This window comes from Neisseria wadsworthii 9715 (genome assembly GCF_000227765.1).
Classification (GTDB): domain Bacteria; phylum Pseudomonadota; class Gammaproteobacteria; order Burkholderiales; family Neisseriaceae; genus Neisseria; species Neisseria wadsworthii.
In genome coordinates, this window is record NZ_JH165159.1 from 2,004,179 (window position 1) to 2,059,035 (window position 54,857).

58 protein-coding genes, 1 tRNA gene and 3 pseudogenes (1 of these 62 cut by a window edge) are annotated in these 54,857 nt (G+C 51.5%); 26 read left to right on the plus strand and 36 right to left on the minus strand.

Going from position 1 to position 54,857, the window contains the following annotated elements; genetic code table 11:
* Positions 1-481: 481 nt before the first annotated feature.
* Positions 482-1,066, minus strand: coding sequence for a GTP cyclohydrolase II (gene ribA / locus HMPREF9370_RS09285; RefSeq protein WP_009117214.1), 585 nt, complete (start codon positions 1,064-1,066; stop codon positions 482-484).
* On the minus strand, positions 1,066-1,734 hold the full coding sequence (locus tag HMPREF9370_RS09290; RefSeq protein WP_009117215.1) for a hypothetical protein: 669 nt from the start codon (positions 1,732-1,734) through the stop codon (positions 1,066-1,068). Before HMPREF9370_RS09290 ends, ribA begins: the two co-directional genes overlap by 1 nt.
* A 260-nt stretch (positions 1,735-1,994) precedes the next feature.
* Here HMPREF9370_RS09290 and HMPREF9370_RS09295 point away from each other — a divergent pair.
* The 3 genes from HMPREF9370_RS09295 (at position 1,995) to HMPREF9370_RS12585 (ending at position 3,270) form a co-directional block, all read left to right on the plus strand.
* Positions 1,995-2,079 (plus strand) — tRNA-Leu (locus HMPREF9370_RS09295).
* A gap of 136 nt (positions 2,080-2,215) precedes the next feature.
* Positions 2,216-2,473 carry a hypothetical protein gene (locus HMPREF9370_RS12580; protein ID WP_009117217.1) on the plus strand — a complete coding sequence of 86 codons (258 nt, stop codon included), beginning with the start codon at positions 2,216-2,218 and terminating at the stop codon, positions 2,471-2,473.
* A 452-nt stretch (positions 2,474-2,925) separates the two neighbouring features.
* Entirely contained in the window at positions 2,926-3,270 is a 345-nt protein-coding gene (locus HMPREF9370_RS12585; RefSeq protein WP_306424938.1) for a cyclic nucleotide-binding domain-containing protein, read from the plus strand.
* A 269-nt stretch (positions 3,271-3,539) separates the two neighbouring features.
* Here the strand turns inward: HMPREF9370_RS12585 and yidC are convergent, their stop codons facing one another.
* From yidC to rpmH, 4 genes are all read right to left on the minus strand, one after another.
* Positions 3,540-5,174, minus strand: a complete 1,635-nt coding sequence (yidC, locus tag HMPREF9370_RS09305) for a membrane protein insertase YidC (RefSeq protein ID WP_009117221.1) — start codon at positions 5,172-5,174, stop codon at positions 3,540-3,542.
* A 132-nt stretch (positions 5,175-5,306) separates the two neighbouring features.
* Entirely contained in the window at positions 5,307-5,519 is a 213-nt protein-coding gene (gene yidD, locus HMPREF9370_RS11850) for a membrane protein insertion efficiency factor YidD (RefSeq protein WP_009117222.1), read from the minus strand.
* Between the two features lie 5 nt (positions 5,520-5,524).
* Positions 5,525-5,869, minus strand: a complete 345-nt coding sequence (rnpA, locus tag HMPREF9370_RS11855; RefSeq protein WP_083821194.1) for a ribonuclease P protein component — start codon at positions 5,867-5,869, stop codon at positions 5,525-5,527.
* Between the two features lie 13 nt (positions 5,870-5,882).
* Positions 5,883-6,017 carry a 50S ribosomal protein L34 gene (rpmH, locus tag HMPREF9370_RS09310; RefSeq protein WP_002214728.1) on the minus strand — a complete coding sequence of 45 codons (135 nt, stop codon included), beginning with the start codon at positions 6,015-6,017 and terminating at the stop codon, positions 5,883-5,885.
* Positions 6,018-6,250: 233 nt separating this feature from the next.
* Between rpmH and dnaA the strand changes: the two genes are divergently transcribed.
* The 5 genes from dnaA (at position 6,251) to HMPREF9370_RS09335 (ending at position 12,044) form a co-directional block, all read left to right on the plus strand.
* Complete coding sequence (gene dnaA, locus HMPREF9370_RS09315; RefSeq protein WP_009117224.1) at positions 6,251-7,804, plus strand: chromosomal replication initiator protein DnaA; 1,554 nt, start codon at positions 6,251-6,253, stop codon at positions 7,802-7,804.
* Between the two features lie 20 nt (positions 7,805-7,824).
* Positions 7,825-8,928 carry a DNA polymerase III subunit beta gene (dnaN, locus tag HMPREF9370_RS09320; RefSeq protein ID WP_009117225.1) on the plus strand — a complete coding sequence of 368 codons (1,104 nt, stop codon included), beginning with the start codon at positions 7,825-7,827 and terminating at the stop codon, positions 8,926-8,928.
* A 255-nt stretch (positions 8,929-9,183) separates the two neighbouring features.
* Positions 9,184-10,275 carry a redox-regulated ATPase YchF gene (ychF, locus tag HMPREF9370_RS09325; RefSeq protein ID WP_009117226.1) on the plus strand — a complete coding sequence of 364 codons (1,092 nt, stop codon included), beginning with the start codon at positions 9,184-9,186 and terminating at the stop codon, positions 10,273-10,275.
* A gap of 77 nt (positions 10,276-10,352) precedes the next feature.
* Positions 10,353-11,651: a tyrosine--tRNA ligase gene (gene tyrS / locus HMPREF9370_RS09330; RefSeq protein WP_009117227.1), complete on the plus strand. Its 1,299-nt coding sequence runs from the start codon at positions 10,353-10,355 to the stop codon at positions 11,649-11,651.
* Positions 11,652-11,852: 201 nt separating this feature from the next.
* Positions 11,853-12,044 (plus strand): hypothetical protein, encoded by a 192-nt coding sequence (locus HMPREF9370_RS09335; RefSeq protein WP_009117228.1) that lies wholly within the window; start codon positions 11,853-11,855, stop codon positions 12,042-12,044.
* 422 nt (positions 12,045-12,466) lie between these two features.
* Here the strand turns inward: HMPREF9370_RS09335 and cas2 are convergent, their stop codons facing one another.
* The 10 genes and pseudogenes from cas2 to HMPREF9370_RS09380 form a co-directional block, all read right to left on the minus strand.
* A complete protein-coding gene (gene cas2, locus HMPREF9370_RS09340; protein WP_040667137.1) occupies positions 12,467-12,760 on the minus strand; it encodes a CRISPR-associated endonuclease Cas2 in 294 nt (97 codons plus the stop codon).
* Between the two features lie 84 nt (positions 12,761-12,844).
* Positions 12,845-13,708: pseudogene (cas1c, locus tag HMPREF9370_RS09345) on the minus strand (type I-C CRISPR-associated endonuclease Cas1c); the annotation flags it as partial.
* 160 nt (positions 13,709-13,868) lie between these two features.
* Positions 13,869-14,018: pseudogene (locus tag HMPREF9370_RS11860) on the minus strand (CRISPR-associated endonuclease Cas1); the annotation flags it as partial.
* Positions 14,019-14,182: 164 nt separating this feature from the next.
* Positions 14,183-15,055: a hypothetical protein gene (locus HMPREF9370_RS09350; RefSeq protein ID WP_009117233.1), complete on the minus strand. Its 873-nt coding sequence runs from the start codon at positions 15,053-15,055 to the stop codon at positions 14,183-14,185.
* A gap of 80 nt (positions 15,056-15,135) precedes the next feature.
* A complete protein-coding gene (gene cas4, locus HMPREF9370_RS09355) occupies positions 15,136-15,741 on the minus strand; it encodes a CRISPR-associated protein Cas4 (protein WP_009117234.1) in 606 nt (201 codons plus the stop codon).
* Positions 15,742-15,747: 6 nt separating this feature from the next.
* The gene (cas7c, locus tag HMPREF9370_RS09360; RefSeq protein ID WP_040667138.1) at positions 15,748-16,614 is read right to left on the minus strand and encodes a type I-C CRISPR-associated protein Cas7/Csd2; all 867 of its coding nucleotides are present in this window, start codon (positions 16,612-16,614) and stop codon (positions 15,748-15,750) included.
* A 2-nt stretch (positions 16,615-16,616) separates the two neighbouring features.
* Positions 16,617-18,437, minus strand: a complete 1,821-nt coding sequence (gene cas8c / locus HMPREF9370_RS09365; RefSeq protein WP_009117236.1) for a type I-C CRISPR-associated protein Cas8c/Csd1 — start codon at positions 18,435-18,437, stop codon at positions 16,617-16,619.
* A complete protein-coding gene (gene cas5c, locus HMPREF9370_RS09370) occupies positions 18,434-19,111 on the minus strand; it encodes a type I-C CRISPR-associated protein Cas5c (RefSeq protein ID WP_009117237.1) in 678 nt (225 codons plus the stop codon). The genes cas8c and cas5c overlap by 4 nt, the downstream gene beginning before the upstream one ends.
* A 131-nt stretch (positions 19,112-19,242) precedes the next feature.
* Positions 19,243-19,473: a DUF2188 domain-containing protein gene (locus tag HMPREF9370_RS09375; RefSeq protein WP_009117238.1), complete on the minus strand. Its 231-nt coding sequence runs from the start codon at positions 19,471-19,473 to the stop codon at positions 19,243-19,245.
* 86 nt (positions 19,474-19,559) lie between these two features.
* Positions 19,560-21,836: a CRISPR-associated helicase/endonuclease Cas3 gene (locus HMPREF9370_RS09380; protein ID WP_009117239.1), complete on the minus strand. Its 2,277-nt coding sequence runs from the start codon at positions 21,834-21,836 to the stop codon at positions 19,560-19,562.
* A gap of 206 nt (positions 21,837-22,042) precedes the next feature.
* On the opposite strand from HMPREF9370_RS09380, the gene HMPREF9370_RS09385 reads away from it, so the two are divergent.
* The 4 genes from HMPREF9370_RS09385 to HMPREF9370_RS12070 are packed head-to-tail and all read left to right on the plus strand — an operon-like array spanning position 22,043 to position 25,351.
* Positions 22,043-22,255, plus strand: a complete 213-nt coding sequence (locus tag HMPREF9370_RS09385) for a heavy-metal-associated domain-containing protein (protein WP_009117240.1) — start codon at positions 22,043-22,045, stop codon at positions 22,253-22,255.
* Between the two features lie 23 nt (positions 22,256-22,278).
* Positions 22,279-22,941, plus strand: a complete 663-nt coding sequence (yczE, locus tag HMPREF9370_RS09390) for a membrane protein YczE (protein ID WP_009117241.1) — start codon at positions 22,279-22,281, stop codon at positions 22,939-22,941.
* Between the two features lie 26 nt (positions 22,942-22,967).
* Positions 22,968-25,124 (plus strand): heavy metal translocating P-type ATPase, encoded by a 2,157-nt coding sequence (locus HMPREF9370_RS09395; RefSeq protein ID WP_009117242.1) that lies wholly within the window; start codon positions 22,968-22,970, stop codon positions 25,122-25,124.
* 50 nt (positions 25,125-25,174) lie between these two features.
* Positions 25,175-25,351 carry a GNAT family N-acetyltransferase gene (locus HMPREF9370_RS12070; protein WP_009117243.1) on the plus strand — a complete coding sequence of 59 codons (177 nt, stop codon included), beginning with the start codon at positions 25,175-25,177 and terminating at the stop codon, positions 25,349-25,351.
* A 182-nt stretch (positions 25,352-25,533) separates the two neighbouring features.
* Here the strand turns inward: HMPREF9370_RS12070 and paeA are convergent, their stop codons facing one another.
* Entirely contained in the window at positions 25,534-26,829 is a 1,296-nt protein-coding gene (paeA, locus tag HMPREF9370_RS09400; protein ID WP_040667140.1) for a polyamine export protein PaeA, read from the minus strand.
* A gap of 269 nt (positions 26,830-27,098) precedes the next feature.
* Between paeA and HMPREF9370_RS09410 the strand changes: the two genes are divergently transcribed.
* The gene (locus HMPREF9370_RS09410) at positions 27,099-27,386 is read left to right on the plus strand and encodes a PepSY domain-containing protein (RefSeq protein WP_009117246.1); all 288 of its coding nucleotides are present in this window, start codon (positions 27,099-27,101) and stop codon (positions 27,384-27,386) included.
* Positions 27,387-27,556: 170 nt separating this feature from the next.
* On the opposite strand, the gene bioB is transcribed toward HMPREF9370_RS09410, so the two are convergent.
* From bioB to HMPREF9370_RS12620, 6 genes and pseudogenes are all read right to left on the minus strand, one after another.
* The gene (gene bioB, locus HMPREF9370_RS09415) at positions 27,557-28,627 is read right to left on the minus strand and encodes a biotin synthase BioB (protein WP_009117247.1); all 1,071 of its coding nucleotides are present in this window, start codon (positions 28,625-28,627) and stop codon (positions 27,557-27,559) included.
* Between the two features lie 192 nt (positions 28,628-28,819).
* Positions 28,820-29,767: a hypothetical protein gene (locus HMPREF9370_RS09420; RefSeq protein WP_009117248.1), complete on the minus strand. Its 948-nt coding sequence runs from the start codon at positions 29,765-29,767 to the stop codon at positions 28,820-28,822.
* Positions 29,768-29,809: 42 nt separating this feature from the next.
* Positions 29,810-30,337 carry an alpha/beta hydrolase gene (locus tag HMPREF9370_RS09425; RefSeq protein ID WP_009117249.1) on the minus strand — a complete coding sequence of 176 codons (528 nt, stop codon included), beginning with the start codon at positions 30,335-30,337 and terminating at the stop codon, positions 29,810-29,812.
* A 15-nt stretch (positions 30,338-30,352) separates the two neighbouring features.
* The gene (locus HMPREF9370_RS09430; protein ID WP_009117250.1) at positions 30,353-30,550 is read right to left on the minus strand and encodes a DUF1737 domain-containing protein; all 198 of its coding nucleotides are present in this window, start codon (positions 30,548-30,550) and stop codon (positions 30,353-30,355) included.
* 64 nt (positions 30,551-30,614) lie between these two features.
* Positions 30,615-31,391 (minus strand): exodeoxyribonuclease III, encoded by a 777-nt coding sequence (locus HMPREF9370_RS09435; RefSeq protein ID WP_040667141.1) that lies wholly within the window; start codon positions 31,389-31,391, stop codon positions 30,615-30,617.
* A gap of 34 nt (positions 31,392-31,425) precedes the next feature.
* Positions 31,426-31,721, minus strand: a pseudogene (locus HMPREF9370_RS12620) (chromate transporter).
* Between the two features lie 124 nt (positions 31,722-31,845).
* Here HMPREF9370_RS12620 and pyrE point away from each other — a divergent pair.
* From pyrE to HMPREF9370_RS09455, 4 genes are all read left to right on the plus strand, one after another.
* Positions 31,846-32,487, plus strand: coding sequence for an orotate phosphoribosyltransferase (gene pyrE, locus HMPREF9370_RS09440; protein ID WP_040667142.1), 642 nt, complete (start codon positions 31,846-31,848; stop codon positions 32,485-32,487).
* Positions 32,488-32,618: 131 nt separating this feature from the next.
* Positions 32,619-33,017 carry an MJ0042-type zinc finger domain-containing protein gene (locus tag HMPREF9370_RS09445; RefSeq protein WP_009117254.1) on the plus strand — a complete coding sequence of 133 codons (399 nt, stop codon included), beginning with the start codon at positions 32,619-32,621 and terminating at the stop codon, positions 33,015-33,017.
* Positions 33,018-33,021: 4 nt separating this feature from the next.
* Entirely contained in the window at positions 33,022-34,347 is a 1,326-nt protein-coding gene (argA, locus tag HMPREF9370_RS09450) for an amino-acid N-acetyltransferase (RefSeq protein WP_009117255.1), read from the plus strand.
* Positions 34,348-34,448: 101 nt separating this feature from the next.
* Positions 34,449-34,721: an oxidative damage protection protein gene (locus HMPREF9370_RS09455; protein ID WP_009117256.1), complete on the plus strand. Its 273-nt coding sequence runs from the start codon at positions 34,449-34,451 to the stop codon at positions 34,719-34,721.
* A 63-nt stretch (positions 34,722-34,784) separates the two neighbouring features.
* Here HMPREF9370_RS09455 and HMPREF9370_RS09460 read toward each other — a convergent pair whose 3' ends face one another.
* Positions 34,785-35,042, minus strand: coding sequence for a hypothetical protein (locus HMPREF9370_RS09460; RefSeq protein ID WP_156792994.1), 258 nt, complete (start codon positions 35,040-35,042; stop codon positions 34,785-34,787).
* Positions 35,043-35,149: 107 nt separating this feature from the next.
* Between HMPREF9370_RS09460 and HMPREF9370_RS09465 the strand changes: the two genes are divergently transcribed.
* Positions 35,150-35,644, plus strand: coding sequence for a cysteine hydrolase family protein (locus tag HMPREF9370_RS09465; RefSeq protein ID WP_009117258.1), 495 nt, complete (start codon positions 35,150-35,152; stop codon positions 35,642-35,644).
* 213 nt (positions 35,645-35,857) lie between these two features.
* On the plus strand, positions 35,858-37,240 hold the full coding sequence (locus HMPREF9370_RS09470) for a phosphomannomutase/phosphoglucomutase (RefSeq protein WP_009117259.1): 1,383 nt from the start codon (positions 35,858-35,860) through the stop codon (positions 37,238-37,240).
* Positions 37,241-37,414: 174 nt separating this feature from the next.
* Here the strand turns inward: HMPREF9370_RS09470 and trhP are convergent, their stop codons facing one another.
* From trhP to HMPREF9370_RS09490, 4 genes are all read right to left on the minus strand, one after another.
* Entirely contained in the window at positions 37,415-38,770 is a 1,356-nt protein-coding gene (gene trhP, locus HMPREF9370_RS09475; RefSeq protein WP_009117260.1) for a prephenate-dependent tRNA uridine(34) hydroxylase TrhP, read from the minus strand.
* 169 nt (positions 38,771-38,939) lie between these two features.
* Positions 38,940-39,314: a hypothetical protein gene (locus HMPREF9370_RS09480; RefSeq protein WP_009117261.1), complete on the minus strand. Its 375-nt coding sequence runs from the start codon at positions 39,312-39,314 to the stop codon at positions 38,940-38,942.
* Positions 39,315-39,415: 101 nt separating this feature from the next.
* Positions 39,416-40,564: a GTPase HflX gene (gene hflX, locus HMPREF9370_RS09485; RefSeq protein ID WP_009117262.1), complete on the minus strand. Its 1,149-nt coding sequence runs from the start codon at positions 40,562-40,564 to the stop codon at positions 39,416-39,418.
* A 169-nt stretch (positions 40,565-40,733) separates the two neighbouring features.
* Entirely contained in the window at positions 40,734-41,546 is an 813-nt protein-coding gene (locus HMPREF9370_RS09490) for a phosphatidylserine decarboxylase (RefSeq protein ID WP_040667143.1), read from the minus strand.
* A 258-nt stretch (positions 41,547-41,804) separates the two neighbouring features.
* Between HMPREF9370_RS09490 and cytX the strand changes: the two genes are divergently transcribed.
* The gene (gene cytX, locus HMPREF9370_RS09495) at positions 41,805-42,995 is read left to right on the plus strand and encodes a putative hydroxymethylpyrimidine transporter CytX (RefSeq protein ID WP_009117264.1); all 1,191 of its coding nucleotides are present in this window, start codon (positions 41,805-41,807) and stop codon (positions 42,993-42,995) included.
* A 516-nt stretch (positions 42,996-43,511) separates the two neighbouring features.
* Here the strand turns inward: cytX and HMPREF9370_RS09500 are convergent.
* Positions 43,512-45,941 (minus strand): heavy metal translocating P-type ATPase, encoded by a 2,430-nt coding sequence (locus HMPREF9370_RS09500; RefSeq protein WP_009117266.1) that lies wholly within the window; start codon positions 45,939-45,941, stop codon positions 43,512-43,514.
* A gap of 181 nt (positions 45,942-46,122) precedes the next feature.
* Between HMPREF9370_RS09500 and HMPREF9370_RS09505 the strand changes: the two genes are divergently transcribed.
* Complete coding sequence (locus HMPREF9370_RS09505; RefSeq protein WP_040667146.1) at positions 46,123-46,662, plus strand: DUF924 family protein; 540 nt, start codon at positions 46,123-46,125, stop codon at positions 46,660-46,662.
* 308 nt (positions 46,663-46,970) lie between these two features.
* On the opposite strand, the gene HMPREF9370_RS09510 is transcribed toward HMPREF9370_RS09505, so the two are convergent.
* From HMPREF9370_RS09510 to queC, 4 genes are all read right to left on the minus strand, one after another.
* Complete coding sequence (locus tag HMPREF9370_RS09510; RefSeq protein ID WP_009117268.1) at positions 46,971-47,603, minus strand: 7-carboxy-7-deazaguanine synthase QueE; 633 nt, start codon at positions 47,601-47,603, stop codon at positions 46,971-46,973.
* A 4-nt stretch (positions 47,604-47,607) separates the two neighbouring features.
* Positions 47,608-48,030, minus strand: coding sequence for a 6-carboxytetrahydropterin synthase QueD (gene queD / locus HMPREF9370_RS09515; protein ID WP_040667149.1), 423 nt, complete (start codon positions 48,028-48,030; stop codon positions 47,608-47,610).
* Between the two features lie 92 nt (positions 48,031-48,122).
* The gene (locus tag HMPREF9370_RS09520) at positions 48,123-48,620 is read right to left on the minus strand and encodes a copper resistance protein NlpE (RefSeq protein ID WP_009117270.1); all 498 of its coding nucleotides are present in this window, start codon (positions 48,618-48,620) and stop codon (positions 48,123-48,125) included.
* 113 nt (positions 48,621-48,733) lie between these two features.
* Positions 48,734-49,396, minus strand: coding sequence for a 7-cyano-7-deazaguanine synthase QueC (gene queC, locus HMPREF9370_RS09525; protein ID WP_009117271.1), 663 nt, complete (start codon positions 49,394-49,396; stop codon positions 48,734-48,736).
* A 260-nt stretch (positions 49,397-49,656) separates the two neighbouring features.
* Between queC and HMPREF9370_RS09530 the strand changes: the two genes are divergently transcribed.
* On the plus strand, positions 49,657-50,349 hold the full coding sequence (locus HMPREF9370_RS09530; RefSeq protein ID WP_009117273.1) for a CDP-alcohol phosphatidyltransferase family protein: 693 nt from the start codon (positions 49,657-49,659) through the stop codon (positions 50,347-50,349).
* Between the two features lie 83 nt (positions 50,350-50,432).
* On the opposite strand, the gene rsmI is transcribed toward HMPREF9370_RS09530, so the two are convergent.
* Positions 50,433-51,314 carry a 16S rRNA (cytidine(1402)-2'-O)-methyltransferase gene (gene rsmI, locus HMPREF9370_RS09535; protein ID WP_009117274.1) on the minus strand — a complete coding sequence of 294 codons (882 nt, stop codon included), beginning with the start codon at positions 51,312-51,314 and terminating at the stop codon, positions 50,433-50,435.
* Between the two features lie 53 nt (positions 51,315-51,367).
* On the opposite strand from rsmI, the gene HMPREF9370_RS09540 reads away from it, so the two are divergent.
* From HMPREF9370_RS09540 to HMPREF9370_RS09555, 4 genes are all read left to right on the plus strand, one after another.
* Positions 51,368-51,715, plus strand: coding sequence for a YraN family protein (locus HMPREF9370_RS09540; protein ID WP_009117275.1), 348 nt, complete (start codon positions 51,368-51,370; stop codon positions 51,713-51,715).
* 4 nt (positions 51,716-51,719) lie between these two features.
* Positions 51,720-52,313 (plus strand): phosphoheptose isomerase, encoded by a 594-nt coding sequence (locus HMPREF9370_RS09545; protein ID WP_009117276.1) that lies wholly within the window; start codon positions 51,720-51,722, stop codon positions 52,311-52,313.
* Positions 52,314-52,443: 130 nt separating this feature from the next.
* Entirely contained in the window at positions 52,444-53,046 is a 603-nt protein-coding gene (locus HMPREF9370_RS09550; RefSeq protein WP_009117277.1) for a BON domain-containing protein, read from the plus strand.
* A 91-nt stretch (positions 53,047-53,137) separates the two neighbouring features.
* Positions 53,138-53,719, plus strand: coding sequence for a hypothetical protein (locus tag HMPREF9370_RS09555; protein WP_009117278.1), 582 nt, complete (start codon positions 53,138-53,140; stop codon positions 53,717-53,719).
* A gap of 181 nt (positions 53,720-53,900) precedes the next feature.
* Here the strand turns inward: HMPREF9370_RS09555 and HMPREF9370_RS09560 are convergent, their stop codons facing one another.
* Together HMPREF9370_RS09560 and HMPREF9370_RS09565 are read right to left on the minus strand one after the other, a co-directional pair.
* Positions 53,901-54,605, minus strand: coding sequence for an LrgB family protein (locus tag HMPREF9370_RS09560; RefSeq protein WP_009117279.1), 705 nt, complete (start codon positions 54,603-54,605; stop codon positions 53,901-53,903).
* Positions 54,602-54,857 carry the 3' portion of a CidA/LrgA family protein gene (locus HMPREF9370_RS09565; protein ID WP_040667635.1) on the minus strand. The gene runs 80 nt beyond the window's last position, so only the last 256 of its 336 coding nucleotides appear in the window; the start codon falls outside the window, past its right edge — the gene reads right to left on this strand; its stop codon occupies positions 54,602-54,604. The genes HMPREF9370_RS09560 and HMPREF9370_RS09565 overlap by 4 nt, the downstream gene beginning before the upstream one ends.

The window sequence follows — 54,857 nt, forward strand, 5'->3', positions numbered from 1 at the left end:
ATTTATTAATAAATCTATAGGTAAATTATGAATTTAAAAATTAAAGTATTAGTTTCAACGGGAATATTTTTTATATTTATGGTATTAGCTGCCTATTATTCAATTTTTCCACTTAACTTTCCTAGATCGCTATTATTTGGTGCAGTATCAACATTAGTTTATGGAGCTTTATCTTTTCTTTACTTTAAGTTTTCAGGTAAATATTGAAATACAGGATTGACTCAAAATAGCAATATATGCACCAGCTTATTTTACTTAATGAAAATGATAGTAAAAAATAAGAGCCAAACTATATAGCAAAAATTAAGTTGATTGACTATGAAACACAAAATGCCAGCCTGAAATCTTTTTCAGACAAGCATTGCTCTATGTAATAACAGGTATTCACTTCATATTATCCTTATCAAGGATCTAATCATAAAGCTTGGCTTATATTCACACCATTCTCCGCTACTGCCTTTACCACTTTAAATCCATTTAATTATAAAAAATGCCCCAGCTTACCGGCTTTCGTACTCAGATAAAGCTCATTTTCCGCATTCTCACCCACACGCAACGGCACACGTTCCACAACCCGGATACCGGCATTTTCCAACACGGCCACTTTCTGCGGATTATTGGTCAACAAACGGATACTCTTCACACCTAAATGTCTGAATATATCTCTGGCTAAAGTAAAATCCCGCGCATCCACAGGCAGACCCAAGGCCACATTCGCTTCAACAGTATCCATCCCTTGATCCTGAAGCTGATACGCGCGGATTTTATTAATCAAACCGATACCCCGCCCCTCCTGCCTCAAATACGCAATCACGCCGCGTCCTTCCTGCTGCACGGCCTGCATGGCTGCCTGCAATTGCGGTCCGCAATCACATTTTTGCGAAAACAACGCATCTCCGGTCAAACATTCAGAATGCACTCTCGACAACACCGCTTCTCCATCACCCAAGTCCCCCATCACTAATGCCACATGTTCCTGGCCGCCGGCCTCTTCAAAGCCGTGCATCATAAACACCCCCCATTCCGTAGGCAGGCGGCAAGAGGCTACAAATTTTAATCCCTGCATCACATATCCCCGTTATCTTCTGTTTGATTATCCATATTAAGTAAAACACTCAAAGGTTCAACCAATGCCAAAGCGAGGCCCACCCATTCTGCTTGAGCTGCATCATCAAACGCCGATTTCTGCTCTGCCTCTACATGCAGCACACCCAACACCCGGCCGCTCGGCAAACAAATCGGTAACGACATCTGGCTCAAGCAACGCATATTATGCAGGCCTTTCAACTCCCCTTGTTCCAGCCAATGCTCGGCATCATCCACCACATTCAACCAACCTGTTTGTGCCGAACGGGCAAACAAATAATGCCATCCGTTTTCCTCATCAACAGACACCTTCTGCTCAATCACTTCACCTTGTTGCGCCAAGCGTACAAGATAAGTTAACTCACCCGGAGCCAACGCATACACGACCGCACTTTTCACCACTGTACGCTCAAACACAGAATCCAGAGCCATGAAAACCTGTTTCAGAGCCACTTCATTCTGCTCATTTTCCGAAATATGCTCCGCAAGCACCACATCATCGTTCACGTACCACAAAAGCGCCCGTTCAATCGCCGCATTACCCGAAGCCATGACAAACCGAGCCGCAACCTGTGCAACACGCACATCATCTTCAGGCAGCTTCAAACCTTGCGTTTGCAGATAATCCCGAACCGATAAATCAGACATAACATTCCTTCCTAAAGCGGACAAGCAACCAGCGAAAATCTGTTAACAAATCCCAATCATTCATTCCAGAAAATGTTTGAAACATCGAAATTAATTTGGCCTGTCCGCCATTAAAAAAAGCCGTCCGCATCAGCACAGACGGCAATACTGCTTCCAATAAATCAGTGCTGATTATAACTTTTTCAATGCCTGTCTGAAATATTTTTCAGACAGGCATTTCCATTTTCTTAACTTATGCGTATAATCAACATTTCACTTTTGCGGACGTGGCGAAATTGGTAGACGCACCAGATTTAGGTTCTGGCGCCGAGAGGTGTGAGAGTTCGAGTCTCTCCGTCCGCACCAAACAAAAAGCGCAAGCCTTTAATCTATAAGGCTTGCGCTTTTTAATTGCGACAATTCTGTGACAATCTCACAAACCCACATTTTTCCAAATTATGCATAATTCAACATTCAAATCGAAACCGAGCAATTAGAATGAATGATCCTCTATACTTCCACCGCCCCCGATTATGCTGCCAAGCTTGTTAACAGCCTCAAAGATGGAATCATGCATGCTTTTACCTTGTTTGCGCCGCGCCGCATGGAGAAAACCAAATTTCTATTAAATGATATTGAAACCGGCTGCCGAAGCAGCCGGTTTCAATGTTTTCTATATTTTCCTTTATGGACGATAACCGTGCAACTTAACCCAACGCTTTCAGGCGGCCGCGTACCAATTCGCACAAAATATCAATAAAATCAGTAGCGCCTAAACTTTTATCAGCAGCGTAAGTAAAATTGATATTTTAGGCGTAGGAATTGAGCGAGATACCGAAACCAAAGCCATCCCGCCCATTTGTGACATTATCAGCGCAATCGCTGCCTTAGGCCGCCCTTCATTATTATTACTGGACGAAGTGCAGGAGCTAGCGTGCATTAAGGGCACGGAAGGTATTATTCGCGCTTTACGCACAGGCTTGGATATCAACCAAAACCATTTTCACAGGCAGCTGCAACCATGATTTAAAAGCGATGTTCAACAACAGCAGAGCACCATTTTTCCACTTTGCCCATGCGCTGGATTTTCTTTTGTTCAGCCGCACTTTTACTGATTTTCTGGCTGACATTTATCATGAATGAACAGGAAATGCTGCCGACAAAAATGCTTTTTATGAAATATTCGAAAAACTAAGCCACACCCCAATGTACATGAGGGCAATTGTACAAGGCATGATTGTGAACCCTGATTTAAGCCTGCAAACCGCTGCCGCAGAGCGGTTGGAGCAGCTCAACCGCCAAATCAAAGAATGGCAGCAAATGAGGCCGCTGGAGCGAATCATACTTGCAGACATTGCTCAAAACAACGTAAGCCCATACAGTAACCAACGGCGCAAAGAATATGCTTTGATGCTGGGTGTAACCAACATCAGTAGCAGCAGCGTACAAAGTGCATTAAAACGTATGGAACGTCACAACTGGATAAGCCGCAACATATCCTATTCATTGCAGATAAGCAGCCCTTTATTGCAGATTTGGATAATGGCAACAAACTAAGTGTTAAAGGTTATATACCACGCAACCTACTTGATGGATGCCTGTCTGAAAACTACTTTTTCAGACAGGCATCTTTATTATTTCAAACACTTAGATTTGATCCCAGCATCACCCAATGTTACTGAATCTAAACTCAAGTCAAGCTCGAGTATGGCGAGCGCACTGTTTTTAAGTTAATTCACTATATATGGTCTAATTTCATAACTTCTAAAAAATGCCTGTCTGAAAACTTTCAGACAGGCATTTTTACCTAACAAAGCGATACCGGGTTATTTATCCAGCACTTCACCTTGTGCACGTTGCTTCTCAATGGATTTATTAATGTACCATTGCTGGGCGATACTCAAAATATTGTTCACCACCCAGTAAAGCACCAAGCCGGAAGGGAAGAAGAAGAACATCACAGAAAAAATAATCGGCATCATCTTCATCATTTTCGCCTGCATCGGATCGGTCGGCGGCGGATTGAGTGTGGTTTGGAACCACATGGTAGCAGCCATCAACAACGGCAGGATAAAATAAGGATCAGTGCGGCTAAGATCGGTAATCCAGCCAATCCAAGGCGCTTGACGCAACTCAACCGATGCAAATACTGCCCAATACAATCCGATAAACACAGGAATTTGCAGCAACATAGGCAAACAGCCGCCAAGCGGATTGATTTTTTCATCGCGATACATCTGCATCATGGCTTGTTGCAAAGCCATGCGGTCGTCACCGTATTTCTGTTTCAAGGCTTCCAGTTTAGGCGCAACAGCACGCATTTTTGCCATTGAGCGGTAAGAAGCATTGGTCAACGGATACAAAGCGGCTTTCACAATCACGGTTAGCAATACAATCGCCCAGCCCCAGTTACCCACCAAGCCGTGCAATTTTTCCAGTAACCAGAACAAACCGGTAGCAGGGTAATAAACGCGGCCATAGTCTTTCGCAAGCTCAAGATTGTCGGCAATCTTACTGATGGTTGATGTCGTTTGCGGGCCGGCATACAGGCTCATCGGAAAGCTGTATTTCATGCCGTTTTGCATTTCCGGCAGGTTGACCGCCACACCGGAAGAATAAAGGTTGTCATTGCGGCGCTTGATATCAATCTGGCAGCCTGCGGTACACACAGACGCACCATCTTTAGGCTGCAAAATCCAAGTAGCCATAAAGTAGTGTTGGATCATGCCTACCCAGCCGGTATTGGTGCGACGGACATATTCGGCTTTATCGGTGCCTGAATTGAAATCGTCATCCAAATCGCTGAAATCAACTTTTTCAAAGTCACCCTGCGGCGTGTACACAACCGGGCCGGTATAAGTATGGGTAAAGAAACCCGAACCTTCAGGAGCTTTGTTATCACGCACCACTTTATAAACCGCATGAGCTTTAAAAGGCTTGCCGCTCAAATTGGTTACATCAAAACGCACGTCAACTAAATAGCTGTCTTTTTTAAACGTATAAACTTTATCAATCTGTAAACCGTCTCGCGCAGGCGCACTCAAACGCACTTCTGCTTTGTCGCCGTTTAACGTGTATTGCTTCTGCGCTGCGGTAAAAGCCAACCCCTTCAATAAGCTTTGACCATTAGCATCTTGCAGATCAGATTGCGCAACGTAAATATTTTCTTTATTGTCGCTAAACAATACGAAATCTTTATTTTCATTGCCGGCGGCGTTGTATTTCAAGAGAGTAAGACCGCGCAAATCGCCACTTTTCTCATCAATAACAGCCTTAACCGTGTCTGTGATTACGGTAATCGGCTGCGCAGGAGAAAGCGTAAGCTCGGTCGACGGCGCTTTTTGCTGTTGTTGCTGCTGCACCACAGCCTGAGGCTGTTTGGGCGTAGGGAAAAGCTGCTCCCACCCAAGTAAAATCAGCAAAGCAATCGCAAAAAACATGGTTAGTCTTTTGGCGTCCATCGTGTGTTAAGTCCTAAAAATTATTAAGGGTTATGATTAATTCAAACTTGAAAGGATAACAGATAAATGAATTTCGCGCGTGATTGTTTAACAAAATGCAGCGGAATGTTAACCAAAGGATCGGCAAAAATATTAAGGAACAGGGTCATGCCCGTGCCCGCCCCAAGGATGGCAGCGGACTATACGCTTTAAAGCCAGCCATCCGCCCTTTAACGCGCCGTATTTGCTTATAGCCTCTACAGCATATTGCGAACAAGTCGGCGTATAGCGGCAACGCGGCGGAATCATAGGGCTGATACAATATTGGTACAACTTAATCAACCCCAAAAACAATTTAGCCAACATTGTCTTTATGACTTTCTAGGGAGCGTCAATTGAGCTAACTCTTTGCGTACTTCCATTGCATGGCTCCTATCAAACCGCTGGCGAACCCGTACCACAAAATCATAAGGTGCCAATTCACTTTTATGGCAACGAAACCACTCCCTAATCACACGCTTCATATAATTGCGCTCGTTTGCACGCTTAGCAGCTTTCTTGCCCACCACCAAGCCTAAGCGAGCGTGCCCATAAGCGTTTGTATCCGATTGCAATACTTGCAAGAATGTCCTACTGCGTTGCTTTCTTAAAGCAAAAACGGAAGAAAATTCTTCCGTTTTCAATAAGCGGTATCGCTTTCCAAAGCGCTGTTCCACAGCGGCACCAAAATTAAACAGCCAAACGTTTGCGGCCTTTGGCACGACGCGCAGCCAACACAGCGCGACCACCGCGGGTTTTAGAACGAACCAAGAAACCGTGGGTGCGTTTACGCTTGGTAACTGAAGGTTGATAAGTGCGTTTCATGTCGATTCCTAAAATTAATCTGAAATATTAAATGAAAGATTACACACCAAATCAATTTTTTTGTCAATATATATCAGCATATACCTCACCATTCCTGTCTGAAATTTGTATAGCCTAGCCATGCAAATTCCCCATACGCTGATAGCAGTTATCCACAAAATTCGGTATAATCCTGCGAATCTTTAACAAACGCACAAACTGCCGCGCCGCCCGCAGCCATTCTGGATTAGCTGATGACCCTCGCCGAATTCTGGCCTCTGTGCCTCGACCGCCTCCACGATACCTTAACGCCGCAACAATTCGATACTTGGATTGCGCCGTTAACCGTGGGCGAAGAAAACGGCCAATGGGTGATTTACGGTAAAAATCAATTTTCAGTCAACATGCTGAAAAAGCAATTTTTCCAATCTATCGAACGCGTCCGTGCAGAAATTGCACCCGAATCACCCACCCTACTTTTTAAAACCGGCAAAGGGCAAAGCTTTACACGCGCCGGCCAGGCTGTTAGCTCTGATATTCAATCATGCCTGTCTGAAATCACTGGAAAACCCAAAACTTCTCCACTCCCCTCGCAAAAAAGCCTGTCTGAAAATACCTCTGAGCCGCAAACAACTCAAAAAAATACCGCCAAAGCCAGCGCGGCCGAAATCTTGGCCGAGCGTATAAAAAATTTGCCCACAACAAGCAAAAAAGTCAAAACAGAAGAACCCAAAAAAACCCAAGTAAAAATAGAAGCCGAAAAAGAGAAAGCCGAGCAATTTTACGCCCAAACCAATTTATCCCACGATTACACTTTCGACACCTTAGTTGAAGGTAAAGGCAACCGAATTGCTGCCGCCGCTGCACAATCCATCGTTGAAAATCCCGGCAAGAGCTATAACCCTTTTTTCCTCTACGGCAGCACAGGTTTGGGCAAAACCCATCTGGTTCAGGCTATCGGCAACGAATTGCTGAAAAACAAACCGAATGCCAAAGTGCGCTACATGCATTCGGACGACTACATCCGAAGCTTTATGAATGCCGTACGCAGCAACAGCTATGAAACTTTCAAGCAGCAATACAAACAATACGACCTCTTGATCATTGATGACATCCAGTTCATCAAAGGCAAAGAGCGTACGATGGAAGAATTTTTTTACCTTTACAACCACTTCCATAATGAAAAAAAACAGCTTATCCTCACCTGCGATGTGCTGCCCACCAAAATCGAGGATATGGACGACCGTTTAAAATCCCGCTTCTCATGGGGATTAACTCTGGAGCTTGAACCGCCCGAATTGGAAATGCGCGTGGCCATTTTGCAGAAAAAGGCGGAAACAGCCGGCGTGGAGCTTGATGAACAAGCCGCTTTTTTTATTGCCAAACATATCCGATCCAACGTGCGCGAACTGGAAGGGGCTTTCAAGCGTGTCGAAGCCCGCAGCCGCTTTTTAAAGAAAAAAATCGACATTGATTTGGCCGCTGAAGCCCTGCAGGACATCGTAGCCAGCGCCTACAAAATCATTACGGCCGATCTGATTATGGATACCGTAGCCAAGCATTACCGTATCAAAATCAGCGACCTGCTCGGCGCCAAACGCACGCGCAACATCGCCCGCCCACGCCAAGTAGCCATGAGCCTCACCAAAGAATTAACCAACCTCAGCCTACCCGCCATCGGCGATGCATTCGGCGGCCGCGACCACACCACAGTGATGCATGCCGTTAAAACCGTAGCCAAATTGCGCAACGAAGACCCCGAATTGGCACAAGATTATGAAAAACTATTGATTTTAATCCAGAATTGATTATTCAAAAGGTATAAACCATGTTGATTTTACAAGCCGAACGCGATGCTCTGCTTAAGCCGCTCCAAGCCGTAACCGGCATCGTAGAGCGCCGCCACACCCTGCCGATTTTGTCTAATGTATTGTTAGAAAACGTACACGGGCAAACCAACATTCTGGCAACCGACTTAGAAATCCAAATCAACACCACCGGCCCGCAAAGCGACGCCGGTGAATTCCGCATCACCACCAACGCAAAAAAACTGCAAGACATTCTGCGCGCCTTGCCCGAAGGCTCATTGGTTGCGCTGGATTGGGCGCAAAACCGCCTCACCCTAAAAGCAGGCAAATCGCGCTTTAACCTGCAAACCCTGCCGGCCGAAGATTTCCCGCTGATGAGTGTGGGCGAAGATGTCAACACCGCATTTAGCCTGCCGCAGGAAGCCTTGAAAAACATGCTCTCCCAAGTGCAATACAGCATGGCCGTGCAAGATATCCGCTATTACCTCAACGGCCTGCTGATGCAAACCGAAGGCGACCAATTACGCCTAGTTGCAACCGACGGCCACCGTTTGGCCTATTCCAGCACCACCATTGATGCCGACTTGCCGAGCGCCGAAGTGATTCTGCCACGCAAAACCGTGCTCGAGCTATTCAAATTGCTCAATAACCCAAGCGAACCCGTGAGCATCGAATTGCTCAACAACCAAGTGCGCTTCCGCTGCAACGACACCGTAATCGTCAGCAAAGTGGTGGATGGCAAATTCCCTGACTTTAACCGCGTTATACCGTTGGATAACGACAAAATCTTCCTCGTAGGCCGCACCCAGCTTTTAGGCGCACTGGAGCGCGCCTCGATTCTGGCAAACGAAAAATTCCGCGGTGCGCGGCTGCATCTGAAGCCCGGTTTATTAAGCGTAGTGTGCAGCAACAATGAGCAGGAAGAAGCGCGCGAAGAGCTGGAAATCGCCTATCAAGGCGGCGAATTGGAAGTCGGCTTCAACATCGGCTACCTGATGGATGTGTTGCGCAATGTGCATGCCGAAGATATGCAATTGGCCTTCGGCGACGCCAATCGTTCCACCCTCTTCACCATCCCCAACAATCCGAATTTCAAATACATCGTAATGCCGATGCGGATTTAATCAAACACACAAATGCCTGTCTGAAAACTTTTTCAGACAGGCATTTTCATAAGTTAAACTGGCATAATCCATGCCTACCCTAAGTATCTTTTATTTTCCAACATTTTAGGCCAACCCATTCCGCATAACGCATACAACCCTTACAATGCCTGTCTGAAACCTTTCAGACAGGCATCCGCATTTCAAGCCCAGCAACGCTGCTGTGAAATATGCTACAATCGCGCGTTAACTTCTACGAAATTTTCAGGAATAAACATGAGCTTAAAATGCGGCATCGTCGGCCTGCCCAACGTCGGCAAATCCACCTTGTTCAACGCCTTAACCCAATCCGGTATCGAAGCGGCAAACTATCCTTTCTGCACCATCGAACCGAATGTCGGCATTGTTGAAGTGCCCGATCCGCGCATGGCCGAGCTGGCTAAAATCGTTAATCCGCAAAAAATGCAGCCCGCCATTGTTGAGTTTGTCGACATCGCAGGCTTGGTAGCAGGCGCGAGCAAAGGCGAAGGCTTGGGCAACCAGTTTCTTGCCAACATCCGCGAAACCGATGCCATTGTGAACGTCGTGCGCTGCTTCGACGACGACAATATCGTGCATGTTTCCGGCAAAGTCGATCCGATTGCCGACATCGAAACCATCGGCACTGAGCTGGCATTAGCTGACCTTGCCAGCGTAGAAAAAGCCATCACCCGCGAAGGCAAACGCGCCAAATCAGGCGATAAAGACGCACAAAAACTCGTTACCCTGTGCGAAAAACTGCTGCCCCATCTCAATGAAGGCAAACCCGTGCGCTCATTCGGCCTCGATGCCGAAGAACTCGCCATGCTGCGCCCCCTGTTCTTGCTCACCGCCAAACCCGCCATGTATGTGGGCAACGTTGCGGAAGACGGTTTTGAAAACAACCCGCACTTAGACCGCCTGAAAGAATTGGCCGCCAAAGAAAACGCCCCCGTAGTCGCTGTGTGCGCCGCATTGGAAAGCGAAATTGCCGAACTCGAAGACGAAGAAAAAGCCGAATTCCTCGCCGAAATGGGCTTGGAAGAACCCGGCCTCAACCGCCTGATCCGCGCCGGCTACGACCTGCTTGGTCTGCAAACCTATTTTACCGCCGGCGTAAAAGAAGTCCGCGCTTGGACTATCCACAAAGGCGACACCGCCCCGCAAGCCGCCGGTGTAATCCACACCGATTTCGAACGCGGCTTTATCCGCGCCCAAGTGATTGCTTACGACGATTTCGTTACCTTAGGCGGCGAAGCCAAAGCCAAAGAAGCCGGCAAAATGCGGGTGGAAGGAAAAGAATACGTGGTTCAAGATGGCGACGTGATGCACTTCTTGTTTAATGTTTAATGCCTGTCTGAAAATATAGAAAATGTGAATTTTGTAGGCTGGGCTAAAGCCCAGCCTACATAAATAACGGAAATAAAATGAGCTCAGTTATCCAAGACCTCCAATCCCGCGGCTTAATCGCGCAAACCACTGATGCCGAAGCCTTAAACGCTTTATTAAACGAACAAAAAATCGCCTTATATTGCGGTTTCGACCCTACTGCCGACAGCCTGCATATCGGTCATTTGCTGCCGGTGCTGGCTTTGCGCCGTTTCCAACTGGCCGGGCACACGCCTGTAGCTTTGGTGGGCGGTGCGACGGGCATGATCGGCGATCCGAGCTTTAAGGCGGTTGAGCGTAGTTTGAATACGGCGGAAACCGTGGCGGGCTGGGTGGAGAAAATCCGCAACCAGCTCAAGCCTTTTTTGAGTTTTGAGGGCGATAATGCCGCGATTATGGCGAACAACTACGATTGGTTCGGCGGCATGAACTGCTTGGATTTCCTACGCGACATCGGCAAGCATTTTTCTGTGAATGCGATGTTGAACAAAGAATCGGTGAAGCAGCGTATCGAGCGCGACGACGTGGGCATTTCGTTTACCGAATTTGCTTACGCGCTGCTGCAAGGCTATGACTTTGCCGAATTGAACAAACGCCACGGCACGGTATTGCAAATCGGCGGTTCCGACCAATGGGGCAACATCACCGGTGGTATCGACTTGTGCCGTCGTTTAAACAAAGCCACCGTTTACGGCCTGACTTTGCCACTGGTAACGAAATCGGACGGCACGAAATTCGGCAAAACCGAAGGCGGCGCGGTATGGCTGGATGCGCAAAAAACTTCGCCCTACCAGTTTTACCAATTCTGGCTGAAAGTAGCCGATGCGGATGTGTATAAATTCCTGAAATACTTCACGTTCTTGTCAGTTGAAGAGATTGATGCCATCGAAGCGAAAGACAAAGCCAGCGGCGTGAAGCCGGAGGCACAGCGTATTCTGGCGGAAGAAATGACCCGCCTGATTCACGGCGAAGAGGCTTTGGAAGCGGCGCAACGCATTTCCGTTAGTCTGTTTTCCGGCGACGAAAGCAGCCTGACCGAAAGCGACTACGCACAGCTCGCTTTAGACGGCTTGCCGGCGTTTGAGGTATCAGGCCGTCTGAATGTAGTGGATGCTTTGGTTCTGGCAGGTTTGGCAAAATCCAATAAAGAAGCGCGCGGTTTTTTGAACAGCGGTGCGGTGTTGCTTAACGGCATGGCAGCGGAATTGAATAATCCCGAACATGGGCCGGAAAAACCGGATGACGCTTATCTTATTGATGATAAGTTCAAACGTTTCGGCAAATATACGATTCTCCGCCGCGGCAAGAGAAACCATGCTTTGCTGGTTTGGAAGTAATTGATTGCACATTTTGTTTTTCAGACAGGCATGGAAGTGTAGCGATAAAACCGCTGCAAATCGATACAGCTATAATTTGAATAGTTAACCATAATTTACCCGATTTCAATATGGCGTAAAAATATGCAACAACCCTTCTAACACCAACTTGCCGTGTTACTATGTTTCTTCATTTTCAATACAAGAAAACAAGGAGACGCTATGAGCCAAAATCAAAACGACAGCACTTTCGACGTTACCCCTGCCGCAGAAATGGAAGCCGAAGAGCGTGAATTGGTGATTGAAAACTCAGTAGAAGAATTGCAAGAACATGCCGACCATCCTCTAACTGATGCAGAAATCGAAGCAAAACGTTTGCATCTTAATGACATCAAACCTAAACCCGAACAATGAGAGAATGAAAGTGACCTTTTATAGGTCGCTTTGTTTTTCATTATTTCCTCACTGATTTATAAGACACTTTCAAAACACAGCCGCCTGAACGCGGCTGAATCGGGCAATTGATTGCGTCTTCCGGTGACTGCGTTTCAACACACAGCCGCCCGAAGGCGGCTGACAGAATTTCAATCCAGAGAGATACGGTGCAACCTAGCGTTTCAACACACAGCCGCCCGAAGGCGGCTGAAGCCTTCTCGAAAACCTTTATCCATCAAGGCCTGCACAGCCCTGATTCGCTAAAGCTCTCCGAAAACGCGAAAAGCGAGTATAACACAGCCTGATTCCGCCACGCCCACTTTCCTAATTTCCTGATTGTTAAAGAACAATCCCGCATCGCTAACCGCCCCGCATTTTCATGAGAACCACGGGTTAGCGATTCACACGATCAGCGTATCCTGAAACACATCCACTGCCGCTTTCGCACCGTGATGTTCCACCTTTCGCCGCCATTTGCTGCCCAGATGGTAAAAGCGCAGGCTGTCGGTTTCGGGCTGGTAAGTGTCGAGCAGCTTGGCTTTGAGTTTTACCCACTGATCAGGCGTTACGTCGCACTCGAATACCGAATATTGCACGCGCACGCCGTAATCCAAGCAATGTTTGGCGATGCGCCGCAACCTCGCCTGCCCTGCCGCGTCTTCCAGCGAAATATCATAAGTAATCAACATCAACACACTATTTCCCCTTATTCAAGGCAGGCATTTCAGACGGCCTCAAAGATGACCCGAAAGGCCGTCTGAAATGCCTGTCTGAAAAACTCAACGCATCAAAAACGGCGGGTATTCCGCCAAATCCCCACGCAGATGCCGCGCCAGCAGCATCGCCTGAATATGCGGCAGCAGGCCGATTTCCACCTCTTCCTGCAAAAACGGATGCATAATCTTTTCCTGCTTTTTGCTTTGCAGCGTTTGAAACAGCAGCTTGCGCGCCTCCGGCTTAATATTCACCGCTCCGCTTGCCTCATGCACAAAATCCTGCGGCTTGATTTGCCCGCGGTTAATCAGGCTCAACACCATCCTGTCCACCCACCACGCGCGGAACTCTTCCAAAATATCCTGCGCCAAACTGTCGCGCCCCGGCCGGTCGGCATGCAGAAAACCCACCTGCGGATCCAAGCCCACGCCCTGCAACGCCCCGCTGATGTCCTTGCCCAGCACCGCATACAGAAAAGACAACAGCGCACTTACCCCATCGCGCGGCGGGCGGCGGTTGCGACCGTCAAAATCAAAACCGCTTTTCTCCGCAAGCAAATGCCGGAACACCCCGAAATAACGCGCCGCCGCATCGCCCTCAATCCCGCGAACCTTGTCCAAACACTCCGCCCGCTTCAACTGCTGCAAAGAAAAATTCAACGCCGTTACCGCCGCCTGCACCTCCGCATGCTCGCCATGATTGCGCAAACGCCGCTGCAACACCCGCTTGGCCGACTGAATCTTCGCCGCAATAATATGCCGCGCAATCGGCACAGGATTCTGCTCCGACAGCCGATACTGCGCCCGCCGCAACAACACATTACCACTCTGCCGCCCCTGCAAACGCCCCAAGAACCGCCCGTTTTCGGTAAAAAATGCCAAATTCACATTGTTTTCGCCGCAAAACCCCATCAAAAAAGGCGACACAAGGGCGAGCCGACCATTCAGGATAGCTCGGATTTTTCGCGATAAACATGCAGATACAAGGCAAAAAGCGCAGCAAGGTTGCACACCTTGCGAGCATTTTTAACGCAGTAGATGCGTGTTTAGCGCGGAAAAGATGCCATCATGAATGGTCGGATCGCCCTGATACATTGCCGAAACAAAAAATATGCCCGATCGCATGCACCGGCAACTGCGCCACCTTCTTGCGCTCCTGCTCCACCACCAGCGTTTCCCGCTCCTTATGCAGATAACTGCCTTGGGTGGTGATGTAGAGCGTGTTTTGAAGTTTGCGCATGATTGAAAAACCCCTTGAATTTTGACCGCACTTTTGTTTTTTGAAACGGTTTGCTGTTTAGGCTGCCTGAAAAATAAAACTTTCAAATAGTATGGAATAAAAAAACAGATAACCTACCAACGAATGCACACCAAAGTACACACCTTACACTTGCTGTAACTTCATTAATCTATATTTCTACCAATATAAATAAAATCCATTAAAGAAATTAACTCCATGATCTCACTATTACAATTTTTCATTTCATTTTCAATAATGAAAAAATATGCAGCTTTTGCTTCTTCAAATGTTTTATATGGAAATTTTAAATCAGGAAAAGCCAGCTTCATTTCCTCCAATTTCTGCAAACAGTGTTCATACATATTTTGAGGTGCATTAAAAATTATTTGCTGAATAACAACCTCAGGAATTCCTTGTTCACGATAAGCGTCTAAAGCCCCATCTTCAATACAAGATAACTTCATCAAATTAGACTTTTCTTCTTCAACCCACTTTATAGCGTTATTTTCTCCCTCTGACTTCAAAATGGCTAGAAATAACTTATCTATAACGGCAATATTATTGCCATACTCCTTGTATAGCCCCTGTAAAATTACTACCCTAATAAACGGTGGTAATAGAGATATAATTCTTTGAGCTTCAGACCTAATTCCAAACTTATACCTTCTAAAATAGTCTATGAATAAATAACTTATTAAAAAATTCAAACTATTTAACGCTGACTCACAATCTTTATCAGTGATGACCACTTTTAACTCTTTATCTAAATGAGTTGCAGAATTTCCCAATTTGGTTAAATTTCTTACATGGCAATTAATATCAGCCACTAAAATGGCTTCAGGAATTTCCTTTTTCAATCTTTGCTCAAATTTTCCCAAATAAAAATGGTCATCTATTTTAAGTAAAACTCGGCATAAGATTTCAGCATATTGCCGAATAAGTGTTACTCGACCGCGATTTGACAAGCCTTTTAAATAAAAAATATCACTCAATATTTCCTTTGAAATATCTTCATATCTTTCTGGCAATATAGTCATGTTCTTCTTTCCAAAATTACGTTATTTAAATAATTTTTAGATTAGAATTTAATCCAATTTTCTCATATCCACTGTTTGCTTCACTCCCCAAACAACCCCGCCACATACCCTACCGACCTATCCTTCCCTATCAACTTCGGCTGACAAATTTCCACCAACGAACAAGATTTACAGCGTTTGCCATATTCGGGTAGCGGGGTGATACCGCTATCCAAAAGCGCCCGCACCTGCCCAATCACCGCTAGCGTTTCCGCCCTGAGGCCGTCTGAAAACACTACCGGCACGCGGTGGCGGGTTTGCATGTACCACAATGCGCCCTCTGCCACCGTTTGCCCGGTCATTTCCTCCAAACACAAGGCTTGAACGCAGAGCTGGATTTCGTCGAACGGTTCGGGCTTGGGTTTACCTCGTTTGTATTCGACAGGTTTCAGACGGCCTGTCTGAATATCGCGCTCGACCATATCCAGCACACTGTGCACGCCGAGTTTTTCTGCGGACACATGCACGCTGCGCTCGAAGCGCACGCCTTTGCGCGTTTCCGGCTCACCGCCGTCCACCCGCTCATGCAAAGCACGGCCTTGTGCGGTCAAATAGTTTTCCGCCCATGCTTGCTCGTTATGAATCAAGGCACACTGACGCGGACAAAAAGCGTAGTGTTGTAGGGCGGAGAGCGGGATGGAGCGCATTGAGGGCTACAGCAGTGTTTGCACGCTGACGCCGTTAAAATTGCTATCGTCCGGCACCACAATGCGGTAATCGCTGAATGCAGCTGCGGGCGTGCCGCTTTCGCCGTGGACGCGCTCGACTTTAACGGTTTCAAACAGTTTATGCGCGGGTTCGTTGCCGAGTGCGCTGTCATGCTTGAAAACGATGAGTTTGCGGGCGGCCATTTCGCCACGCGCGGCGGAGCGGTCGTGCTCGAACATAAGCTTTAAGGCATTCCACAGTTGTTGCAGGTCTTCATCGGAGAAGCCGGTTTTGGCGGCGAGGTTGGCGGAAACGAAGCCATGTGCGCGGTAGAGGGCGTAGGGGACGATGTATTTGCGCCCCATAGTACGTTCTTTTTCGAGGTCTTTTTCGTTGGTAACGGCCATGCGGGTGATGGAGATTTCCAGCGGCACGATGGGATCGATGGATTGGGCGAAGGCAAGCTGCACGGGGCCGCGCACTTGGCCGCTGTTGACTTCTGTGGTCATCACTGCGCCGAAAGTGCGGATATCGAAGAAGTTTTTGCACATCCATGCGGTGATGTAGCGGGCTTTGGCTTCGTCTTTGGGCAGTTTTTTGGCTTCGGGTTCGATGCCGAGGGCTTCATAAGCGCGTTTGTTTTGCAGGTTGAGCACGCTTTTTTCTTTCACGTAAATTTCATAGCCGGGCCGGTTTTCATTTGCCATTTCCACGAAATTACGGATTTTGCGCTTCAGGCACACATCGGTAACCAAGCCTTTGCTGGATTCGGGATCGAGGCGCGGCATATTGCCTGCGTCGGGGTCGCCGTTGGGATTGCCGTTGCTTACGTCGAAGAAAAACACGAATTCATAGCGGTTTTGGATAGACATTTTCATTCTCCTTCATGTGATTGGGTTTCTACGGGGTCTTTTTTGGCGAAATAGCTTTGTTTTTGATGGTAATAGCCGATGGCAAAGCGGCCTTGCTCTTCCATGCTCAGATGGCGCGGGAAAGTTTCAGGCAGGCCTGCAATCACAGCGCTCAAATCTTTATCGAGATTCACGGCCATGCCTGCCTTGTCTTTGCGCAGGCGGGACAAATGGTGTTTCGCGCCGCTCAATAAACGCGGGAACACGGAAAACGGCACGGCGGAAGCGGAGCCGTAATAACGGTCAGCGATGCCGGCATTCAAATCACCCAATGCCTGATTTTGAATGCGTTCCAGTACAGCAAACAATCTGCCGAGCAAATAAGCCGTATTGCGGCTTTCGGTATCCAAACTCATAGGAATCTCCTCTTTAATCAAACCTTTTCTGAAACGCCGCTGCAACACGGCCTTAATCATGGCCACGCGCAGGCCGTTGGCATCGCCGTCGGCACGGATGCGGGCAATCAGTTGCGACAGCAAACTCATGGGATAAGGCGTGCCGCCGATCACGGCACGGGTCATCTCGCCAGCCAACACGGGCGAAATGGTTTCCGCCTTTGGTTTTTCGTAACGTCCCTCGCTATTTTTAAACTTAATCGCTGTTTCCAGTAACAATTTGAAAATTGAAGGCGGCGTTTTCCATGCACACGGCTCAAGCGCCAAATCTTTCCAATGTTGCGCAAGATGTTCCGCCAGCTTGCCAAACGTGGTATCCAGCCAAAAGCGGATGGAAATCCGCGAAGCATTCGGCGCTAAGCCCAAAATATAAAAGCGGGTGTCGGGCGATAATTCGGGCGCAGCTTCCTGCAAAGGGCGGCCTTTAGTGATTTGTTCCAAAATATTGAATACTTTTTTGCTTTCCTGCTCGTCATCGGGCGGGGTGAAAGCAGCAGCAAAAAATCCTTCCGCCGCCGTGGCTTGCTCGGGCGTGTCGGCCTCTGCCCAGAAAACGGTGCTGGCATCACCGATGGTCAGGCAATGGCCGTTTTCACGACGCAGCAAGTAATTGAGTGCGGTGGTATAGGCAAAGGCAGACACTTCCGATACAGGTGCATTCGCGCCCTGCTCCTTGCCGAAAGAAGTAAACGATTCTTTATTGAACGAGATAATCGAGCCGCCCGAACTCTGCCCGCCGAACACGCCTTTAATCGCCGGATGCAGCCGCGCAATCGGTGCTTGTTCGCCGCTAATCAAACACAAGCCCTGCTCTGCTTCATCACTTTTCAGACGGCCTGCCCACAATGCCTGCGCCGCTTCACGCTGGTGGATATAGCCGCGCGTGCCGTCCAACCTAAACACCACGTTGACATCCAGCATTTCAGGCAGGCACGGCGGATGGGCAAACTGCACGGGCTGCCAGCGCTCCAAAAAACGGCGCAAGGCCAGTAAACCCTCGTCTTGCGTGTCTTTCAGGGCTTGCAAATGCAGATCGCGGAAAGCGGCAAAGGTTTTTTCAGAAGGCCTAAACGGCTGCTCCTTGGCAGCGGCTTTGTCTTTATTGGCTTCCACGCCCAGTGCGTAGGCGGTTTTGTCCCACAAAAAATTGGGCTTCACACCCGACGTGCGCTTTTCAGGACGCGGCACACTCATCAAGCGGGGTTGCGGTTTTTTCTCATCCGTCAGATGCGGCACCACATCCACCAACAGGCCGTCTGAATCCAACACCAGCACCCAGCCGATTTTTTCCTCACTAAAACCATACGGCGGCACTTTCGGCTCGCCTGTTCGATCATCATTCTCCGCTGCCAAACGGCGGTAATAGCGTGCAAGAGAGGCCAAAATCATCTTTTCACCTCCTCCGCATCAAACGGCGGCACCTCAATCACCCCGTTTATCATTTCCGCACGAAAAAAATACGGCGTATTGCCATGGTCGAAATCAATATCGTGCAACATCCAGCCCAAATCGTGGCTCAACTCGTTTTCAGACAGGCATGAAACCGGCAGCGGCTCATCCTCATCTACCCACGCAAAATGTGCCGGAAACTCGCGCACACCCATGCAAGGCTGCTGGAAACACTGCCCTTTGGTAGCGCGACGTTTGAACATCTCGATATGCTTGGCAATGGTTTCGCCCGCGCCCGCCCGCGCAGTCAACACCGCATGCGCCTCAATCACATAGCCGACATCCTTCAACACCGTTGCCGCGCGCTGCTGACGGTCATCCTCGATCAACGCATACAAATCTTCCACACGCTTGCGCCGCATCGCCCCGCTGACCTTGCTCGCCGAAATCTTGCTGCCCAATTCATTACGCCGCACCGACTCAAAACGAATCGGCTTCAACACATGAATACGGTCAACCACCCAGCGAATCGCCGGCTTCCAATGCACCGCCGCCAAAATCCCCCGCGCCGCCGACGGCGTGATCACATCGTAAGACACCCGCTCTACTTTCATCTCGGGGCGGGTAAAGCAGGCGTAGTCGCCCCAGATGTACAATCGAACTTTATTCTCCATGCAACCGCTCTCTCCTCTACTACTTATTGTTCAATCCGCGCCTCCCCGAAGGAAGGCGATTTTGATTTAAAATCATGAGAAATTGTTTCAACCCACGACCATCTAATTCCGACAATCGAAAAACCTTTATCCTATTTCTTATCACGCGGCGGACAAGGATCATTTCCGTAGCTATTGCCTGCCCGAATCCTACCGTCTACTCCGTGAATTTTGGTATCTGTACGCTGATTTTTGGCAATCCCTTCCGCTCTAGCGATGGCTTCTTTCTGTGTTGTATATACAGCAGTTGCTTTACTGTTCCCTGCACCTTTAACTGCCCATCCATCAGGATGGGGGACTACATGTTGATTTTTCTTGCTCATAACTAACTATCCTCTAGTTGATAGAAATTACATTTTAATATTTCTCTACGTTTCTTTCAATAATTTTTTTCAATTTATTATGATTTTCAAAATATACTCTCTTCGGCTGCTATGAAGATGCTGTTCTCCCAACTTAAACCCGCCACTTTGTCGTATAGTCCAAGGCCTATCAGGCTGTAAAACTGCGCACCAAACCGCTCATCATTGATGGCTTCAATGAGGCCATTCTTGAAGAGTTCGCGCATGGCATATTCGGGCACTTGCACGGTGTAGGGCTGGAGCTTGCGCAGCAGTCCGCCGATTTGGTCGGCATGGTGCAGGCTGTCGATTAGTGCTTCGGCCTCTGCGTCAAAGGGGATGATCAGCGGTTGCATGCGGGTTTCAATCATGCGGAATTCGCGGGCGATGGTTTGGAAGGGGAAATCCATTGTGTTGCCCGCTTTGTGGTGTTCGGCGAGGATTTGTTTGCTGTCCAACTCTTTGCCTTTTTCTTCATAAACGCGCCGGAAATAGCGGCGGATGGCTTGCGGCGACAGCAGGTCGTCAGCATGGTGGCGCACGACTTCGCGCATGGCGGCGGAAAGGAGGCCGAGTTCGGGCGGGGCTTTCCATTGTTCTTCGGGTTTAAATACCCAGACGAAGCTGTTTTCAGACGGCCTTTTGCCTTCGCGGTTGCAGCGTCCTGCGGCTTGGGCAACGCTGTCCAATCCGGCTTCGGCGCGCATCACTAAGGGGAAATCGACATCTACGCCGGCCTCGATAAGCGATGTGGCGATCACGCGGCAGGGTTTGCTGTTTTTCAGACGGCCTCGGATGGTTTCCAGCGCTTGGGAGCGGTGTTTGGCGCACATCAGGGTGGTGAGGTGGGAAACGCCGTCGAGATGTTTGGCGCTGTCGTAAAGGCTGCGGGCGTGGCGGCGGTTGTTGACGATGATGAGGATTTGCCTGTGCTGTGCGAGCTTTTCAAGCAATTCGGCATCGGTTTGGGTGCCGATATGTTGTACGGTGGTGCGGCGCAATTTGTCGAACAATTCGGGGGGATTGGGGGCAAGCTCGCGTGTGTTTTCCAAGCCGCGGTAAAAGCCGTGTTCGGCTTGAATGGCGGGCTGGGTGGCGGTGCACATCACCACCGAGCAATGGTAGTTTTGCGCCAGCTCTTTGATGGCCAGCATGATGGGCAGCAAGAGTTTGAGCGGCAGCATTTGTGCTTCGTCGAGGATAATCACGCTGCCGCTAATGTTGTGCAGTTTGCGGCAGCGGGAGGAGCGGTCGGCAAACAGGGATTCGAAAAACTGCACGGCGGTGGTAACGACAACGGGCATATCCCAGTTTTCGGAGGCTTGGCGCAATTTGTCTTTGCTGTTTTCGCCTTGCAGTTTGCTGCTGTCAAACGTGCTGTGGTGCTCTAGCACGGCAGCTTCGCCCAAATCGCCGAAGGCTTTGCGGAACTCGGCGGCGTTTTGCTCGATGATGTTGGTGAAGGGAATCACATAAATCACGCGGCGCATACCGTGGCGCTTGGCGTGTTCGAGGGCGAAGGCCATCGAAGTGAAGGTTTTGCCGCCGCCGGTGGGCACGGTAAGGGTAAACAGGCCTTTTGTTTGTGCGGCTTGGGCGACGGCATGGTCGAGAATCTCGCTACGCAGGCGGTTTAAGTCGGCATTGTGCTGTTGTTCTTCGCTTTCTTGTGCGGCGTTGGCGATAGGCCGTCTGAAATTGCCGATAAACCGGTTGAATTGCTGTTGCAGTTGCGGCAAATCGGGATAATCGCGGCGCTGTACGGTTTTGCCCTCCAGCCCTGCGTAAAAGGCTTCGGTGTCGAGATAATCGGCATCCACCAAGCAGGAATACAGCATGCGGGTGAAGAAGGCGTAAGAGAAAAAGGGATGGTGTTTGTCGGCCTGCAAGGGTGGAGCGGGCAGTTTTTCGGGCAACGCAATTTGCTGCCGCCACACTTCATCGAGATTCGGAATGTCTTTGCCGAACTGCAAGGCAAGCCGTTGCCGCAATGTACGGCGGTTGTCGCCCTCGCCGTCTCCATTGGCCAAGCCTGCGTGATGGCCGGCTATGCAAAACGCCATCAATTTGCCCGGCAACCCCCAACGCTCGAAGGCGATTTTTGCGCCGGCGGTGGCATGGTCAACCGAAGGGCCGCCGCGCAAACGTCGGTCAAATTCGGGGCTGTATTTACCCAAGTCATGCAGGCAGCCGGTATAACGCGCCATTTCCTGCGCGCCAAAAAAAGTGGCAAACCTTGCGGCCGTGTCGCCGACGTTGGCGAGGTGGCCGAGCAGGGTTTGCCAGTATTGTTCGGGCCGGTTTTCGGCGGAATGGGCGTAGTAAGTTTTGGTTTTCCCCACCATGTTTGCTCCATGATTGTTTTTATTTTTTGAATACTATCACAATCTTTAAAATAACAATTAATAAAAATCAAATATTCTTTATATGTTATACACATACTTTCAGACAGGCATCCTCTCCCCGCTTGAATCATTTTTTTATATAGGATAATTTATCCTTATATAATGAATTGATTATTCAACTCTGTTTTTCAAAAAGGAAATATCCTATGCAAACCATCAGCATCAACATCAGCGGCATGACTTGCGGCGGCTGTGTGAAAAGCGTGACCAAAGTGCTGGAAGCGTTAAACGGCGTGGAAAAAGCCGAAGTGGATTTGGCCTCCGCCGCTGCAAAAATCACGTTCGACCCGGCTAAAGTGCCAACCGCAGAATTGGTTGAAGCGATTGAAGATGCGGGCTTTGATGCTTCTTTATCTTAAATAAAACGCAAAGGTAGTTTGCTATGACTCAAGCCCGACGCATTTTGCCGAAAACGCCGTGGTCTGCGCCCGCATGGTGGTCTTTGCGGCCGCAATCTTTGGCGATGTTGTGCTTCGCGCTGGTTTTATTCGGCGTGGGCGAGGGCATGCTGGTAAACGCCGGCTTAGGCTCTACGCCGTGGACGGTGTTGGCGCAGGGTATTGTGGTGCAAAGCGGCCTCGATATCGGCACGGTTACGTTTTTGATCAGCGCGGCGGTATTGATGCTGTGGCTGCCTTTGCGCCAACGGCCGGGGCTGGGCACGGTATTGAATATGGTGTTGATTGCCGCAGTGTTGGGCGTGTTTGTGCAGTGGGTGCCGCCGCCGGTTGATTGGGTGTGGCGGGTGCTGCAATGTGTGGGCGGCGTGGCGGTGATCGGCATGGCCTCGTCTCTATATCTGACTTGTTATTTGGGTGCCGGCCCGCGCGACGGCCTGATGATCGGTTTGTGCCAGAAAACCGGTTGGCGCGTGGGCGTGGTGCGCACGATGATAGAAAGCTCGGTGTGCCTGACCGGCTGGCTGCTCGGCGGCGTAGTGGGTTTGGGTACGCTGCTGTTTGCGTTCGGCGTCGGCTGGGTGGTGCAGTTGAGTTTGCAGCAGATGGCCAAACGGTATCCGCAGCAGCCTATCGAGGCCGTCTGAAACTAAATATGAAAGGCTGAAACGCCATGCAACAAAAAGCCCGTTTCCAAATCGACGGCATGACCTGCCAAGCTTGTGCCAGCCGTATTGAAAAAGTGTTGAACAAAAAAGACTTTGTTCAGACGGCCTCGGTAAACTTTGCCGGCGAAGAAGCGCAGGTGGTGTTTGACGACGGCCGCGCCGATGCCGACACGCTGATTCACATCATTGAAAAAGCAGGCTTTAAGGCTGTGTTGAAAACCGACGCGCCAATGCAGCCCGAAGCCGAACCGCATATCGGCTGGCGGCTGTGGCTGCTGCTGGCGATTAACGTGCCGTTTTTGTTCGGCATGGCGGGCATGATGATCGGGCGGCACGATTGGATGATGCCGCCGATGTGGCAGTTTGTGCTGGCGAGTATCGTGCAGCTTTGGCTGGCGGTTTCCTTTTATAAGAGCGCGTGGGCGAGCATTAAGGGCGGGCTGGCGAATATGGACGTGCTGGTTACCGTCGGCACGGCGGCGATTTATCTCTACTCGGTGTTCATGCTGTTTTTCCATCCGCACGCAGCCCACGGCGACATGGCGCATGTGTATTTTGAAGCGGGCGTGATGGTGGTGGGCTTTGTGAGCTTGGGCAAATTTCTCGAACACCGTGCCAAGAAAAACAGCCTCAACAGCCTGAGCCTGCTGCTGAAACTCACGCCGCGCCAAGTAAGCGTGCAGCGCGGCGGGCAATGGCAGGAAGTGCCGCTTGATAAGGTGCAGATCGGTGATTTGATCCGTGCCAACCACGGCGAGCGCATCGCGGCGGACGGCACGGTGGAAAGCGGCAACGGCTGGGCGGACGAAAGCCATCTCACCGGCGAATCCAACCCTGAAGCCAAAACTGCGGGCAGTAAAGTGCTGGCAGGCGCGGTGATGACCGATGGCAGCGTGGTTTACCGCGCCGAACAGCTCGGCAGCCAAACCCTGCTCGGCGACATGATGGCGGCTTTGTCGGAAGCGCAAGGCAGCAAAGCGCCGATTGCGCGCATTGCCGACAAAGTGGCCGCCGTATTTGTGCCGACAGTGGTCGGCATCGCCGTGATGACGTTCCTGATGACTTGGTATGTCAAGGCCGATTGGGTAACGGCGCTGATGAACGCCGTGGCCGTGCTGGTCATCGCCTGCCCGTGTGCGCTCGGTTTGGCCACGCCCGCCGCGATTATGGTCGGCATGGGCAAGGCGGTGAAGCACGGCATTTGGTTTAAAGATGCCGCCGCCATGGAAGAAGCGGCCCATGTGAATGCGGTGGTGCTGGACAAAACCGGGACGCTCACGCAGGGCAAACCGCAAGTTGCGGCAACGCTATGCCTGTCTGAAATAGAAGAAAACGAACTCTACCGCCTTGCTGCCGCCGTCGAGCAAAACGCCACTCATCCGCTGGCCGCCGCCATTGTTCAGACGGCCTTATCGCGCGGTATCGGCATTCCCGAAGCCCAAAACGCACAAACCGCCGTCGGCGCAGGTATTTCCGCCGAAATTGACGGCGCGGGCGTGGTGAAAGTGGGCAAACCCGATTACTGCCACCTCGTGCTGCCCGACAACCTTGATTCCGTATGGCGCATCGCCACCATCGTGGCCGTGTCGGTTAACGACCAGCCCGTCGGCGCGTTCGCCCTTGCCGACGCGCTCAAAACCGACACGCAGGAAGCCATAGGCCGTCTGAAAAACCACGGCATCGACGTTTACATCATGAGCGGCGACAACCCAAACGTGGTCGGCTACATCGCCGAACAGCTCGGCATCGCCCACGCCTACGGTAATATGAGCCCGCGCGACAAAGCCGCCGAAGTACAAAAATTGAAAAACGCCGGCAAGGTGGTTGCCATGGTCGGAGACGGCATCAACGACGCCCCCGCACTCGCCGCAGCCAACGTGAGCTTTGCCATGAAAGACGGCGCAGACGTTGCCGAACACACCGCGTCCGCCACGCTGATGCAGCATTCCGTCAACCAAATGGTCGATGCCCTGCTGATTTCCTGCGCCACTTTGAAAAACATCAAACAAAACCTGTTCTTTGCTTTTATCTACAACACCTTGGGCATACCGCTGGCGGCATTCGGCTTTCTGAATCCGATTATTGCGGGCGCGGCGATGGCGATGAGTTCGGTATCGGTTTTGAGCAATGCCTTGAGATTGAAGCGGGTGAAGATTAAATGACGGAGATTGAAATATGTCCGGCAGCGGCTGAAGACGCGAGAGTATGACAAGTGTGCTATTTTGATTTGCCGACAGGGCAAGCGCGTTTGACTACCGATGCTTCCAAAGCCGCTTTACCGTTTTTTCTGAAGCATGGGTTTCAAGTGCAGCATGAAAACCGAATCCGGCGAAACGGGGTTAAGCTGATCAATTATCGGGTGGTTTATGATTTATCGCAGGATTTCTAAGATGATGCCTGCCTGAAAACTTAGCAAATAAATTTTATTTTTGTCATGGTTTCGTCATGCTCGGGCTTGACCCGAGCATCTCTTAGAGTTACCGAAACTCAAGATACTCGGGTCAAGCCCGAGTATGACGGGTGTGCTGATTTTTAAGTTTATTTGCTAAGTTTTCATACAGGCATTGTTTTTTATTCTTTCTTTTCAATCACATCCTGATGAAGCGAAACCAAAAGCTGGTCGATTTTCAGATTATCGGTGTCGATAATTTCAAACTTGTATTTGTCGAACACCACAAAATCGGTTTTCTTGGGGATTTTGCGTAACGAATACATCATAAATCCGCTCAATGTTTCATAGTTTTCCGAATGAGGAAAAGCAGCAATATCGAGCGCGCGCATCACGTCTTCCAGCGGGGTTGCGCCATCTATCAACCAAGATGTTTCGTTGCGGCGGATAATCTGCGGCTCTTCTTCCGTGGCCACCAAATCGCCCATCACGATGCTCATCACGTCTTTGAGCGTAATCACGCCCACCACGAGGGCATATTCGTTGATAATCACAGCAAAGTCTTCGCCGGCGTTTTTGAAGGTTTCCAACACTTCGTAAAGCGACAAAGTATCGGGAATAAACAAAGCTTTGCGCAACACGCGGCGGTCGGTCAGGTTGATATTCGGCTCTTTCAGATAATGAGTCAGAAAAGTGTGCGATTCGATATAGCCGATCACTTTTTCCAGCCCACCGTTACACACTAAGATTTTGGAATGCGGCGTTTCATCCATTTTTTTCAGCACGGTTTCGTTGTCGTCGCCTTTGTCCACATAAACCAAATATTCGCGCGCGCTCATGGTGGAAGTGACCGTACGCTCTTGCATATCGAAAATGTTTTCAATCAAATAGTGCTCCTGCTGCTTCAACACACCTGCCTGCGCACCGGCATCCACCACGGCGTAAATGTCTTCCGAAGTCAGCCCGTCGCTGCGCACGGTAGAAATTTTCAGCGATTTGAAAATCAGGTTCGCCATACCGTCAAACAGGAAAATCAGTGGTTTAAGCACAAAAATCAGCAGCATTACCGGCCGCACAGCGCGCACGGCCACACGTTCGGGGTTGATCATAGCGAAGCGCTTTGGCATCAGGTCGGCAAACAGAATAAACACGCTGGTTACAAACATAAACGCCAACACGGAAGCCGCCGTTTGCAAACCGGTACCGGCCAGCAAGTTGCTTAAAAACGGGCGCACAGCCGCCTCGCCGATAATACCGCCCAACACCGCCACCGCGTTCAATCCGATTTGTACCACCGTGATAAAGCTGCCCGGATGCTCCTGCATATTCAACACATCCAGCGCGCGCGCATCGCCCTCTTTCGCCATCACCTGTAATTTGATTTTGCGGGAAGAGGCTAAAGCCAACTCTGCGGCAGAAACAAAGCCGCTAACCAGAATCAATAGGAATAAAATAAAAACCGCTTCAAGAATACTCATAAAAAGAAAGATTTGTTGCCAACGGGAAGATTGTAGCATTATCGCCGCCAAACCCAACAGTTATTCCAAATGCAAGGCCGCCAAACATCATGGCCGGTATGGCGTAACGTAATGCCTGTCTGAAAGCATTAACTACCTTAATTTGAGCTTTCAGACAGGCATACTTGAATTTACACACCCTTAACCACGCCCTAATTTTCAGCCAAATATTCACTCTTATAATGCAAAACATCTAAACAACAACTGATTGACCACTGAGGAAATACATCATGAAAAAAATGCTGCTTACCGCAACCCTGATTGCCCTTTCTACAGGCGCTTTTGCTGCCGATCATATCGAACGACAAGTTTATCAAGATCCCGGTTTCGAACAAAACCGTGCCAAAGCCGTGAAAATGCTGGAAGCGCGTGGCTACAAAGTTGTGGATATTGATGCCGACGACCACATGGGCAAACCTGCTCTTGATGTGGAAGCATTTAAAGGCAATCAGGAATACGACATCAAATTGTCTTACCCTGACTTGCGAATCTTGCAAGAGCGACCAGACCGCAAATAAACCACTTTAAATAAAGCCGCCGGATGCTTCATAGCATTTCCGGCGGCTCTATTTTGATTATGGTTCAACTGCTTATTCAATAACAATATGCTCGTCATACTCGGGCCTGGCCGGACATGATAAGCATACCATTTTTAAATTGATTCACTGTAAAAGCTGAAAATATAAACTCAATATTCCACTTTAATAGCGTGATTTTCTGTTTCCGAAGCCTGCATTTGAGCCGCTTCGCAAGTTTCTCCAGCCTCAAAACCAAGCGGATACAGATCCAATTTTTCCATCAGCATTCTGTCGCCGTCTTCTTCCGGATTTTCGGTGGTGAGCAGTTTGTCACCGTAGAAAATCGAATTCGCCCCAGCCATAAAACACATAGCCTGCATGGCTTCAGGCATGTTGCTGCGGCCGGCCGACAGGCGCACGTAGCTTTTCGGCATGGTAATGCGGGCAACCGCGATGGTGCGCACGAATTCCGTCCAATCCAAATCTTCGGCATCGGCCAGCGGCGTGCCTTCCACTTTAACCAACTGGTTAATCGGCACGCTTTCGGGCTGCGGGTCGAGGTTGGCGAGGCTGGCGATTAAGCCTGCGCGTTCGGGGCGGGTTTCGTTCATACCCACGATGCCGCCGCAGCACACTTTCAAACCTGCGCCGCGTACTTTGCCCAGCGTATCCATGCGGTCTTCGTGCTGGCGTGTATGGATGATGTCGTTGTAGCGCTCTGGGTCGGTATCGAGGTTGTGGTTGTAGTAGTCCAAACCGGCGTTTTTCAAATCTTCGGCCATGCCGTCTTCAAGCATGCCAAAGGTGCCGCAGGTTTCCAAGCCCAAGCCTTTCACGGCTTTGATGATTTCGGAAACGGTTTCCACGTCTTTCGGTTTGGGGCCTCGCCATGCCGCGCCCATGCAGAAACGGCTGGCACCGCGTGATTTGGCGATTTTTGCTTTTTCTAGGATTTCTTCCACATCCATCATGCGTTCTTTTTCCAAGCCGGTGTTGTAGTGCGCCGATTGCGGGCAGTATTCGCAATCTTCGGGGCAGCCGCCGGTTTTGATGGAAAGCAAGGTGGAAAGTTGAACTTCTTGCGGATTGAAGTGTTCGCGGTGGATTTGTGCGGCTTTATAGACGAGGTCTAAAAACGGCATTTCAAACAGCTCTTCAACTTGGCATTTGCGCCAGTATTGGGCAGTAGCGTGCGGCTTGCGCTCGGTTTTACGGCGCAAGGCGATAGGGGATACGGTCATGTTTTTTACTTTCTGAAATTTCGCAGCGGCGCAATGACGCTGACGTGCAAAGCCACAGGCACAATGACTGGGGCTGCAGGTTGTCAATCAAGTTATTATCGTTTGGCAAGTTTAGCCTGTTTGGTGATAGCGGGCAAATGATAAGGCCTGTCTGAAAGTTTCAGACAGGCATCGGCATGCCCACATCCGCATTTAAAACGCCGATTCACCAAAATATTGTTTTTGAGCTGTTTGCACTGTTTTCATGGCCTGCTCGTAATTTTGGTTTTCTATTCGTCGGATCAAAGCCGTGGTCGGGCTTTCGGGATGGTGTTTGGCAAAGTCCTGCCAGGCTTTGGCCACTTCCGGCTGGGTTTGCTTACCCTCGTCGTCAAACGCAAGCGTATTTTCCATGCCGAGTAAAAACATATATTGATAATACATGTGCTCTTCTTGCATCCGTTTCACCAAACGGCTTTGAGGATATTGTCGGGTAAAGGCTTCACGCGCCGCCAGCCGCTTGCCCAACTCCGGCCAGCTCACCATCACATCAGCTTCACCCCACGATGGGTCGCTCCGCTCTTGCGCTTCAAATTCAATAAAGCGGGCAAAATCAGGGCTGACTTTTTCGCCGAACAACTTTCGGTAATAGTCCGGCTCTGCGCGTATGCTGACAGGCCCGTCATACATATCAACATATTCCAAACCGATAGCCGCCATTTCTTCCTGCTTCTTTTTCAGCGCCGGGGTTGGCTTGCGCTCGTCGGTTGCCGGATTGATTATCCAGTTCGCATCATCGTGATAATGGTCGAGAAATGCTTTTCGCTCATGAGCCAGCCTGTCCAGCAGGCCGCTTTTTTCTATTTGCTCGTCGTAATGCTCAAGCATTTCTTTGTGTGTTTCATAAAGCTGATTGGCTTCTTCGGGCGTGGCTTGCTGCAATCGGCGGCGCACTTGCTCGGTATGCCACACAAATTGCTGCAATAAATCTTCGGGCATCGGGGTATCGGCTTGCGGCTGCGCCATATGCCTGTCTGAAGCCGCGCTTTGCGGCATGGAGGCAACGGCGGCTTGCCCGATTTTTTCGGCTTGCCCACCTTGTTCGGAACACGCGCTGAGCAAGCCTGCCGATAAGGCTAAATAAAATATGGGCTTTTTCATCGTTCCTCCTAAACCGACGGTATATTGGGCTTTAAATAAACCCTAGGCCAACAACATTTCCTGCATTAATTTCATGCCCCATTGCCAGCCGCCAAGTGCACCGTTCAGATGCCCCTGATGGGGCGACACCAGCAAGCGCGCCCCCCAAAGCGAAGCTTGTTCGGCCGCCCAATCGCGCGGGCAATGTTCGTCATCCTCGCCAATGGCTAAAGCAGCTTTGCTGCACATCAGCCGCACATGGCGCACGGCATCGTGGCGGCAGGCATTTTGCGTGGGCGCAGCCAAGATAATACCTTTGATACGACGCTGCACCAAAACGCCAATGGTGCCGTACCAAGCCATAAACGCAGCCGCGCCCGCGCCATGAGCCACCACCATCACGTTTTCGCTGCGGATTTGCCCGAATGCTGCGGCCACATGTTTTTCCTGCTCCGCCAAAGTTTGCGAAGCGCTGCATTCGGCAATTTCCACAATCGGATAGCTGACCGCCCAGCGGTCTATCCACATTGTCGGCTCATCCGCATCGCGTATCAGGAATAAGGTTAGATCTTCTAAATCGCCCGGTTTCATAGTTTCAGACAGGCATCAGTAATCGCGCAAAGGTTTTTCGGGGTCGTAAGCATCGCCCACTTCTTTCACCACAGCCTGCCCTACCTGCACGCCGTCGGGCGTGTGCGTCATGGTCGGGCTGCCGTATAAGTCCCAGCCGTGTTGCAAAGCTTCGGTTACACGGCGGCAAAACGCGGCATCGTCCGCACCGGTAAGCATACGGTACACTTTCATATCGTTTCTCCAAAGAAAGATTCAGACAGGCATTATAACGAATGCCTGTCTGAAAAAGTTTGCACTAAATCGAATAATCGTATTCCACCACCAACGGCGCATGGTCGGAAAATTTTTCATCTTTATACACATGCGCCTGTGTCGCTTTGGCTGCCAGCTCGGGCGTTACCATATGGTAGTCGATGCGCCACCCAACATCCTTAGCATAAGCCTGCCCGCGGTTGCTCCACCAAGTGTAGCCCGGAATCTCAGGATACAGGCTGCGCCACATGTCCACCCAGCCCAACTCGGCAATCACTTTACCGATCCATGCCCGCTCTTCCGGCAGAAAGCCTGAATTTTTCTGGTTGCCTTTCCAGTTTTTCAAGTCGATGTTTTGATGAGCAATGTTCCAGTCGCCGCACACCACAATATCACGGCCTTCGGATTTCATTTCGGCCAACATGGGATAAAACGCATCCAGAAAGCGGTATTTCAACTCCTGCCGCTCCGGCGCGCTGGTGCCCGAGGGCAGATAAAGCGAAATCACACTCAAGTCGCCGAAATCAGCGCGCACAAAACGCCCTTCGCGGTCGAATTCCTCAATGCCCATGCCTGTCTGAACATTATCCGGCTCCTGCCTGCTATACACCGCCACACCGCTGTAACCGCGCTTCTCCGCACAATGCCACACACCGTGCATACCGTGCGGCTGCTTCATATCTTCGCTTAAGTCGGCCTCCTGAGCTTTAAGCTCCTGCACGCATACAATATCCGCGCCCGAAGCAGCAATGTATTCATGAAAACCTTTTTTATATGCCGAACGGATGCCGTTCACATTAGCAGAAATAATTTTTAACACGATTGTTTTTCCTACGATAAAAAATAGCACTATTCTACTGTATAGTGAAACCGCTGAACATCTGGCTGCTCGCCGGCCCGGGAATAAACTGACACATTGCCACCAAAGACGCATATTGTGCTTCGCTCAACCAAGCGCGTTTTCCACAAATGCCTGTCTGAAATAACCCAAATGCGCTGCAGGGCCGCCGAATGAAGTGCAACCCAAATAAAGAAAAATCAGAAAAAGCTTGATGTTTGCGGCAAACCCGCTTGTCGCTGCGGTTTGCAGGCTATTTATCTGCTTGCGATTACCACTCATAGTGATGCCTTTTATTTCTCCTTCCTGCATTATATAGCCTCAAATTGCATAGCGAGGCCGGTAAAACCTATGCGTTTTGTTTTATGCAGCCTGTTGCTGTTTAACGCCTTCGGCTATAATCCGCTTTATTTTTCTGCTGGGAAGAACCGAAAAAATGTCCGATTTCCGTCAAGATTTCCTGAAATTCGCCCTAGAGCAAAACGTATTGAAGTTCGGCGAATTCACCACCAAAGCAGGCCGTCAGTCGCCTTATTTTTTCAATGCGGGTTTATTTAACGACGGCGCCTCCACTTTGGCACTGGCCAAATTCTATGCACAAGCCATTATTGAGAGCAAAATCGAATTCGATATGTTGTTCGGCCCGGCTTACAAAGGCATTATTTTGGCGGCGGCCACTGCCATGATGCTGGCCGAAAAAGGCGTGAACGTACCGTTTGCCTACAACCGCAAAGAAGCGAAAGACCACGGCGAGGGCGGCGTATTGGTGGGTGCGCCGCTCAAAGGCCGCGTGTTGATTATCGACGACGTGATTTCGGCCGGCACTTCGGTGCGCGAATCGGTTAAGCTGATTGAGGCGGAAGGCGCAACGCCCGCAGCCGTTGCCATCGCGCTCGACCGCATGGAAAAAGGCACGGGAGAACTGTCGGCCGTGCAGGAAGTGGAACAGCAATACGGCTTGCCCGTTGTATCCATCGCCAACCTGCGCGACCTGCTCTCGCTGCTGGAAAACGATGCAGACTTCCAACAATATTTAGCGCCGGTTCAAGCCTACCGCGAACGCTACGGCGTGATTTAGCGGCTTCAACAATGCCTGTCTGAAATACATTTTTCAGACAGGCATTCCGTTGCCACATGGTTTTACGTTGGCAAACTTATTGAAATTGCTTAAAATATCCGCCATCCATAATACCAACGAAAGAAAACGTCATGCCTTTATGCGTTTGCCCGCATTGCAGCACCCAGCTTTGGGTAAAAGACAGCCAGCTCAATTTGGCGCAGGGCTATGTGGTCTGCCGAACCTGCCAAGGCTTGTTTCAAGCGCGCAGCCATACCCGCCCCACGCCGGAAAACTTCAATCCCGATCTGTTTCCCTCCGCCGGCAGCGACACCCAATTGGTGCACAAAATCGGCCCGCAAGTTCGCGCCCAGCGCCAGCTTTCCCGCCAGGAAATTGCCGAACTGCTCGACAGCCTGCTCAACCAAAACCGCGCACCCGCCGCGCTGCCACCTCCGCCGCAAGCCAAAGAAACCAACTGGACACTGCCTTGTATGGTGGCGCTTACCGTGTTGATTATCCAATTTTTTTACCTAACCATTATGCTTTAACCCCATGACCACGCCCGCTTTCGTTTGTGATTTCCGGGAAGCCGCCCCCTATATCGACTATCTGCGCGGCAAAACACTGGTTATCGGCATCGCCAGCGATATGCTCGAGGGCCGGGTGCTGCAATCGTTGGCCGCCGACATCAATCTGCTCGCCAGCCTCGGCGTGAAGCTCGTTTTGGTACACGGCTCCCGCCGCCAAATCAGCGCGCTTGACCAAGCCGCCTGCGTCAAACCCGAATACCACGACGGCAGAAGAATCACCAATGAAGCCACACTGGAGCGCGCCAAACAAGCCTGCGGCATCGTGCGTTTCGACATCGAAGCCGCACTTTCAGTCGGCATGGCCCACTCATTGCAGCGCGGCAAACGCTTGCGTATCGCTTCGGGCAATTTCGTTTCCGCCCGCCCCTACGGCATCATCAACGGCATCGACATGGGCTACACCGGCCGCGTGCGCAAAATCGACACCGAAGCCATCCGCCAGCGTCTGGACAGCGGCGCAGTGGTACTCATCAGCCCGCTCGGCGCTTCGCTCAGCGGCAAAACCTACAACCTCAGTATGGCCGACATCGCCGAAGCCGCCTCCATCGCCCTGGGTGCCGAAAAGCTGATTTTCATCATCGAACCCGAAGGCATATTAGACGAAAGCGGCCGACTGCTGACCAACCTCTCCTCACAAGAAGCACAAGTTTTAATCAAACAAAACAAAATCCGCACCGACCAATGCCGCCTGCTGCAATCTTCCGTCAACGCCGTCGAAAACCAAGTAGAGCGCACCCATATCCTTTCCGGCTTGGAAGACGGCAGCCTCATCAGCGAACTCTTCACCCGCGAAGGCACGGGCACATCTATCGCGCAAGCTCCTTTCATCAACATCCGACCCGCAGCAGGCAACGACATTGCCGACCTCATCTGCCTTATCCGCCCGTTGGAAGAGCAAGGCATCCTGGTCAAACGCAGCCGCGAATACCTCGAAGACCACATCAACGAATTTTTCATATTGGAGCACGACCGCCAAATTTACGGCTGCGTCTCCCTCAAGCTTTACAGCGAACACCTCACCGCCGAGCTCGCCTGCCTGGCCGTTTCCCCCGAAGCGCGCGACGGCGGCTACGGCAAGCTGCTGCTCGAACACATCATCAATCAAAGCAAAGCCGCAGGCATGGCCAAGCTCATCGCCCTTTCCACCCACACCGGCGACTGGTTTACCGAACGCGGCTTCAGCGTAGCGCAACCCGCCGATCTCCCCGCCGAACGCCGCGAAGAATACGAAGCGGGCGGCCGAAAATCCAATATTTTCAGCCTAAATCTGACCGCCACGGAAAATTAAAGAATGCCTGTCTGAAACCCTTTTTCAGACAGGCATTCATATACAAACCCAGCTCAATCCATTACAATTCCGAGCATTACAACCTCAAAAAGGATACCGACATGACCCGCATGGTTCACTGCATCAAGCTGGGCAAAGAAGCACCCGGCATGAAATTCGCCCCCCTGCCCAATGCACTGGGCAAACGCATTTTTGAAAACGTATCTCAAGAAGCATGGGACGCTTGGACGCGCCATCAAACCATGCTGATTAACGAAAACCGCCTCAGCCTCGCCGACCCGCGCGCGCGCGAATATCTGGCACAACAAATGGAAAACTACTTCTTCGGCGAAGGCGCCGACAGCGTTCAAGGCTACACGCCGCCCAGCGAATAATCTGCCGGCCTTCCTAAAAACGGAAGGCCGCTTCAATTTTTACCATTCACAGCGCCACCGACATCATATGTCTGCCCACAATAAATTCAACACCACCGCCCGAAAATCGCACTGAGTGTAAGCCTTGTCGAAACACTGCAAGGAATCGAAGCCGCCCAACGGCGATATCCTCATTCTGATGAACATCACACAACCAAATGACCGAATACCTATAGCGTTTCGCACCGCAGCCATCGCACGGACATGAAGCGCCATTTTCAATAACAGGGAAATAGGAAAGTTAAAAAAGCGTGCTGTCATACCTATTTTTAAATGTTTCACTATATATTTCCTTCAACTTCCCCACCGCCTCCCTGCAATTTATCTTTTTCCCTGCAACAAAATATGGTTAAAATATCCTTTCCTTTCAACGACTCAGGAGAAATCAAATGAAATCCGCTCTGATTGTGGTTGATGTACAAAACGAATATTTTGCAAACGGCGGCTTTCCGCAATGGAATATTGATAAAACTTCAGCAAACATTGCCGAAAAAATCAAACAGGCAAAAGCAGACGGCTGGCTGGTTGTGGGTGTGCAGCATTTTATTCCGGGTGACGATGCGCCGCTTTTCCGAAAAGGTTCATCCGGTGCAAACATCCATACTTCCGTAGCCGGATTACTCGCAGACGCACCTTTGGTAGAAAAGGTTCACGCCGATTCCTTTCTCAATACCGACATGGGCGGAATCCTGAAAAAAGAAGGTATTACCGACCTCTACATTTGCGGCATGATGACTCAAAACTGCATCACCTACACCGCCATTTCGCCGCATGCTTCCGGCTTCAACGTGCATGTTATCGCAAACTGCTGCACCGCGCCCTCCGAGCTCGTGCACATCCTCGCCCTCGAAGCGCTGGCTGATCGAGGAGTTAAAATCATTTAAACCTATCGGTTGAATATTCAACACATTCTACATGCCTGTCTGAAAACATAAGGTTCAGACAGGCATTCCCTCATCCCACCATCGCCAAGAGAATCGGCTGTAACAAGTTTACGACCTTTCAGACAGGCATAAGGTTAAGCTTTCTTAACCTTATGCTAGAATACCAAGCATATTTCTCCACTATTATCCACTATTACACGCAAAGGAAAAAAGATGGCAAACATCGCCAGAGATATTTTCAAAGCTTACGACATTCGCGGCATCGTCGGCAAAACGCTCACCAATGAAGCGGCTTATTTAATCGGCAAGGCCATCGCGACCAAAGCGGCGGAAAAAGGCATTCAAAAAATCGCCATCGGGCGCGACGGCCGTTTAAGCGGCCCCGATTTGATGGCCAACCTCTCACGCGGCTTTACCGAAAGCGGCGTTAACGTATTAAACGTCGGCATGGTTGCCACGCCCATGCTCTACTTTGCAGCCATCCAAGAATGCGGCGGCAGCGGCGTGATGATTACCGGCAGCCACAACCCGCCCGACTACAACGGCTTCAAAATGATGCTCGGCGGCGACACGCTGGCCGGCGATGCCATCCAAGAGCTACTCGCCGTGATTGAGCAAGACCGCTTTGTTACAGGCGCAGCCGCCGGCACCGTTACCGAAAAAGACATTTCCGCCGAATACCGCAACCACATCGTCAACCACATCAAGCTCAAGCGCCCGATGAAAATCGTGGCCGACGCGGGCAACGGCGTGGCCGGCGCGTTTGCCGGCGATTTATACCGCGCGCTCGGCTGCGAAGTTACCGAGCTCTTCTGCGACGTTGACGGCAATTTCCCCAACCACCATCCCGATCCGGCCAAACCGAAAAACCTGCAAGATGTGATTAACGAGCTGAAAACCGGCGATGCGGAAATCGGCATCGCATTCGACGGCGACGGCGACCGCTTGGGCGTGGTTACCAAAGAAGGCAACATCATTTATCCCGACCGCCAATTGATGCTGTTTGCGCAAGACGTGTTGAGCCGCAACCCCGGTGCAAAAGTGATTTTCGACGTAAAATCCACCCGCCTGCTGACACCCTGGGTAAAAAAACACGGCGGCGAACCGATTATGGAAAAAACCGGCCACAGCTTCATCAAATCATCCATGAAGAAAAACGGCGCCTTGCTGGCCGGCGAAATGAGCGGCCACACATTCTTTAAAGAACGCTGGTTCGGCTTCGACGACGGCCTCTACGCCGGCTGCCGCCTGCTGGAAATCCTTTCCGCCGGCGACAACCCTTCCGCCGTGCTCAACGCCTTGCCGCAAAGCATTTCCACACCCGAAATCAATATCGACCTGCCCGAAGGCAGCAACGGCCACAAAGTGATTGAAGAGCTGGCACAAAACGCCAAATTCGACGGCGCCACCGAAATCATCACCATCGACGGCCTGCGCGTGGAATTCGCCGACGGCTTCGGCCTGATGCGCGCCTCCAACACCACTCCTGTTTTGGTATTGCGTTTCGAAGCCGACAGCGAGGAAGCCATCGCACGGATTCAAAACCAATTCAAAACCGTGATTGAAAGCAATCCGGCATTGCATTGGCCGCTATAATTCAACCACTTACATAGTAACAGTTCCGCCATACTCGGGCTTGACCCGAGTATGACGTGTGTACTTTTCCTTAAATTGATTGACTATATAAAGCCGCATTTATCGGCTGGCTTTAATATAAAGAATGCCTGTCTGAAAAGTTTCAGACAGGCATTCTTTCATACTAATCAAACACTAAGGCTTAACCACGCGGGCAATCAATGCATTGTCTTTGCCTTCCATATGTGGGATTTTCACCTGAATGCCGTTGCCCGGCGCCACGTCTATGGTTTTGCCTTTGCGCGTCATCGCCTCCAACACCAGTGTTTGATTGCCCTGCGGATGAATGATTTCAATCGTATCGCCTACCGCAAAGCGGTTTTTCACATCCACGGTCGCCCAACCTTCTTCATCAATTTCAATCACTTGGCCGACAAACTGGCTTTGCTTGGCTAAAGAATGGCCGCTGAGGTAGTTTTGATAATCCTGCGTTTGATGGCGCTCCAAAAAGCCGGAAGTGTAGCCGCGGTTGGCCAGCCCTTCTAGTTCGGCCAGCAGGCTGTAATCAAACGGCTTGCCGGCCACGGCATCGTCAATCGCTTTGCGGTAGGCCTGCGCCACGCGGGCAACGTAGTAAACCGACTTGGTACGCCCTTCCACTTTCAGGCTGTCCACGCCGATTTCGGCCAGTTTGGCAACCTGCTCGATGGCGCGCAAGTCTTTGGAATTCATAATATAAGTGCCGTGTTCGTCTTCCATAATAGGCAGCAGACTGCCCGGTCGGTTGGCCTCTTCAATCAGGAACACTTTATCGGCAAGCGGGTGGCGCTGCTGGCCGTTGATGCCTTCAAAAGCCGCATTGGCTTCTTCTTGCGCGCGGTTGAAATCGAAGCCTTGCAGCAATTTGCTGTCGCCCATTTCGTCGGTTTCGGCTGCGTACACTTTATAATCCCAGCGGCAGGCGTTGGTGCAGGTGCCTTGGTTGGGGTCGCGGTGGTTGAAATAGCCGGAAAGCAGGCAGCGGCCGGAATAGGCAATGCACAATGCGCCGTGCACGAACACTTCCAATTCGATATCGGGGCACTCTTGGCGGATTTCGGAGATTTCTTCCATGTTCAGTTCGCGCGAGAGGATAATCCGCTCCACCCCGATTTTCTGCCAAAACTGCACGCCCCAATAGTTGGTGGTGTTGGCCTGCACGGAAAGGTGTATCGGCATTTCCGGCCATTTTTCGCGCACCTGCATAATCAGCCCGGGATCCGCCATAATCAGTGCGTCGGGCTTCATGGCGATCAGCGGCTCCATGTCGGCGATAAAGGTTTTCAGCTTGGAATTGTGCGGCAGGGTATTCACGGTTAAGAAAAATTTCTTGCCGCGCGCATGTGCTTCGCTGATGCCCTGCTCCAACACGGGCAGCTTGGCAAATTCGTTGTTCCGTGCGCGCAGGGAATAGCGCGGGCTGCCGGCATACACGGCATCGGCGCCGTAATCAAACGCGGCGCGCATGCGCTCAAGGCCGCCGGCGGGAAGGAGTAGTTCTGGTGATTTCATAGGGTTCTGCTTGTTTAGAATAGTTTTAGGCAGCCGGTTCGGGCTGCCTTAAATGTTTGAATTGCTGCGGATTATCCGCTTTTTTTTGATGCCGGTCAAATGGCTTTCGCTATGCCTGTCTGAAAACCTTTGAGCCGTTTTCAGACAGGCATGGGCTACCCGCCGGCGGCTACCACCACCAATAAGGCCGCGGGCCCCAATACCAGTCGTCGTAACGGTCGCGCCAGCGTTCGGCCTGCTCCAAACGGCGCTGGTTGATGTGGTTTTCCCAAGCCAGGCGGTAGCAAGATTGAAAGAGTTTATCGCTGGTTTTATCAATGTATTTCAGGCGGAAATCTTTGCGCTCTTTTTCGGTGGCACCGATATCACCCCTAAACTGACGCTCCATCATTTCTGCCGTTTCCTTATCGCATTGCGCCGCTAAAGCAACTTGCAGTTGCTGCTCATAGCGCTTTTGCTCTGCAGCGCGGCGCGCTTTCTGCTCCGGCGTGACGGCGCAACCGGCCAAGAGGCAGATCGCAACCAAAGATAATAGATGTTTCATGACTCTTCTCCCGATTTTATTTTCATAATAATAACAACATGTCACAAAAATCAATTAGGTGCAAGCTTATTTATTTTGCGGCTTTCAGACAGGCATTCTGCTCAATCTCCCGCTTGCGCCAACTCCACCATGGCATCGCGCAAATCTTCCAGCCCCCAGCCTTCTTTCACCGAAAGATACACTGCCACCGGCATGCCGCGCGCATTGCGCAGAATGCCTTTGGGGCGCTTCTCTGCGGGCAGCAAGTCGGTTTTGTTGTACACCATCAGCTGCGGCACATCGCCCGCGCCGATTTCTTCCAACACCAGATTCACATCGTCTTCCTGCCGCTCCACCTGCGGATGCGACACATCGGCCACATGTAAGAGCACATCGGCCAGCGCCGTTTCTTCCAGCGTGGCGGAAAAGGCTGCCACCAGGCTGTGCGGCAAATCGCGCACAAAGCCCACCGTGTCGGTAATAATCAAGCTGCATTCCGGCGAGAGATACAGGCGGCGGGCAGTGGTGTCGAGCGTGGCAAACAGTTGGTCTTTCGCCAACACATCGGCTTTGGTTAGTCGGTTGAACAGACTGGATTTGCCCGTGTTGGTGTAGCCCACCAGCGCAAAGGTTTTCAGGCTGCCGCGCAAACGCGCTTTGCGGCGGGTGGCGCGCTGCTTTTCCACATTTTTCAGCTGGCGTTTGAGCGCTGCGATTTTCTGATTAATCAGGCGGCGGTCGGTTTCCAGCTGCGTTTCGCCCGGCCCTTTGAGACCGATGCCGCCGCGCTGACTTTGCAGATGGCCGTAGCCGCGCACCAAACGGCCGGAAAGATGCGTGAGCTGCGCCAGCTCCACTTGCAGCCGCCCTTCCTGACTTTGCGCGCGCTGGGCAAAAATCGCCAGAATCAGCCCCACACGGTCGAGCACGCGGCATTGCAGCGCTTTTTCCAGATTGCGCTCCTGCGTGGGCGTTAATTCATGGTTGAACACAACCAGCTCGATTTCATTCAGCCGCACGGCTTCTGCCAGCTCCTGGGCCTTACCCGTGCCGACAAACAGTGCGCTGTGCGCCCTATCGCGCTTGGCGCTTTCCACCTGTACCAGCTCGCCGCCCGTTGCCCGCACCAATTCGGCGGCTTCTTCTAAAGCCGCCTGAAAATCACGCTCGCGGATTTCGTTGGCACCGGAATAATCGGCAGCCAGCATCACGCCCACCAGCATCACACGCTCGGGTTTGCTCAATGATTTATCGGGTTGGTATTTGCTCAAAACCGCTTCCTTATCAAGCTTTAGTGAACCAACTTAAACAGTATGCTCATCATAACTCGGTGCAAGCCCGAGTATGACGACGCTGTTACTATGTAAGTGGTTTAACTATAAATGAATGTGAAAAATAAAAACGGCTTTCAGAATGCCTGTCTGAAAGCCGTTGGCTCTTTTATTCTTTCGGCGCTTCGCGCTCGGCAGCCGCCCTTACCTTCTCGGCAGCCGCTTCAATCATCTGCTGCTCGTCTTGTTGGGCGTTCGCCGCTTCGCTTTCCACTACTTGCCGGTTACTTGCAGCGGGCTGAATTTCTTTCGGCTCATCATTGTGAACCGGTGCTTTCAGCGGAAGCCGGGCAAGGATGGTGGAACTGGCTTTGACTTTGTCGCCGATCGACACCTGCGCCACGGCATCAGTCGGCAGGTAAACGTCAACGCGCGAACCGAAGCGGATAAAGCCGTAGCGCTCGCCGCGCACCACTCTTTGGCCTGAGTCGACATAGCATACAATACGGCGCGCCACCAAGCCCGCCACCTGCACGAAAGTCAGCTCGCGGTCTGTGCGCGTGGTGGCAAACACGGCATTGCGTTCGTTTTCGGTGCTCGCTTTATCCAGCGCCGCATTGAGGAATTTGCCTTTATTGTATTCCACACGGGTGACGGTGCCGTCGATCGGCGAGCGTTGCGAATGCACGTTAAACACATTCATAAACACGCTGATTTTCAGGGCTTCGGTATTGCGGTAGGGATCAATGGTGCGCTCCACCACTACGATACGGCCGTCTGCCGGGCACAAAACGGCATCTTCTTCTTGCGGAATCGGGCGCGAAGGATCACGGAAAAACTGAATGGCAAACAGGGTAAACAGCCAAAACGGCAACGACCACCATTCCAGCCAGCAGGCAAATACGATGCTGAAAAACAAGCCGGCCAGGATAAACGGCCAGCCTTCGCGGGCAATAATCGGATGCGGGTAAAAACGCGGCATAAGGTTTCCTCTATCAACCAATGGGCAGAATAATGAACCGATTATACCCGATTTGCCCGCCCGCATGGCAATGCTTGTCTTAAAGCATTTTCAGACAGGCATTTTATAGAGTCTGACGGGAAAGAGTGAATCATAGGCAATATTCAGGGTTACCCGGGAACAAGGGGGCGCAAATCATTCGGTTCACATGCTAAATGTATATAAAAACCAGTTTTATTCGCTATAATCAGCTCTAACTCATTTCAGGATTTATGTGTTATGGAAACAAAAAAACTCTCTGCCGCCGCTGCCGGCTTAATCTGGTTCGGCGCGGCTGTGTCGGTGGTGGAAATCATTACCGGCACGCTCTTCGCTCCGCTGGACTGGGAAAAAGGACTAACAGCCATTATTCTCGGCCACATCATCGGCGGCGCGCTCTTTTATTTCGCCGGCTTGATTGGTGCGCAAACCGGCCGCAGCGCGATGCAGACGGTGCAGCTTTCATTTGGCGAACGCGGCTCCGTGCTCTTCTCAGGCGCCAACGTTTTACAGCTGATCGGTTGGACAGCCATCATGATTTTTACCGGTGCTCAGATTGCCGCCGCGCTCACCCAGCATTTGTGGGGCGGCGTTTCCCAATTGATGTGGAGCCTGATTATCGGTGGATTGATTGTGGTATGGCTGCTGAGCGGCGTGCGGCATTTCAACCGTGTGCAAGTGATTGTGTTGGGCGCACTGTTTCTGATTACGCTTTGGCTGAGCACCAAAGTATTCGGCGGCGGCGCGACGGTTCAAACCGACGCGCAAGCCATGGGCTTCGGCTTGGCGGTTGAGCTGGCTGCCATTATGCCGCTTTCATGGCTGCCGCTGGTTTCCGATTACACACGCAATGCCGAATCGCCGAAAAAAGTAACTTTTGCCGCCGCTGCCGCCTATTTTGTAACCAGCTCGTGGATGTATACGCTCGGCTTGGCCGCCGCGCTCTTTACCGGCCAATCCGACATCGCCCAAATCCTGCTTTATTCAGGGCTGGGCATTGCGGGCATTCTGATTGTGGTGCTCTCTACCGTAACCACCACTTTTCTCGACGCCTACTCCGCAGGCGTCAGCTACCATGCCATCAGCCAGCGTTTCAGTGAAAACGCCGTAGCCATCACTGTTACCCTGCTCGGCACCGTGCTCGCCGCCACATTACCGGTTAACCGCTTCGAACACTTCCTGCTCTTCATCGGCTCCGTGTTCGCGCCCATGATTGCCGTGCAGATGGCCGATTATTTCGTGCTCAAGCGCCGCGCCGCCGCTTCAATCGACTGGATCAGCCTTGCTCTGTGGCTGGCCGGTTTCTTCCTCTACCGCATTCTGATTGAATGGCAAACCCCGCTGGGCAGCACCCTGCCCGTGATGCTGGCCACGTTCGTGCTCACATTGTTGGTGCGCAAGGCTTTACCGGGGAAAATACAAGGTGCGTGAATAAACGGATAAAGCAAAATGCCTGTCTGAAAAGGTTTCAGACAGGCATTTTCTTTGTACCGGTTTATTAATTATTCCATTATATAACTTAAAAATAGGCATGATTTTGTTTGCTTAAATCTACCCAATTTCGGCTTGGCTAAGGTTGCGCTTCATGGCCGCGCCGGCCCTACTTTCTTTGCTTCGCCAAAGAAAGTAGGCAAAGAAAGGCGACCGCGGTTGCCGGTTTGCTGCGCAAACTACCCTCACTACGCGTGCTTTTCGGGAGGCCGCTAGTCGCTTCGCTCCGGGAGCGGCCTTGTTTCCCCAAAAATCCCGCTCCGTTCGGCGGCGCCAACGGGCAATACCGGTGTAGTTACGGTTTTTCAGATATGAAGTATGTTTATTTGACTATCTCTCTGATTGTCTACACTTCAAATAGCCAATGCCTGTCTGAAACGGGCAACGCGAATTTCTGCGAAACCAAACCCTTTCAGACAGGCATTGCCTGATTTCACCCGCCATCCCGAATCCATCTTATTTCTTACCCAGCCTCAGCGCGTTCATCAGCACCAATAAAGAGCTGCTGCTCATACCCAGCGCGGCAATCCACGGCGTTACATAGCCGGCGGCGGCAAGCGGCACGGCGATGATGTTATACAGGCTCGCCCAAATCAGGTTTTGCCGGATATTGGCTTGGGTGCGCGCTGCCTGCTCCAGCATTTCGGGCAGCACGGCCATGTCTTCGTTTAACAGCACCACATCGGCGCCGTCCCGCGCCACATCGGCACCGCCCGCCACGGCCACGGACACATCCGCCGCCGCCAGCACGGGCGCGTCGTTGATGCCGTCGCCCACCATCAGCACTTTTTTCCCCTGCCGCTGCAAGTTTTCCACATAAGCCAGTTTATCCTCCGGCGTGGCTTCCGCACAGGCGGATTCGATGCCCAATTGCGCAGCCAGCGCGTTCACGGCATTTCTGCGGTCGCCGCTCAGAATATGCGGCGTTAACCCGCGTTTTTTGAGCGCGGCCAGCATTTCCGGCACACCGGCTTTCACTTGGTCTTTCAAGAAAAACAACGCGCTAAAGCCTTGCTGGTTGCCCAATGCAATCACGCTGCCTTCGTGTTTTGTGTCACCGCATTGCGGTGGAATATCGCCGGCGATCTCTGCCACAAATTCCGGCCTGCCGATGGCCCAGATTTGCCGTTTGCCGTTGATAGTGAGCATGGCGCTTACGCCGTGCCCTACGCGGTTAACCCGCTGCTCTACCGCTATATCTGCCGCCTCTTCCACGGGTAATGCCATGATGGCGTGTGCAATCGGGTGTTCGGACTGGCTTTCCAATGCCTGCGCGGCCTGAACGGCATGTTCGCCGCCCAGCAGCAGGGTTTGCGTTACCCACAGTTTGCCTTCGGTGAGCGTGCCCGTTTTATCAAACACCACATCGGTGGCCGCCGCCAATGCTTCCAAAGCATGTCCGCGCGCAATCAGCACGCCTTTGCCGGCGAGTTTGCCTGTGGACACGGCCAGCGCGGTCGGCGTGGCCAGCGAAAGCGCGCACGGGCAGGTAATCACCAGCAGCGACACGGTTATCCACAAAGCCTGATAGGCATCGGTGAAATACCACCAGCCGGCAAACACGGGCGCGGCCAGCAGCAACATGCCGGACACAAAACCCGAGGCATATTTGTCGGCCGCCTCGGCCAAGCGCGGCTTTTGCGAGAGCGCACGGTCGAGCAGCTTCACGATGTGCGCCAAACGGGTTTGCCCGCCCACTTCGTCGGCACGCACAACCAACGGGCCGGTAATATTGAGCGTGCCCGCCGTAACCTTGTCGCCGGCGCGTTTGGCAACCGGCAAGCTTTCACCTGTGAGCATGGCTTCGTCGGCTTCGCTTTCGCCCGATAGCACCGTGCCGTCAGCCGGCACCACTTCGCCCGCGCGCACCAGCAGCACATCGCCCGAACGCAGCTGCGCCACCGCCGCTTCCTGCACCGTTTCATCGGGATAATCCGGCAGCTTGTGGCAAAACGCCGGCACCAACTTAACCAACCGCTCGGCCGCATCACCCGCTTTGCGCCGCGCCGCCTGCTCCATAAAACGCCCCAGCAGCAGCAAAAAGGCAAACATGGCGATGCCTTCGAAATACATGCCTTGTCCGGCATTGGAAAGCAGCGCGTACACGCCCGCCGCAAACGCCAGCAATATGGCCAGCGCAACCGGCGTATCCATCCCCGCGCGGCGGTTTTTCACATCACGCAGCGCGCCCTGATAAAACGGCACGGCGGAATACAGCATCACCGGCAGCACCATCAGAAACGCGCCCCAGTGCAGAATCTCCAGATATTGCGGCTCGATATCGTCGTAAAGATAAGTGGGGACGGCAAACATCATGGTCTGCATCATGCACAAGCCCGCCACAGCCAGCCGGGCCAGCGATTTTTTGCGCTCGGCCACCGCCGCTTCTTCCACTTTCTGCGCATCGTAAGGCGCCGCGCTGTAGCCCGAATTCTGAATGCGCAAAAGAATATCCGAAAGTTTGACGCGGCTGTCGTCCCACTTCACACGCACGCGGCGGCTGCTGTAATTCAGCTCCACCGACACCACGCCGGGCAGCCGCAAAAGCTGCTGCTCGATCAGCCACACGCAAGCCGCGCAAGTGATGCCGCTCAACATCAACACCGCTTCGCGTCCGTTTTCCGAATCCGTCTCCACAAAATCCGCCTGTACTTCGGGCAAATCATAAAGCTTTAACTGCTCAAGCAATTCCGGCGGCGGCAAGCCTGCTTTCTGCGCATCAGCCGTGCGCTGTTTGTAGTAGTTGCCCAAACCCGCATCGATAATGCTCTGCGCCACCGCCTGGCAACCCGCACAGCAGGCAGGTTCGGTGCGGTTTTCATAACGGATGGGCAAATCGACATCTTCGGGAACGGGCAGGCCGCAATGGAAACAAGATTGGGACATAACAGGCTTTTGAATTGACTTTTGAATTGAATAAGGAGTGGACGGATTTTTCAGATAGGTATCATTATAGAATCAATGCTCCGTCAAACCAATGCCTGTGTGAATATAGCGGGCATAATTGCCTGTTCCGCATCGGATTCTGCTAGAGTATGCTTTTTTCATCACTTTTCTGAAAGCATTTATGACTCCGCAAACGATTTTGGATTTTTGGTTTTCCGATGCCGCGCAGCCCTTTTGGTTTGAACAAAGCGATGCCTTCGACCAAAGCATCCGCACGCAATTTGCAGAGATTTGGCGGCAGGCCGCACAGAGCGAGCTTGATGTGTGGCGTGACACGCTCGAAGGGCGGCTGGCCGAAATCATTGTTCTCGACCAATTCTCGCGCAACCTTTTCCGCAACAGCCCGCAAGCATTCGCACAAGACAATATGGCCGTTGCCCTTGCCCAAGAAGCGTTGCGCCAAAGCGGCTTTGAACACCTGCCCGAAATACAGCGCAAATTCATGCTGATGCCGCTGATGCACAGCGAAAGCCGCGCCATTCACGGGCAGGCGCTGCCATTGTTCCAACGCTACACCGACCCCGTAACCGTTGATTTTGAAATCCGACACAAAGCCATTATCGACCGCTTCGGCCGCTACCCGCACCGCAATGCCGTGCTCGGCAGGGCATCCACGCCGGAAGAAACCGAATTTCTAAAGCAGCCCGGCTCTGCGTTTTAAAAACGTTTCAGACAGGCATCTGTGTTATGCAATGCCTGTCTGAAAAATACGCGAAAACTATCCGTAGCTGCCGCTATAGTCAATTCACTTAAGTTTAATAACGGTACCGTCATACTCGGGTCAAGCCCGAGTATGACAAATGTACTATTTTTAAGTTGATTAACTATAAAATATAGATTCCGGCTTGGCCGAACATTCCAAGCTTACCGCCGCAATTAAACGCACTTTGATGCGACGGATAAAACTCACTGCCTGTCTGAAACCATTTTTCAGACAGGCATTGGGTTTTTCTTCACACTATTTCTCTATTACTCAATCCCCGCCCATTTATGCGTTTGCACGCTCAGTTGCCAATGCACGGGAGCGTTGGGACGGCTGTTCAGTTCGCCGATTTGACGGATGGTGTCGTAAATATTCATTACGCCGGTTTTTTCGCAAGGCGAGAGGTAGTAATGCTTGGCGCGGATTTTGTGCTCCATACGCTCGCAAAACGCGGTAACGTCGCCGTCCGCCACAATGCGCACTTCGTCGGCGGTTGCTATGCACTGTTTTTCGTATTTCTCGGCATAGCAGGCTTTGGGGCTGGTGGCCACGTAGTCAATCTGCGGCGGCGCGGGGTTGAGGCCATTGGTTTCGATGCAGAGTCGGTAGCCTTCGGCTTTGAGCGAATCAAGCAAGGCAGCCAGATTGGGCTGTATCGTCGGTTCGCCGCCTGTGATGATGATGTTGCGGGCGGTATAGCTTTTCAGACAGGCATGGATTTCGCTCAGCGTCATGGGCTTGAAAGTCAGGTAATCGGTGTCGCACCACGGGCAGGCGAGGTTGCATTTGCCCAGGCGGATAAACACGGCGGGCATACCGGTGTTGTAGCCTTCCCCTTGCAGGCTTTCGAAGATTTCGACGATGCGGTATTGGGGGTTGTCTGCATGATTTTTAATCATTTTTCTACACTCCGTCGCACTCGGCACAGGAAGTCGGCGTTTCCCACAAACGGATTAAGCTCACGTGCAGGCCGGCGTTTTTCAGACAGGCATACATGTAAGCCGCCATGTTTTCTGCGGTGGTACGGAAATCCAGCCGCATGGTTTTCATGTTCCAGCCTTCGAGCAGGGCGGCAATCTGGCTTTCGCGCGGGTTGTTGCCGTTATAAATAAAAGCATGGTCAAACGGCTCGATGATGGTGTGTTTGACAATGGTTTTGAGGTCGGCAAAGTCCATCACCATGCCGTCTTTTGCGCCGCTTTTAATCAGCCCGCCGGCAACAACGACTTCGAGTTTGTAGGTGTGGCCGTGCAGGTTTTGGCATTTGCCGTCATGCCCGTCGAGCATGTGGGAGGAATCGAATGTGAAGATTTTGGTAATTTTCATGGTTTGTTGTAGCGGCCTGTCTGAAAGTTTCAACACGGTTTCAGACAGGCATTTGGAGATTTTTCAAAACAGCCTCTTTTTGTTTATTAAAATTATTGCGCGTCCTGCCGATCCAAACGATACAGGCTGTTTTCTTTATATTTATTCTCGCCCTCTGCTAGCTGAAACACATGTTTTTCGGCAATGAAATAGCGTCTTTCGTCCAACGGATCGGTAGAGTTGCTCGGTTTAAGCCGGATAATGCTGCCATTGTCTTCCCATTCGAAGCGCCCTTGTTCTTTGGCTGACAATGGTTCTTTGCTGCTTTTGTAATCTTCGCTCAGCGTGTAAGTGCGATCGGCATTCAACACCAGCGTGGTTTGAATGTATTCACACGATCCGCATGGCAGCTTGCCTTGGTACGTGCCTGCCCAATCAAGCAATTTTTCGGCGGTATGCTCTTTATCAACAGGCGTAGGAGTTGAGGAGGTTACAGCTGATGCGACGGCTTCTGAGGCGGCAGCTTGCGTGTTTTGGCTGTTTTGATTGCATGCGCTGAGTGCGGTTAGGGCCAAGCCCGCCACGATAAAGGGGTATAAGATTGATTTCATTTGTATTCTCCAAGCTTATCTACTAACAGGTTTCAGAATATTAGGATATGCGTAATAAATAAACAGAATGGAGTTATTTGGTTTATTTATTATGGTGAAAGGTCGGTTTGTATTTAGCGGTCAGATTTCCGCACGGCCAAGTAATCCGCCAGCCCGCGTTCGCGCAATACGCAGCTCGGGCATTCGCCACAGCCGCCTTCCACGCCGTGGTAGCAGGTATGGGTGTGTTCGCGGATGTAGTCGAAGCAGCCCAAACGGTCGGCCAGCGCCCATGTTTGCGCTTTGGTGAGGTACATCAGCGGCGTGTGGATTTGGAAGGCGTAGTCCATCGCCAGATTGAGGGTAACGTTCATGGATTTCACGAATACGTCGCGGCAGTCGGGATAGCCTGAAAAGTCGGTTTCGCACACTCCGGTGATGATGTGTTTGATATTTTGGCTCTTGGCGTAAATGGCGGCATAGAGCAGAAACAGGGCGTTGCGGCCGTCAACGAAGGTATTTGGCACGCCGTTGTTGCCTGTCTGAATTTCGGCTGTGCCGTCCATCAAGGCGTTATGGGTGATTTGTTGCATCAGGCTGAGGTCGAGCACGGTTTGTGCGATGCCTAAGTCTTCGGCAATCCGGCGGGCGCAATCCAGCTCGATAGCATGGCGTTGGCCGTATTGGAACGTGATGGCCTGCACGTTTTCGCGGCCGTAGGTTTGAATGGCCTGAATCAGGCAGGTAGTGGAATCCTGGCCGCCTGAAAAGATGACCAGTGCTTTTTCGTTTTGCATTTGGGTTCCTAGTTTTGGTATCGCGGGAGGATTTCGAACCGCGCTGAAACGGCGGATTATAGCCGAATTGCCGGAGGTTTGTCACAAAGCGGCAAAGCGGCAAGAATCATCTATGCCTGTCTGAAAACGCGGGTCGCCGGTTTGGCAAATACAGCCGCTTATACACTTTACGCCCCATATCTCAACTTATCGCTTTGCATACACAAAAATCTTGTTTATCCTTAAGGAATATTAACAGCTGTTTTACTCACTTAAACAATATGACGACTCACAATAACCGCCGCCCCGTTGCTTTCCGCAACAATAAATGGATTGTCCGCTTTGCAGCGTGGCTGGCCGCAAAAGACTCCCCATCGCCCAATCAGATTTCTATTCTAAGCGCCGTATTTGCCGCCTGCGGAGCCGGTTTGCTTGCCTACAGCCAGCATGCCGCGGCTTTGGTGGGCTGCGCGATTTTTATCCAGCTCAGGCTGATGTGTAACCTGCTCGACGGCATGGTGGCGGTTGAAGGCAGCAAAAAAACCGACACCGGCGAAATTTACAACGAATTTCCGGACCGCGTGGCCGACAGCGTTTTGATTGTGGCGCTGGGTTACGCCATCGGACAAAGCTGGTTGGGCTGGCTGGGCGCCCTGCTGGCTATGGCAACCGCCTACATCCGCGTGTTTGGCGGCAGCTTGGGCTTCCCGCAGGATTTTCTCGGCCCGATGGCCAAACAGCAGCGCATGGCCGTGTTGGCACTGGGTTGTCTTCTAGGCGCAATAGAAAGCCATTACAACCAAACCAATTTTCTGCTCGGCGTTTCTCTGGTGGCCATCGTTATCGGCAGCGGCATTACCTGCTACAAACGCACCCAAGCTATTGCCGAACTGATGCGCCTGCGTGCAGCAGACACGCCAAGTGAAGATGAGGTTGAATCATCCCGTAAGAACGATTTAGACAGCACGTGGTAATCGTACTTACCCTAAGCTAAAATTATGAGCAATGCCTGTCTGAAAGTTTTTCAGACAGGCATTGCTCATCTGAGCCAACAATCTTATCCGCCGCTTTTCTTCCATTCAAGCGCCAAATCATACAGCGCTTTTTTACTCTCGCCCGTAATCTTCGCTGCCAATTCCGCAGCCTGTTTGGTCGGCAATTCGTCCGCCAACACTTTCATCACATGCTGTGCATCTTCCGGCAGCGTTTCACTGCGTTGCACGGCCTGCGGATGCAACACCAACACCATCTCGCCGCGGCTCTGGTTGCTGTCTGCCTGCAGCATGACGCGCACTTCTTCCACCGTGCCGCTCAAAAAAGTTTCAAAAGTTTTGGAAATTTCCCGCGCCAGCATGATGGTGCGCTCGGGAAAATATTCGGCCATCTCGTTGAGCGCCGCTTCGATGCGGTGCGGTGTTTCAAACATCACCATCGGATAATCCGCCGTTTGCCAACGCTCGAATAATTTTTTGCGCTCGCCCGATTTGTGCGGCAGAAAGCCGTAAAAATAAAAATCGGGCTGCGTCACACCCGCCACGCTCAAAGCCGCCATCACGGCGCTCGGCCCTGCCACAGGCACCACTTTATACCCCACCTCACGCACCAGCGCGGCAAGCTTGGCGCCCGGATCGCACACGGCGGGCGTACCCGCATCGGAAACCTGCGCCACGCTCTGCCCCGCCGCCAACGCTTCGATGATTTTGTCGGCCATTTGGCGCTCGTTGTGCTCCCGCACGCTCACCAGCCTGCCCTGTATGCCGTAGGCGCTCAGCAATTGCGCCGTTACCCGCGTATCTTCCGCGCAGATAATGTCCGCGTTGGCGAACACCGCCAGCGCGCGCAACGTGATATCGCCCAAATTGCCGATAGGCGTGGCAACCACGTATAATGTCTGCTTCTCAACACTTTCGCAGGCTTTTTGGTAATGTTTCTGCATCATATCGGAATGCCTGTCTGAAAAACTAAAACCACATTATACGGGCGAATCGGATTATGCGCTTAAACCACACATCAGGCGCGGCGGGCGAAGATGCGGCGCTGGCGTTTTTAGAAAGCCGCGGCTGCACATTGGTCGAACGGAACTGGCATTGCCCCTTCGGCGAGATTGATTTAATCGTCAAACACGGTAAGATGTTGCTTTTCGTAGAAGTCAAATACCGCAAAAGCAGCAGCTTCGGCGGCGCGGCACACAGCATCACCCCGGCCAAGCTGGCCAAGCTCACCCGCAGCGCCGAGCATTATCTGCAAACCCGCAAAGCAGGCAGGCTACCCTGCCGCCTCGATGCGGTATTGATTCAGGGCAGCGACGCGCCCGTATGGATTCAAAACATCACAGGTTAAACCCATGACAACATTACAAGAGCGCGTAGCCGCGCATTTCGAAGAAAGCATCCAAGTCAAACAGCAGGCAGCCGAAGTGCTGGCCGAACCCACCGCCGAAGCGGCCGTGCTGATGATGAACTGCCTAATGAACGACGGCAAAATCCTCGCCTGCGGCAACGGCGGCTCGGCTGCCGACGCCCAACATTTCGCCGCCGAAATGACCGGTCGTTTTGAAAAAGAGCGTATGGAACTGGCCGCCGTGGCGCTCACCACCGACACATCCGCCCTTACCGCCATCGGCAACGATTACGGCTTCGACCATATTTTCAGCAAACAGGTGCGCGCACTAGGCCGCGCGGGCGACGTGTTGATCGGCATTTCCACTTCGGGCAATTCCGGCAACGTAATCGAAGCCATCAAAGCCGCCCACGAGCGCGACATGCACGTTATCGCCTTTACCGGCCGCGACGGCGGCAAAATCGCCGGCATGCTGAAAGACAGCGACGTGCTGCTCAACGTGCCCCATCCGCGCACCGCCCGCATTCAGGAAACCCACATCCTGCTGATACACGCCCTGTGCGACTCTATCGACACCATGCTGCTCGAAGGTATGTAAATGCCTGTCTGAAAGCTTTTGGCAACCGATTATCGGCAAAAACGTCCAAACCGGCGATAAACCGTTAAAATATTTTTCTTTTTTCAATACCGGCCGCCAAAGGCCGGATTGCCACATTAAGGAATTCCGCATGAACAAAACCTTAAAAACCCTATTGCTGGCTGCTGCCGTGTCCACCGGATTGAGCGGTTGCGCCGCAGCCTTACTCGGCGGTGCCGCCGTCGGCACGCAATCCGGCCTCGACCGCCGCAGCACCGGCGCCCAAGCCGACGACCAAGTGATGGAGCTGCGTATCCACAACACCGCTATTTCCTATCTGAAAAACAATAACCAAACCTCCGGCTACGCACCGCGCCTTTCCGTGGTAAGCTACAACCGCCATGTTCTTTTACTCGGCCAAGTTTCTTCGGAGCAGGAAAAACAATTTGTCGAACAAATCGCACGCGCCGAGCAAGCCGTGCAAGCCGTTTACAACTACATCGACATAGCCTCGCCCCAACGCACGTTTAACGATGTGGGTATCGACACATGGAGCACCACCAAAGTGCGCACCACCCTATTGGGCATCCAAGGCGTGTACCCCGGCCGCGTAAAAATCGTTACCTACAACGGCGTAACCTATGTAATGGGCATTCTCACGCCCGAAGAGCAAGCTGCGGTAACCCAAAAAATCAGCACCACCGCCGGCGTGCAAAAAGTGATTACCCTCTATCAAACCTACGCCAAACAATAATACCCGAATGCCTGTCTGAACCCCATTTTCAGACAGGCTTTTCGAACCACCGTATCCCAAACGGCGGCCTGATACACACTTGAGAACAATAATGAGCAACACCAAATCCGGCTTCAAACTGACGCCCCGCAAACTGTTATTTATCGCACTGGCCATCGTGGCATTGATTGTATTTGCCTTAGTGGGCTACACCTTTTCCGTCGTAACCACTAAAGAACAAATCAAGCGCACCGATCAAACCGGCACCAGCGCCAACCAGCCCCAAGTTGAATTACTCTCACCCAACGGCGGCAAAGGCACTGTCGTAACCGTTCAAAGCGCCTCACAGGCATCTGCCATACAGTCCCCAAAAGACGACAACAGCAAAGATAAAACAGCCACCGAAGAAGACAAAAACGATAACGACGAAGACCAAGCCGAAGAACCGCACGACCACACCCCCGCAGCCCCCCGCGCCACGGCAAAACCCCAAACCCCTAAACGCAACAGTGAGCCGGCTGCCGAAAACACCAACCGAAACGCCCAGAGAGAAACACCAGTAGAACCCATCCGCCGCTCCCGCGAACCTGCGCCCACTCAGGCAGAGCAAGCGCCGCGCAGCCAAAGCAACCGCAGCGAACGCCCGGCTCCGGCTCCGGCTCCGCAACGCGAAGTGATGGACAATTTGTTTTAATCATGCAGCAAGATACACAAATGCCTGTCTGAAACTTTTCAGACAGGCATTTATTGTTAGATCATCCCATAATAACACTTACCTTCATACTCTGGCCTGGCCAGATTATCTTGGGTTTCAGCAATATTCGAAAATACTCATAATCAAGCCCGAGTATGACGAATTACTGTTTTTAAGTTGCTTACACACCCATCAAAGGAATCAAAATAGGCACGAATATCGCCGTGAGCACACCGTTAAAAATCAAACCCAAGCTTGCATAGGCCGCATATTTCTTGCTGCGTTCCATTGAAATCGCAATGCCCATCGCATGTGAAGCCGAACCCATCGACATCCCTTGCGACATCGGCTTGGTGACCGTACTCACACTCATCATGCGGTAGCCCGCCATTTGCCCGAGCATACCTGCCACAATTACCATCGCCGCCGTAATCGCCGGAATACCGCCTATGGTTTTGGTGATTTCAATCGCAATCGGATTGGTTACCGACTTGGCCGCCAAGCTCAGTGTTACCTCCCGATCCGCGCCCATCAGTTTCGCAATATACACCGCGCTCACAATGCCTGTAATGCTGCCTGCTCCTTGTGAAATCACAATCGGCAGCCATTGTTTACGGATTTTTTCCCAGTTGTTATAAAGCGGCACCGCCAGCCCTACCACCGCAGGTTTCAGCCAAAAATCAATAAATTCCGCCGCCTCGTGATAAGTTGCGTAGTCGATATTTAAGACAGTTAAGTAGAGGATAATCGCCGTTGTGCTCAGCAATACGGGATTGAACAACACATTCCCCGTGCGCGTGCGCAAGATATTGGCTACCCAATAAGCGGTAACCGTAAGCCAGAGCAGCACCATCGGATGTTTGAACACATTCATCGGCTCCATCATTTTCTCCGTAAAATCTCATGGGTTTTACCCGTCACAAACATCACCGCAAACGTGCTGATTACCGTGGCCGTAACAATCGGCACAAAATCGCGTGCTACCAAATCCAGATAACTCATCACCGCAACACAAGGCGGCACCAGAAACAGCGCAAGATTTGCCATCATGGTATCTACCATTTTCTGAAGCTGCGAGGGTTTTACCCATTTAAGCTGCAAGGCCGCAAAAAGCAAGCCCATGCCCACAATGCTGCCC

What these genes read in the sequence shown, in the direction of transcription:
- ribA (WP_009117214.1), bottom strand. Translation starts at nt 1,066, where the DNA reads ATGCAGGGATTAAAATTTGTAGCCTCTTGCCGCCTGCCTACGGAATGG.
- HMPREF9370_RS09290 (WP_009117215.1), bottom strand. Translation starts at nt 1,734, where the DNA reads ATGTCTGATTTATCGGTTCGGGATTATCTGCAAACGCAAGGTTTGAAG.
- HMPREF9370_RS12580 (WP_009117217.1), top strand. Translation starts at nt 2,216, where the DNA reads ATGATCCTCTATACTTCCACCGCCCCCGATTATGCTGCCAAGCTTGTT.
- HMPREF9370_RS12585 (WP_306424938.1), top strand. Translation starts at nt 2,926, where the DNA reads ATGAGGGCAATTGTACAAGGCATGATTGTGAACCCTGATTTAAGCCTG.
- yidC (WP_009117221.1), bottom strand. Translation starts at nt 5,174, where the DNA reads ATGGACGCCAAAAGACTAACCATGTTTTTTGCGATTGCTTTGCTGATT.
- yidD (WP_009117222.1), bottom strand. Translation starts at nt 5,519, where the DNA reads ATGTTGGCTAAATTGTTTTTGGGGTTGATTAAGTTGTACCAATATTGT.
- rpmH (WP_002214728.1), bottom strand. Translation starts at nt 6,017, where the DNA reads ATGAAACGCACTTATCAACCTTCAGTTACCAAGCGTAAACGCACCCAC.
- dnaA (WP_009117224.1), top strand. Translation starts at nt 6,251, where the DNA reads ATGACCCTCGCCGAATTCTGGCCTCTGTGCCTCGACCGCCTCCACGAT.
- dnaN (WP_009117225.1), top strand. Translation starts at nt 7,825, where the DNA reads ATGTTGATTTTACAAGCCGAACGCGATGCTCTGCTTAAGCCGCTCCAA.
- ychF (WP_009117226.1), top strand. Translation starts at nt 9,184, where the DNA reads ATGAGCTTAAAATGCGGCATCGTCGGCCTGCCCAACGTCGGCAAATCC.
- tyrS (WP_009117227.1), top strand. Translation starts at nt 10,353, where the DNA reads ATGAGCTCAGTTATCCAAGACCTCCAATCCCGCGGCTTAATCGCGCAA.
- HMPREF9370_RS09335 (WP_009117228.1), top strand. Translation starts at nt 11,853, where the DNA reads ATGAGCCAAAATCAAAACGACAGCACTTTCGACGTTACCCCTGCCGCA.
- HMPREF9370_RS09350 (WP_009117233.1), bottom strand. Translation starts at nt 15,055, where the DNA reads ATGACTATATTGCCAGAAAGATATGAAGATATTTCAAAGGAAATATTG.
- cas4 (WP_009117234.1), bottom strand. Translation starts at nt 15,741, where the DNA reads ATGCGCTCCATCCCGCTCTCCGCCCTACAACACTACGCTTTTTGTCCG.
- cas7c (WP_040667138.1), bottom strand. Translation starts at nt 16,614, where the DNA reads ATGTCTATCCAAAACCGCTATGAATTCGTGTTTTTCTTCGACGTAAGC.
- cas8c (WP_009117236.1), bottom strand. Translation starts at nt 18,437, where the DNA reads ATGATTTTGGCCTCTCTTGCACGCTATTACCGCCGTTTGGCAGCGGAG.
- cas5c (WP_009117237.1), bottom strand. Translation starts at nt 19,111, where the DNA reads ATGGAGAATAAAGTTCGATTGTACATCTGGGGCGACTACGCCTGCTTT.
- HMPREF9370_RS09375 (WP_009117238.1), bottom strand. Translation starts at nt 19,473, where the DNA reads ATGAGCAAGAAAAATCAACATGTAGTCCCCCATCCTGATGGATGGGCA.
- HMPREF9370_RS09380 (WP_009117239.1), bottom strand. Translation starts at nt 21,836, where the DNA reads ATGGTGGGGAAAACCAAAACTTACTACGCCCATTCCGCCGAAAACCGG.
- HMPREF9370_RS09385 (WP_009117240.1), top strand. Translation starts at nt 22,043, where the DNA reads ATGCAAACCATCAGCATCAACATCAGCGGCATGACTTGCGGCGGCTGT.
- yczE (WP_009117241.1), top strand. Translation starts at nt 22,279, where the DNA reads ATGACTCAAGCCCGACGCATTTTGCCGAAAACGCCGTGGTCTGCGCCC.
- HMPREF9370_RS09395 (WP_009117242.1), top strand. Translation starts at nt 22,968, where the DNA reads ATGCAACAAAAAGCCCGTTTCCAAATCGACGGCATGACCTGCCAAGCT.
- paeA (WP_040667140.1), bottom strand. Translation starts at nt 26,829, where the DNA reads ATGAGTATTCTTGAAGCGGTTTTTATTTTATTCCTATTGATTCTGGTT.
- HMPREF9370_RS09410 (WP_009117246.1), top strand. Translation starts at nt 27,099, where the DNA reads ATGAAAAAAATGCTGCTTACCGCAACCCTGATTGCCCTTTCTACAGGC.
- bioB (WP_009117247.1), bottom strand. Translation starts at nt 28,627, where the DNA reads ATGACCGTATCCCCTATCGCCTTGCGCCGTAAAACCGAGCGCAAGCCG.
- HMPREF9370_RS09420 (WP_009117248.1), bottom strand. Translation starts at nt 29,767, where the DNA reads ATGAAAAAGCCCATATTTTATTTAGCCTTATCGGCAGGCTTGCTCAGC.
- HMPREF9370_RS09425 (WP_009117249.1), bottom strand. Translation starts at nt 30,337, where the DNA reads ATGAAACCGGGCGATTTAGAAGATCTAACCTTATTCCTGATACGCGAT.
- HMPREF9370_RS09430 (WP_009117250.1), bottom strand. Translation starts at nt 30,550, where the DNA reads ATGAAAGTGTACCGTATGCTTACCGGTGCGGACGATGCCGCGTTTTGC.
- pyrE (WP_040667142.1), top strand. Translation starts at nt 31,846, where the DNA reads ATGTCCGATTTCCGTCAAGATTTCCTGAAATTCGCCCTAGAGCAAAAC.
- HMPREF9370_RS09445 (WP_009117254.1), top strand. Translation starts at nt 32,619, where the DNA reads ATGCCTTTATGCGTTTGCCCGCATTGCAGCACCCAGCTTTGGGTAAAA.
- argA (WP_009117255.1), top strand. Translation starts at nt 33,022, where the DNA reads ATGACCACGCCCGCTTTCGTTTGTGATTTCCGGGAAGCCGCCCCCTAT.
- HMPREF9370_RS09455 (WP_009117256.1), top strand. Translation starts at nt 34,449, where the DNA reads ATGACCCGCATGGTTCACTGCATCAAGCTGGGCAAAGAAGCACCCGGC.
- HMPREF9370_RS09465 (WP_009117258.1), top strand. Translation starts at nt 35,150, where the DNA reads ATGAAATCCGCTCTGATTGTGGTTGATGTACAAAACGAATATTTTGCA.
- HMPREF9370_RS09470 (WP_009117259.1), top strand. Translation starts at nt 35,858, where the DNA reads ATGGCAAACATCGCCAGAGATATTTTCAAAGCTTACGACATTCGCGGC.
- trhP (WP_009117260.1), bottom strand. Translation starts at nt 38,770, where the DNA reads ATGAAATCACCAGAACTACTCCTTCCCGCCGGCGGCCTTGAGCGCATG.
- HMPREF9370_RS09480 (WP_009117261.1), bottom strand. Translation starts at nt 39,314, where the DNA reads ATGAAACATCTATTATCTTTGGTTGCGATCTGCCTCTTGGCCGGTTGC.
- HMPREF9370_RS09490 (WP_040667143.1), bottom strand. Translation starts at nt 41,546, where the DNA reads ATGCCGCGTTTTTACCCGCATCCGATTATTGCCCGCGAAGGCTGGCCG.
- cytX (WP_009117264.1), top strand. Translation starts at nt 41,805, where the DNA reads ATGGAAACAAAAAAACTCTCTGCCGCCGCTGCCGGCTTAATCTGGTTC.
- HMPREF9370_RS09500 (WP_009117266.1), bottom strand. Translation starts at nt 45,941, where the DNA reads ATGTCCCAATCTTGTTTCCATTGCGGCCTGCCCGTTCCCGAAGATGTC.
- HMPREF9370_RS09505 (WP_040667146.1), top strand. Translation starts at nt 46,123, where the DNA reads ATGACTCCGCAAACGATTTTGGATTTTTGGTTTTCCGATGCCGCGCAG.
- HMPREF9370_RS09510 (WP_009117268.1), bottom strand. Translation starts at nt 47,603, where the DNA reads ATGATTAAAAATCATGCAGACAACCCCCAATACCGCATCGTCGAAATC.
- queD (WP_040667149.1), bottom strand. Translation starts at nt 48,030, where the DNA reads ATGAAAATTACCAAAATCTTCACATTCGATTCCTCCCACATGCTCGAC.
- HMPREF9370_RS09520 (WP_009117270.1), bottom strand. Translation starts at nt 48,620, where the DNA reads ATGAAATCAATCTTATACCCCTTTATCGTGGCGGGCTTGGCCCTAACC.
- queC (WP_009117271.1), bottom strand. Translation starts at nt 49,396, where the DNA reads ATGCAAAACGAAAAAGCACTGGTCATCTTTTCAGGCGGCCAGGATTCC.
- HMPREF9370_RS09530 (WP_009117273.1), top strand. Translation starts at nt 49,657, where the DNA reads ATGACGACTCACAATAACCGCCGCCCCGTTGCTTTCCGCAACAATAAA.
- rsmI (WP_009117274.1), bottom strand. Translation starts at nt 51,314, where the DNA reads ATGATGCAGAAACATTACCAAAAAGCCTGCGAAAGTGTTGAGAAGCAG.
- HMPREF9370_RS09540 (WP_009117275.1), top strand. Translation starts at nt 51,368, where the DNA reads ATGCGCTTAAACCACACATCAGGCGCGGCGGGCGAAGATGCGGCGCTG.
- HMPREF9370_RS09545 (WP_009117276.1), top strand. Translation starts at nt 51,720, where the DNA reads ATGACAACATTACAAGAGCGCGTAGCCGCGCATTTCGAAGAAAGCATC.
- HMPREF9370_RS09550 (WP_009117277.1), top strand. Translation starts at nt 52,444, where the DNA reads ATGAACAAAACCTTAAAAACCCTATTGCTGGCTGCTGCCGTGTCCACC.
- HMPREF9370_RS09555 (WP_009117278.1), top strand. Translation starts at nt 53,138, where the DNA reads ATGAGCAACACCAAATCCGGCTTCAAACTGACGCCCCGCAAACTGTTA.
- HMPREF9370_RS09560 (WP_009117279.1), bottom strand. Translation starts at nt 54,605, where the DNA reads ATGATGGAGCCGATGAATGTGTTCAAACATCCGATGGTGCTGCTCTGG.